Raw genomic sequence first — 57,671 nt, 5'->3', positions numbered from 1 at the left:
CCCGGCGGTACGCGGCCAGCGCCCCCAGCAGCAGGCTCGCGACCAGGACCACGGCGAGCGTGACCCCGATCAGCAGCAGCGTCCAGCCGGCCCGCGCGCCGAGCACCGAGGCGACCGGCTCGTGCCGGCTGGTCGACCAGCCCAGGTCGCCCCGGAGCAGGTTGCCGATCCAGCGCAGGTACTGCACCGGCAGCGGGTCGTCGACGCCCCAGTTGGCACGGATCTGCGCGAGGTTCTCCTCGCTGGTGGTGAACGCCGCGGCGCCCGCGTACTGCTTGGCGGGGTCGACGGGCGACGCGGCGCCGAGGGCGAACATCCCGACACTGGTCGCGGCGAGCACCGGCACGGCCACCAGGAGCCGGCGGCGGACCACCGCGCCCGCCCCGGCCAGCCGCCGGCGGCGTGCCGGCGTCGTCGCGGTCACGCGCGCGTCCAGGTGTCGATGTTCCACCAGAGGCTGTTGGCCGCGCCGTGCTCGTGTGGTTCGACCCGGGGGCTCACGCCCCGGACCGAGGACTTCAGCACGTAGGTGTGCCGCAGGTAGGTGAGGAACAGCCACGGGACGTCGGCGGCGAGCTGCTTCTGGAACCGCGCGTACGCGGCCTTGCGGCGCGCGGGATCGGCCTGGTCGCGGCCCTCCTGGAGGGCCTGGTCCACGATCCCGGAGCGGTACGAGCCGGGGTTGAAGTAGCCCTGCCCGGCGAAGCGCGAGCCGAAGAGCTTGTACGACACGAAGTCCGGGTCGTACGGCGTGCCGTAGCCCATGAGCAGGGCGTCGGAGGCCATGCGCTTGTCGATCGCGTCCCAGGTCAGCCCCTCGGGCGTCACCTCGATGCCGACCTTCTTCGCGTCGGCGGTCACGGCCAGGGCCAGGTCCTTGCGCAGCGTGTCGCTCGCCGGGTACATCAGGGTGAACCGGGCCGGGTGGCCGTCCTTGGCGCGCACCCCGTCGCGGCCGGGCGTCCAGCCCGCCGCGTCGAGGATCGCCGCCGCGCCCGCCGGGTCGGCGGTGGGCCGTCCGACGATCGACGGTTCGGCGAACTCGGACGTCGGCGGCACCGGGCCGAACGCCGGGTCGCCGGCGCCGCCGAGGATGCCGGCCACCATCGCGGACCTGTCGACGGCCAGGTTGAGCGCCCGGCGGACCGCCGGGTCGGCGAGGACGGGGTTGCCCATCGGCAGCATCACGCCCCGGTAGTCGGCGGTCGGCACCCGCTCGACCCGGTAGGCGCCGTCCGGCTCGAAGCCGGCGGCGAGCTTCGGCGGCAGCTCCGCCGCGTCGAACTCGCCGGCCCGCATCCGCTGGGCGCGGACGTTGTCGTCCTCGACGAACGCGACCACCACCCGGTCGTTCTTCGGCCGGCCGGCGAAGTAGCGCTCGTTGGCCGTGAGCACCAACCGGTCGCCCGGCGTCCAGGACTCGACGCGGTAGGGGCCGGTCCCGACGGGCTTCCGGTTGAACGCCGCGGTGTTGATGTCCTGCCCGCTCAGGAGCTTGGCCGGCACGATGCCGAGGGTGAGGCGCTGGAGGAACGGCGCGTACGGGTAGCGCAGCCGGAACACGACGGTGCTCGGGTCGGGCGCGGTGACCGACTCCACCATGTCCAGGTCGGACCGGAGCGTCGAGTCGACCTTCGGGTCCAGCACCGCCCGGTAGGTGAAGACGACGTCCTGCGCGGTCACCTCGCCGCCGTCGTGGAACACCACGCCGTCGCGGAGCCGGGCGGTCACCGTGCGGCCGTCCGGCGACACCGTCGGCAGGTCCGCGGCCAGGCCCGCGACGAGCCGGTTGCCGGCGTCCCGGGCGACGAGCCCGTCGAAGATCAGCGAGGCGCCGTCGACGCCGTAGTTGAGGACCGGGTTCAACGTGTCCGGCTCGCCGGCGGTGGCCACCACCAACGTCGCGCGCCCGGCCGTGCCGCCGGGGGCCGTCGGGGCCGAACAGCCGGCCAGGGCGAGCAGACCGGTCGCCGCGGTGATCGCCGCGAGACGCCGGAGAGTCGTACGTGTCCGGATCACGGAAGGGCTCCTCAGGGCGCGGGAGTGGGGGAGGGCGGCACGGGACGCACCGCCGGTCCGTTGGTGATCACGGTGGCACAATTGCCAAGAGTTGGCAATTACCAACATGGTGCATCACGGTGTTCCCGGCCGCCGCTCGACCGCCCGCGTCCGCTCCCGCCGCGGCGCCGGCCCACGCCCGGCCGCCCGGGTTCCGCGAGCGACCGCATGGCGTTCGTCACCGTGACTTTCGCGCCGGCCTGTGGCTAAGGTGTCGCTGCCGTGGTGTTCGGGAAGCCGGTGCGATGCCGGCGCGGCCCTCGCCACTGTGATCGGGAAGTCCGCGGCCCTCGTCGTGCAGAGGTCACTGGGTGGGAAACCGCCCGGGAAGGCCGGCCACGGACGGCACCTCCCGTCAGCCAGGAGACCGGCCACGGCACTGTGACGACCCGTCCACGAGGTGCTGGAAGGCGGTCCCGATGCGCACGCGCGCTCTGCGGCCCACCCTGTCCCGGCGCGTTGCCGCGCCCCTGTCCGTCCTCCTTGTCCTGCTCGCCGGCTGCGCCGCGGGCGGAGAACCCGCCACGGCCCCCGCGGGCCCCACCGCGGGCGTCACGCTGACCAACTGCGGGACCCCGGTCACCGTGGCCGACCCGCCGAAGCGGGCCGTGACCCTCAACCAGCCCGCCACCGAGATCGTGCTGGCGCTCGGCCTGGCCGACCGCATGGCCGGTACGGCCTACCTGGACGACGCCGTCCTGCCCGAGTACGCCGCCGCGTACGCCTCGGTGCCCGTGCTCTCCGACGCCTACCCGTCGAAGGAGAAGCTGCTCGAAACGGAGCCCGACTTCGTCTACGCCTCCTTCGTGAGCGGCTTCGGTGACGAGGGCGTCGGTGACCGGGGCGACCTCGCGGGACTCGGCATCGGCACGTACGTGTCACCGGCGGGCTGCGCGAAGGAGCACCGACCGGCGAAGCTGACGGTCGACGACGTCTTCGGCGAGATCCGGGACATCGGCGCGATCTTCGGGGTGCCGGACCGGGCCGACAGGCTGATCGCCGAACAGCGGTCCCGCGTCGCGGCGGCCGCCGCCGGTGCCGCAGCCGGCCGGGACGCCTCCGTCCTCTGGTGGGACGCCGGCACGGACGCCCCGAGCGTGGGAGCGTGCTGCGGCAGCCCTCACATGATCATGTCAGCGGTCGGCGTCACGAACGCCTTCGCCGACCTCTCCGGCAGCTGGGCCGACGCCAGTTGGGAGGCGGTCGTCGACCGCGCCCCCGACGTCGTCGTCCTGGTCGACGCGAGCTGGGACGCGGCCGCCGCGAAGAAGACCTTCCTCACCGGGCACCCCACCCTCAGGCACCTCCCCGCGGTCGCCGGGCAACGGTTCGTCGTCATCCCCTTCTCGTCCACCGCCGCCGGGATCCGCGCCGTGCTCGGGATCGAGACGCTCGCCGCCGGCGTCGCGGCCGGATCCCCCCGGGTGGACCGCTGACCACCGTCACCGACCGGCGACCCCGGCGCACCATCCGGCCGGTACGCCCGCCCGGCCCGGCCATCCTGCTCGTCGCGTTGCTGGCCGCGCTGATCGCCTCCGTCGGCGCGGCCGTCACCGTCGGCCCGGCCGACATCTCCGTACGGACGGCGTGGACGGTCGTCGCCGACCGCCTCGGCCTGGCGCACGGCGACGTGCCGCTGCTGCGCGAGCACATCGTGTGGCAGCTCCGGCTGCCGAGGGTGCTCGCCGCCGCGCTGGTCGGTGCGGGGCTGGCCGCCGTCGGCGCGGTGATGCAGACCGTCACCCGCAACCCGCTGGCCGACCCGTACCTGCTCGGGGTCTCCTCCGGCGCGTCGCTGGGCGCCGTCGCGGTGCTCGTCGTCGGTGTCGGCGGTGGCGTCGCCACGCTGACCGGGGGCGCCTTCGCCGGCGCGCTCGCCGCGTTCACCGTCGTGGTGCTGGTGGCCGGCCGGCGGGCCGCCCTCAGCCCCACGAGAGTGGTGCTGGCCGGGGTCGCGGTCGCGCAGCTGTGCGCCGCGGCGACCTCGTTCGCCATCATCTGGGTCGCCGACCCGCACGCCACCCAGAGCATCACCTTCTGGCTCTCCGGCTCCCTGGCCCGCGCCGACTGGGCCGCCCTGACGTGGGCCGCACCGGTGCTGGCCGCCGTGCTCACCCTCGCGGCGGTGCACGCCCGCACGCTCAACGCGTTCGCCTTCGGCGACGACGCCGCCGCGGCCCTCGGCGTCCCCGTCGCGCGGGTCCGGTGGCTGCTGCTGGTCGCCACCGCGCTGCTCACCGCGGCGCTGGTCGCGGTCAGCGGCGCGATCGGCTTCGTCGGGCTGATCCTGCCGCACGGGGTGCGGTTCCTCACCGGCGCGGACCACCGGCGGCTGCTGCCCGCCGTGGCCCTCGCGGGCGCGATCTTCCTGGTCTGGGTGGACACCGCGGCGCGGACGGTGTTCGCACCCCGGGAGCTGCCGGTCGGCGTGCTCACCGCGCTGCTCGGCGTGCCCGCCTTCGTGGCGCTCCTGTACCGCGGGGGTGCACGCGGCTGATGCTCACCGTCACCGGCGTGTCGTGGTCCGTCGCGGCCCGGCGGATCCTCGACGAGGTCACCGTCGCCGTGCCGGCCGGCCACCTCGTCGGCCTGCTCGGCCCCAACGGCTGCGGCAAGACCACCCTGCTGCGGGCCGTGGCCCGGCTCACCACACCCGACGCCGGCCGGATCCACGTCGGCGGCGACGACGTCACCGCGCTGCCCCGCAGCGCGCTGGCCCGGCGGGCCGCGCTGCTCGCCCAGCACGCCGACACCGACCTGGACCTCACCGTCCGCGAGGTGGTGCTGCTGGGCCGCACCCCGCACCGCCGGTCACGGTGGTCCGACAGCGCCGCCGACCACGACGCGGTCGCCGACGCGCTGCGCCGGGTCGACCTCGACGGGTACGCCGACCGCCGCTGGCACAGCCTCTCCGGTGGGGAGCGGCAGCGGGCCCAGCTCGCCCGCGCCCTGGCCCAGCAGCCACGGCTGCTGCTGCTCGACGAGCCCACCAACCACCTCGACATCGGCCACCAGCTGCACCTCCTGCACCTGGTGCGCCGGGCCGGGATCACCACCCTCGCCGCCCTGCACGACCTCAACCTCGCCGCCATGTTCTGCGACACGGTGGTCGTCCTGGACGCCGGCCGGGTGGTCGCCGCCGGTCCCCCCGCCGAGGTGCTCGTCCCCCGGCTCCTCGCCGACGTCTACGGTGTCCGCGCCGACGTCGCCACGCACCCCACCACGGGGCGGCCCACCATCACCTTCCACCCGCCCTCGTCGTGACCCGGCACGTGCTTCTGGTGGTCCGCCCCGTCCACGTCCCGGTCGCGACGGTCAGAAGTCGTCGTCGAACGCGACGCTGCCGCTCACCCCCACCTGGTAGGCGGAGACCCGGCGCTCGAAGAAGTTGGACAGCTCCTGCACGTCCTGCAGCTCCATGAAGGCGAACGGATTGGCGGACCCGTACCGGACGCCCACGCCGAGCTGCGCCAGCCGGCGGTCGGCGACGTGCTGGAGGTACTCGCGCATGTCGGCGAGCGTCAGCCCCGGCACGCCCTGACCGAGGAGATCCTCGGCGAACTGCACCTCGCAGTCGACCGCCTCGGCGACCATCTCCCGGACCTGCGCGGCGAGGTCGTCGTCGAAGAGGTCCGGCTCCTCGGCGCGGACCGTGTCGACGACGTCGAAGGCGAACGCCATGTGCATGGACTCGTCGCGGAAGACCCAGTTGGTGCCGGAGGCGAGGCCGTGCAGCAGGCCACGGGAGCGCAGGAAGTAGACGTAGGCGAACGCGCCGTAGAAGAACAACCCCTCGATGCAGGCCGCGAAGCAGATCAGGTTGAGCAGGAACGCCCGCCGGTCCTCCCGGCTCCGCAGCTCGGTGAGGTCGTGCAGGGAGTCGATCCAGCGGAAGCAGAACTCCGCCTTGCGCCGGATCGACGGGATGTTCTCGATGGCGGCGAACGCGGCGGAGCGTTCGACCTCGTCGGGCACGTACGTGTCCAGCAGGTTGAGGTAGAACTGGACGTGCACCGCCTCCTCGAACAGCTGCCGGGACAGGTAGAGCCGTCCCTCCGGGCTGTTGACGTGCTGGTAGAGGTTGAGCACGAGGTTGTTGGCGACGATGGTGTCGCCCGTGGCGAAGAACGCGACGAGGCGGCTCACCAGGTGTCGCTCGGCGGGGGAGAGGCGGTCCAGGTCGGCCAGGTCGGCGTGCAGGTCGACCTCCTCGACCGTCCAGGTGTTGCGGATCGCGTCGCGGAACCGGTCGAAGAAGTGCGGGTAGCGCATCGGGCGCAGGGTGAGGTCCATCCCGGGGTCGAGCAGCATGGGCGTGTTCTCCGTCGTGGTGTCGGTGGGCGCGGTCACTGGCAGGCCTCGCACGTCTCGGGGTTCTCCAGCGAGCAGGCCAGCGCCTCGTCGGCGGCCGCCACCGGCGTCGCGACGGCGGTCGGGACGGTGGCCTGCTGGATCCGGGTGGCCGGCCGCGAACGCAGGTAGTAGGTGGTCTTCAGCCCGGACTTCCAGGCGTGCAGGTACATCGAGGAGAGCTTGCCGATGGTGGGGGTGGCCAGGAACAGGTTCAGCGACTGCGACTGGTCGACGAAGGGCGCGCGGGCGGCGGCGAGGTCGATCAGCGCGCGCTGCGGCAGCTCCCACGCGGTACGGAACAGCTCGCGTACCTCCGCCGGCAGCTCTCTGATGCCCTGGACGGAGCCCTCGGCGCGCTTGATCGCGGTGCGGATCGGCTCCGTCCACAGCCCGCGCGCCTTGAGCTCCGCCACCAGCGAGGTGTTGACCTGGAGGAACTCGCCGGAGAGTGTCTCGCGCTTGAACAGGTTGGACACCTGTGGCTCGATGCACTCGTAGCAGCCGGCGATCGAGGCGATCGTGGCGGTCGGGGCGATCGCGACGAGCAACGAGTTGCGCAGCCCGTGCGCCGCGACCCGCTCCCGCAGCGCGGTCCACCGCGCCGTCTGGGTGCCCGTCACGCCCCACAGGTCCGGTTGCAACCGGCCGCGGGCCGCCCGCGTCTCGGCGAAGGCGGGGTGCGGGCCGCACCGCTGCGCGAGGTCCGCCGAGGTCTCCAGGGCCGTGAGGTACAGCTCCTCGCTGATCCGGGTGGAGAGTTCCCGGGCGGCCGGCGAGTCGAACGGCAGTCGCAGCGCGAAGAAGACGTCCTGCAACCCCATGAGGCCGAGACCGACCGGTCGCCACCGGGGGTTGCTCGCCGCCGCCTGCGGTGTGGGGTAGTAGTTGATGTCGATCACGCGGTCGAGGAAGGTGACCGCGGTGCGGACGGTGGCGCGCAGCCGTTCCCAGTCGACGCCGCCGTCGGCCAGGTGCGCCGCGAGGTTCACCGAGCCCAGGTTGCACACGGCGGTCTCGGTGTCGCTGGACACCTCGATGATCTCGGTGCACAGGTTGGACAGGTGCACCACGTTGCCCGGCTCGGCGGTCTGGTTGCACAACCGGTTGGACGTGTCCTTGAACGTCATCCACCCGTTGCCGGTCTGCGCGAGGGTCCGCATCATCCGCCCGTACAACTCCCGGGCCGGCACCTGCCGCACGTAGCGGCCCTGCGCCTCGGCCGCCCGGTACGCGGCGTCGAACTCGTCGCCCCACAGGTCCGGCAGCTCGGGCACCTCGTCCGGGTCGAACAGCGACCACATCCCGTCCGTCTCGACCCGGCGCATGAACTCGTCCGGGATCCAGTTGGCCAGGTTCAGGTTGTGCGTGCGTCGCGCCTCCTCGCCGGTGTTGTCCCGCAGCTGGAGGAACTCCTCGACGTCGGGGTGCCACGGCTCCAGGTAGACGCAGGCGGCGCCCTTGCGCCGACCGCCCTGGTTCACCGCGGCCACGCTGGCGTCCAGGGTCCGCAGCCACGGCACGATCCCGTTGGACCGCCCGTTGGTGCCGCGGATCAGCGCCCCACGCGAGCGCACCCGGGAGAACCCGATGCCGATGCCGCCGGCGAACTTCGACAGGTTGGCGACCTGCGCGTACCGCTGGTAGATCGAGTCCAGCTCGTCGCGGGGGGAGTCGACGAGGTAGCAGGAGGACATCTGGGTGTGCCGGGTGCCGGAGTTGAACAGCGTCGGCGAACTCGGCAGGTACGCCAGGCTGGACATCAGCCGGTAGAAGCCGATCGCCTCGTCCGCCGTGCGTGACAGTCCACAGGCCACGCGCAGCAGCCAGTACTGCGGTGTCTCCAGCACGAGCCGGCTCGTCGGGTGCCGCAGCAGGTAGCGGTCGTGGACGGTACGCAGCCCGAAGTACTCGAACCTCAGGTCGTTCGCGGCGTCGACGGCGTCGTCGAGAGCGGCCGCGTGGGCCGCGACGAACGCGGCGGTCCCGTCACCGATCAACCCTTCGGCGTGGCCCTGCCGGATCGCGCTGCTGAACGAGCCGATGCCCTGCCCGCGCACCTCCTCGTCGATGTACGCGGCGAGCAGGCGGGCAGCCAGGCGCGAGTACTGGGGCTCCTCGCCGATGAGTTCGGCGGCCGTCTGTATCGACAGCCGCGCCAGCTCGTCGGCGGTCGCGCCGTCGTACAACCCCCTGATCGTCCGGCTCGCCACCCGCACCGGGTCGACGTCGGCGAGGTCCCCGGTCCACCGCTCGATCGCCCGGACGAGCGTGTCGACGTCGACCGGCTCGGCCGCGCCGTCCCGCTGACGGACGGACACGTGGTGCGGGACGCGGGGACCCGGCGCCACGGTGGCGACGGGACCGACCTCGGTGACTGTCACTTCTCTCTCCTCGCGAGACGAAGACCGGATGGCCTTGGGCGCGCGGGAGCGGACACCGACGGACGCCGCGGTGGCGGCCGTCCGGTGGCGTCGGCCGTCCCGCGCGGCCTCGGACCGTCACACGCCCGGGGACGGGCGTGCGGCGTGCTGGCAGGTCTTCGGACTCGCGGGCGTGACCGGCACGGCCGGTCGCCTACTGGCCGTCGCTTCCCAGGCCCCTGTCGGCCCAGTGCTGATGACGGCGGTCGTTCCCACTCACCGCTGCGGGGCAGTCCCGGATTCCCACCGGGTTCCCTCTTGCCTCGACCACCGGAGGAGGTGGCCGAACCAGCTGCGGTCGACACCATATATGGCTGCACCGGGTGGAGGGCAACACCAGATATCGGGTCGGCGTGTCGGCTTGGTCTCACCATCGAGGGCTGCGCCGGGCCGGTCGGCAAGGCGCTGTCGCCGTCGGCGCACGACGGAAGGGCCGGCGCGCGCCCGAGGCGCACGCCGGCCCTCCGGGCGCCGGGAGGGGGGTCAGCAGTTGCGCAGCTCCGGCGACTGGTTGAGCAGTTGGTCGCGGGTGGAGACGAACCTGCGGTACGTGTCGGAGTCCACGGCCGACGGTCGGAACGCCGCGACCCGGTGGCAGTTCTGGAAGGCGAGCCGCACGCCGAAGTGGCGTTCGAGGCTGCCGCGGATGGCGTCGCTGGCGAGGGCCCGCAGCAGCTGCCCCCGCTCCACCTCGCCGGGGGGCGGCACCACGTTGTCGGCGAAGTCGGCGTCACCGGCCTGCAGATCGGCGACGACCCGGCTCACGGTCTGCCAGGCGTAGGGCAACGAGTCGCGGACGCAGGTGACGAACTCCGCGTCGTCGACGGGGCCGGCCTCGGCGGCCTCCAGCAGGGTGGGTGGCACGGTGAGAGACATAATCCTCCTCCATCTCGCTAACGATTACGATTGTCATTAGCGCTACGCACCGAGCAGACCACGTCACCGCCCGTACCGTCAACAGGGCGCGCGGCGATGGCCGCGATTCCTGCGTCTGCGGCCCGTGCGGCAGGGGCGCCGGTGTCCGGGTCGATTACGGCGAGCGGCCTCGCCTCGCCGGCTTCGGTACGCCCCCCGGCTGACATCCGTCTCATCGATGTGCGAGTCTCTGCTGGACACGCGCCCAGGCACCGGAATGGAGTCGCGGATGGCCGACCTCACCATCCGACCGATGACCGCGCGGGACGCCGACCGGGTGTTGGCGATCTACCAGGCCGGTCTCGACGGCGGCGACGCCAGCTTCGAGACCGTGGCGCCGACCTGGGCCGCCTTCGACGCCGGCAGGCTGGCCGACCACCGCTTCGTGGCGGAGGACGGCGACGGGACCGTCATGGGGTGGGTGGCGGTCTCCCCGACCTCGACCCGGGCCGTCTACGCCGGGGTCGTCGAGCACTCGATCTACGTCGATCCGGCCGCCCAGGGGCGCGGGATCGCCCGCCGGCTCCTGGCGGCCCTCATCGCGTCGACCGAGGCGGCCGGCGTCTGGACCATCCAGTCCGGCGTCTTCCCGGAGAACACCGCGAGCCTCGCCCTGCACGAGCGGGCCGGCTTCCGGGTGATCGGCGTACGCGAACGGGTCGGGCGGCACCACGGTCGCTGGCGGGACGTCGTCCTGCTGGAGCGCCGCAGCCCCGTCGTCACGTGAGTTTGACCGGCTCCCTCCGCCCGGCCCTCACCCGCCGGCCCAGCCGCGCGTCCCGACCGCCTCTCGCCTACCGGCACGCCGACCGGGTGGCCGAGGCCCGAACCCGCCGGGCAGCTCGGGACGCCGCGCGACAGGCGTAGGAGGCATCCACGACAATCTTTCGCCACTCGTCGGATGAACGGCCGGGCGACCGCCCCGTAGCGTCGATGCACTTCGCCCCGTACCGGCCTGACTGCTGACCGTCATGGACGGTCGGGCGCCGCGCACCCGCGCGGTGGACCGCGGCGGCGGTCGTGAGGCGTCACGCGGTCTCTCCAACCTCCCGAAGGGAGCAGGCGGTGCTCCGATCTCCCCGTCCGTCCCGCAGCCGACGCAACGGCGCTTTGCTGCTGTCGACGGCCCTCGTCGCGTCCCTGGCCCCACTCGCCGTGGACCCCGCCCGGGCCGAGCCGGCCGGTGCCGGCCCACCCAACCCGATCTTCCTGACCGGCCCGAACGAGGGCGCGCCGAACCAGATCGCGGTCGACTACCTGCGGGCGCACCCGGGCGACCACGGTGTCCGGGCGGCGGACCTCACCGACCTGGCGGTGGCGTCCAGCTACACCAGCCGCCACAGTGGCGTGACCCACGTCAACCTGAGCCAGCGCCACAAGGACCTGGAGGTCTTCGGCGCGACCGCGACCGTCAACATCGCGCGCGACGGGAGCGTCGTGTTCGTCGGTGACACCCTCGTCGCCGACCTGTCCGACAAGGCCGCCGGGGCGGCCACCCTCGATCCCGTCGACGCCGTCGAGGCGGCCGCCGACGCCCTCGACCTCGCCGAACCGGCCAACCCGCGGGTGATGAGCCGCGGCGCCGGCCCGGCCCGCAGCAGCGTCGTCTCCGGCAGCGGCATCTCCGACCAGCCCATCCCCGCGAAGCTCGGCTGGCAACCCACCGCCAAGGGGCTGCGGCTCGCCTGGCAACTGGTGATCGACGACTCCTCCGACGTCCACCTCTGGAACGCCACCGTCGATGCCGAGACCGGCGCGCTGCTCGCCGCCGACGACTGGACCCACCAGGACAGCCCGGACGACCTCGCGAGCACGCTGGGCCGCCGGGAATCCCCGGCCGCACCGGCCGTCGCCACCACGACCATCGCGGCCCCGAAGGTCACTCCGCCCGACCCTGTCGAGGACGGATCGAGCTACACCGTCTTCGAGTTCCCCAAGGGCGACCCGAACGATGGCCCGCGCAGCCTCGTGACCAACCCGGCGGACGGCACTGCCTCACCGTACGGCTGGCACGACACCGACGGCGTCCCGGGCGCCGAGCACACGACGACCCAGGGCAACAACGCGCACGCGTACACCGACCGGGACGCCAACAACCAGATCGACCCCGGCAGCCCGGCCGACGGGGGTGCGGGCCTCAGCTTCAACTTCCCCGCCGACCTGAACGAGCACCCGCAGACGTACCGCCAGGCCGCCGTCGTGAACCAGTTCTACTGGTGCAACATCGTCCACGACCTGACCTACCGCTACGGCTTCGACGAGGCGTCCGGCAACTTCCAGGTCAACAACTACGGGCGCGGCGGCAACGGCGGCGACGACGTGCAGTGCGAGGCGCACGACGGCTCCGGCCAGAACAACGCCAACTTCTCCACGCCGGCGATGGACGGTGGCCGTCCCCGGATGCAGATGTTCCTGTGGCCGGGCAACCAGTTCGGTCTGCCGAACGCGGTGACGGTCGACGCGGGCTCCGCCGCCGGCACGTACGAGGCGGAGTACGCACGCTTCACCCCCGCCCCCACCAGCGCCGGCTTCGCCGGGCCGATGGTGCCGGTCGACGACGGCGTCGGGACCACCGGCGACGGCTGCACCCCCTACCGCCTGCCGGGCGACGCGATCGCGGTGGTCGACCGGAGCAGCGCCTGCAACTACCACACCCAGGTGGTCAACGCCGAGGCGGCGGGCGCCACCGCGGTCGTGGTGGTCAACAACGTGGCAGGCGCCCCGGTCGTGATGAGCGGCTCCATGAACCCGGCGGTCGGCATTCCCGCCGTCATGGTGAGCCAGGCCGACGGCGCCGATATCAAGGCGGGCCTGCCGGCCACGGGCCGGGTGCACCGCAACCTCACCCGACCGGCGATGCGGGACGCCTCGTTCCGCTCGGAGACGATCTTCCACGAGTACGGGCACGGCGTCTCGAACCGGCTCACCGGTGGCCCGACGGTCAACTGCCTCACCGGGCAGGAGCAGATGGGCGAGGGCTGGAGCGATTTCCTGGCGATCGTCTCGCTGCTCAACCCGGCCATCGACGACCCGGAGCAGGCGCGCGGGTACGGCCAGTACGCGCTCTTCCAGGACAGCCGGGTGGGCGGCGGGATCCGGCCGCGGCCGTACTCGCGGAACATGGAGATCCAGCCGTTCACCTACGACAGCATCAAGACCGGCGGCTGGCTGGACGGCACCTCCCTGGCCGCGCCGCACGGCATCGGCCACGGCTGGGCCGCCATGCTGTGGGACATGACCTGGGACCTCGTGGAGCGGCACGGGTTCAACCCCAACGTCTACGAGGCGTGGAACACCGGCGGCAACAACCTGGCCCTGCAACTCGTCATCGACGGGTTGAAGATGCAGGGGTGCGGCCCCGGCTTCGTGACCGGCCGCAACGCCATCATCGCGGCGGACGCGGCGCTCACCGGTGGCGAGAACGCCTGCACCCTCTGGGCGTCGTTCGCCCGCCGCGGGCTCGGCTACAGCGCCGTCCAGGGCACCACGAACCGGGACGACAACAGCGAGGCGTTCGACACGCACCCGTCGTGCCGGGCCGACTTCACCGGCCGCGCCGCGCAGCCGGCCCTCAACACGGTCACCGCCGGTAGCGCCGTACCGATGAAGTTCACCCTGGCCGGCAACCGCGGCCTGGACATCCTCGCCAGCGGCTCGCCCTACTCGCGGCTGGTGGACTGTGACACGCTCCAGACGGTCGGCCCCGACGGCGCGGTCACGCCGCGCCCCCTGCCGGTCGCGGCGGTGAACCCCGGCGGATCGCGGATGTCGGTCAACGCCCAGGGGCGGTACAACTACCCGTGGAAGACCGACCCGGCCTGGGCGGGCACCTGCCGTGAGTTCGTCCTCACGCTGGACGACGGCTTCCAGTACCGGGCCTACTTCCGGTTCGTCGACTGACGGGGACACCGCCGGAGGGAGCACGCTCCCTCCGGCGGTGCGTCGCCGCACGGGCCGCTACCTGGACCACGTCCGCCATCTAGGGTGGACCGGTGAACGACGCAGCCCCGAGGTCCGGCCGGGCCCGGCGGGAGCCGATCTGGCAGCGGCCCGAGCGCGGGACGCGGGGACCGGCGCCCGCGCACACCCGCGACGACATCGTGACCGCCGCGATCGCCATCGCGGACGCGGACGGGCTGGCGGCGGTGTCGATGCGGGCGGTCGCGACGCGACTGGAGACGGGCGCGGCCTCGCTTTACCGCTACCTGTCCTCCCGGGACGACCTGCTCGACCTGATGGCCGACCGGGTGGCGGGTGAGCTGCGTCCGTACCCGCCGCCGGACGGCGACTGGCTGGAGGTGCTCCTGCGGATGGCCCGCGCCCAGCGGGCGGCGCACGAGCGTCATCCCTGGCTCTTCGAGCTGAGCCAGCGCGCGTCGGCCATCGGCCCGGAGACGCTGGCGTACTTCGACGCGTGCCTGAAGGTGATGGCGGGGGTCCCGGCGGCGCCGGCCGCCAAGTTCGAGGCGATCGCCATGATGAACGGGCTCGCCATCCTGTTCGCGCGCCAGCGGACGGCCGGCGACGAGGTGCCGTTCGCCGGCCTCGACCTGACGCCGTACCCCCATCTGGTGGCGGCGTTCAGCCAACCGCCGGCCGCGCCGCCGCCGACGGACCTGTTCGACCGGGCCCTGCGAAGCCTGCTACGCGGCCTGCTCACCCCCGACCCGGCCTGACCGCGGCGCGAACCCGTCCGGGTGTCCGGCCCGTCGCCGACGCGATCGACGACGGGCCTCGCACCCGGACGGACGAGACCGTGGACCGCGGCGAACGCGGACGGCCCGAGATCCGGCCGGTCGTCGCGACGCCCGTGGCCGCCCGACGCGTCACCGCGGCGCGGCTCGCCCGGGGACGACCATCCGGGACGTGTCGACCAGCGCGAGGCCGAGGACGCCGACGACCGGCAGGATCGTCAGCTGCCAGAGCCCGGCGCCGCCCCAGCCGAGCCCGTCCACCAGCCGGGCGAAGAGCAGCCCGGAGAACGCCGCCGCCACGTAGTAGAAGAGCATGAAGAGCCCGGCACCCCGGCCGACGTGCTCGGGGCGTACCGCCCGCTGCATGGCCGTGGTGCAGTTGGTGAAGAGGAAGCCGCTGGCGAAGGTGCCCATGAGGAAGGCGAGCGCGTACTGCGCCGGCGCCGACGTCGCGACCTGGTAGGTGAAGTACGCCGTCACGGCGGTGGCGACGAAGGCGGCGGCGAGCAGGTTGCGCTGGCTGACCCGGTCACCCAACCAGCCCGCCGGCAGCGCCATCATGGCGCCGAAGCCGGAGAACGAGACGGCCAGGGCGGCCTGGCCCGCGCTGAACCCGAGCTCCTCGCGCAGGAACGTGGGGTAGAGGCCGAGGAAGCCGTAGAAGACCAGCCCGGACACCGCGCAGGCGATGCCGAGCCCCAGCGTGTTGCGGTTGTACGGGCTGGCCGGCACGTGGTCGAAGCCCGCTGCGGTCTGGACCCGGCCGCCGGTCACGGACTCGGTCATCCGCCGGTTGACCGTCGCCGCGATGAGCAGGCACATGACGAGGCCGGCCGCGGCGAAGACGAAGAACGGCGCCCGCCAGGTGTCCCACGTACTGGCGAGCCGCTGCCCGACCAGCGGGCCGAGGAAGATGCCGGCGCCGAAGGCGACGCCCACCACGCCGGCGGCGACCGCCCGGCGGTGGAAGAAGAACGCGCCGATGACGGCGTAGAGCGCCGTGGCCTGCACGCCCTCGCCGATGCCGGAGAGCAGGCGGTACGCGCTCATGTCGACGAAGCCGGACGCGAGCGGGATCGCCAGGGTGCCGAGCGAGTACACCAGGACGCTGACCAGGATGATGGTCTTGCGGGAGATCCGGTCGACCAGGTAGCCCGCGCCCAGCCCGGCCAGGGCGAGCCCGAGCGTGAAGCCGGTCGCCAGCAGGCCGCCCTGGTCGAGCGAGAACCCGAACTCGGCGCGGATCTCGGGCAGCAGGGGGTAGAAGACCTGCCGGTCCATCGCGTTGAGCATGTACGAGGCGCACAGCACCGCGAAGCCGACGGCGACCGACGCCCGCGTCAGCTCGGTGGTGGGACCGGTGGCCGAGGGTTCGGCCGGTTCCTTCAGGGTCTCGGTCATCTGAGTCTCCCTTCGGTGACGGCGACTGCACGCCGTCCCGCGGTGGGGGTGGGGTGGGCGCCGCCGGTGCGGCGGGGGAGGGCCGCCGGCCGGAGGGACCGGTCGCGGCCTCCCCGGGGGTGGTCGCCCGGCGGTCGCTGCGGTACGGGGTGGTGACGGGAGCCGACTCACGCCGCGATGTCCGGACTAGTGTCCGTCTGCCGGGCATCGAAACGTTGGCGTAACGATGCGGCCTGCCCCGGAGGCTGTCAAGAGGTCATCTCTCGGCGCCGCTGGCGCGTGGAATCGCCCTCTGTCCACTGTGCGGACACAGCGTCGACTCGCGCCCGAGTCCGAGGTGGCGCGAGGTGCCACCCCGAGCCGGAGCGGGCGTCGCGGGAGGTCCGGCGCCGGGGCGGTCGCCGACTGGCGAGGGCCTGACGGCGGGATCCGTTCGGTGGTGTCCGGTCCACGGTGCGCGCTGCCGAGACGCGTTCGATCACCCCGGTGGCCAGCACCCGCCCCCACTCCGGCAGGCATTCCAGCGGGATCACCGCCCACGTCGCCCGCTGCGACGCCGTTCCACGCGCGTCCGCCTCCCGGCTACCCGGCTCGTGTATGGACTGCTGTCCGCACAGCGGACAGCGCGCCGTTGGCAGTTACGTCTATAGATGTTGTGCGCGCGGGTTCCGGTGACCGGTCGCACCCGGCGACGCCTCACCGGGGCGCCGCTCGGCGGATGGCATGTTCTGCCCAGGCGGCATGAACCGGTCAGGCGAAGGCCTCGCGTCGGTGCCGATCGATTGCGATCATGCTGCGCGATGCTCCCCCTCGAACGGAGACCTTCCTTGACCCTCCGCCCCCTCCGCCGACCCGGGCTGGTCCTCGGTGTCGTCGTCAGTCTCGCGCTGGGCGCCGCCGCACCGGCCTCCGCGGCCCAGGCGACCGGCCGCCCGGCGGCGGGCGTCACGCGGGACGCCACCCCGGACCGCGCATCGCACACGGTCACCCTGGTCAACGGCGACAAGGTCACCGTCACCGCCACTCCCGGCGGTGTCGCCACCGACGTACGGGGACCGGGCGGCCAGCCGGTCGGCGCCCGGATCGTCACCTACGGCGCGGACACCTACGTCTACCCCGACTCCGTCGCACGCTACGTGGCGGCCGGGCTGCTGGACCAGCGGCTCTTCAACGTCACCCGGTTGATCGAGGACGGCTACGACGACGGGCACCGGGACCGGCTGCCACTCATCCTCGGCTACGGCGACGGGACGGCGCGGGCCACCGCGGCGCCCGCCGGTGCCGTACGCGTGCGCGACCTACCCAGCGTGCAGGCCGCGGCGGTCGAGGAGGAGCGCAGCCAGGCGAGCCGGTTCTGGAGCGTCCTCACCGGAGCGTCCGCCGGGGCGCCGGGCGTGGACCGGAGCCCCGGCGGACCGCCCCGGTTCACCGGCGGCGTGACGAAGGTGTGGTTGGACGGCAAGGTGCGCGCCGCGCTGGCGGACACCACGGCGCAGATCGGGGCGCCGCGGGCGTGGGCCGGCGGGAACACGGGAGCCGGCGTACCGGTCGCCGTGCTGGACACCGGCGTCGACGCGGACCACCCCGATCTGGTCGGCCAGGTCGCCGAGGCCCGCAGCTTCGTCCCCGGCCAGGAGGTCACCGACCGCAACGGACACGGCACCCACGTCGCCTCGACGATCGCCGGCACCGGCGCGGCGTCCGGGGGCACCGAGCGGGGCGTCGCGCCCGGCGTGCGGCTGCACGTGGGCAAGGTCCTCGACGACGCCGGCGAGGGCCAGGACTCCTGGATCCTCAGCGGCATGGAGTGGGCCGCCCGGGAGGCCGACGCCAAGGTCATCAGCATGAGCCTCGGCGGCGCCCCCAGCGACGGCACCGACCTGCTGAGCCGGTCGGTCAACCAGCTCAGCGCCGAGACCGGCGCCCTGTTCACCATCGCCGCCGGCAACTCCGGGCCGGACATGCAGACCGTGGGCGCGCCGGGCAGCGCCGACGCCGCCCTCACCGTCGGGGCGGTGGACAACCTCGACCGGCTCGCCGTCTTCTCCAGCCGCGGCCCGCGTACGGGCGACAACGCCCTGAAGCCCGACATCACCGCCCCCGGGGTCGACGTGCTCGCCGCCCGGTCGCGGTACGCGGCCGACGGCGAGGGGCCGTACCTCACCATGAGCGGCACCTCGATGGCCACCCCGCACGTCGCCGGCGCTGCCGCGCTGCTGGCCGCCGCCCACCCGACCTGGACCGGGCGGCAGCTCAAGGACGCCCTCATGAGCACCAGCCGGGTCACCCGCCAGTACGACGCGTACTGGGCCGGCACCGGGCGGGTCGACGTCGCGGCGGCCGTCGCGGCGACCGTCGTCGCCACCGGCAGCGACTTCACGGGAGTCCGCTGGCCGTACCCCGCGGACGCGCGGGTCGACCGGACGGTCACCTACACCAACACCGGCGCGACCCCGGTCACCCTCGCCCTGACCGTCGAGGCGCCCCATGCGCCGGCTGGGCTCTTCACCCTCGCCGCGGATCAGGTGACCGTGCCGGCGGGCGGCACCAGCACGGTCACCGTGCACGTCGACCTGGACCGGATCGCCGAGGAGAGCTACGCGTACGCCACCGTGGTCGCGAGTGGTGCCGGCGCGGCCCCGCTGCGCACCCTCGTGGGGGTCGACAAGCAGGGGCAGCGCGTCGGGCTGCGCATCACCACGAAGGAACGGGACGGCACCGGGCTCGCCGGTCAGCTCCTGCTCAAGGACATCACCCGGGACCGCGTTCCGGAGTTCTACGAGGTCGACGACAGCGGCCGGCTCGACCTGCGGGTGCGGCCCGGCACCTACAGCGTCCTCATGTACGCCGACGTGCCGGGCGTGCACGGCCCGCACTCGGTCGGCCGGGCGGCCTTGGCGGCCCCCGAGATCGTCGTCGCCGACGCGGACCGCGGCGTCACGCTGGACGCCGGGGCCCTGCGCCCGGTCAGCGCCGTCACCCCGGAGCGGACCAGCCTCGCCGGGCTCGGCGTCCACTACTTCCGCTCCTACCCGCAGCGGTACCGGCTGTCCGACTACTACGTCCTCGACGCACGCTACGACAGCCTCTGGGCCACCCCCACCGGCAGGAGCGTCGAGCAGGGCTCCTTCACGCTCGCGTTCCGGTGGTCGCTGATCCAACCGCCGCTGACCCTGCGGGGCCGGGACGGCGACTACGACGACCTGCGGATCCAGAGCGGCTCTGCCATCGGTCCGCAGGGGCGGCACACCCTCGACGCCGTCGTCGTCGAGGGCGGCGCGGCGGCCGACGTCAGCCGCGCCCGGGTGCACGGCAAGGTCGTCGTGGTCCGGCACACCGACACCGCCACCGTGCTGGCCCAGGCCGACGCGGCGGCCAGGGCCGGCGCCCGACTGCTGCTGATCGTCAACGACGGGCTCGGACGGCTGGACGCCTGGGCGGAGGTGCCGGACCCGAAGACCCCGCTGCCGGTCGCCTCGCTCGGCCGCGACCAGGGCGAGGAGCTGATCGGGCGGATCCGGCGCGGCGACACCCGCCTCACCGTCGAGGGGCACCCCACCCCCGACTACCTCTACGACCTGGTCGACCGGCACCCCGGTGCGGTCCCGGCGGACCTCACCTACCGCCCGCGCGGCCGCGACCTGGCCCGCGTCGACGTGTCGTTCCGCAACCCGACCCCCGGTGGCGGCACGTGGTCGCGCTACACCGTCTCGCCCGACGAGCCGCAGAGCGCGCTGAGCGGTGCCCCGGTGCCGTTCCCCGCGCAGGGCCGGCGGACCGACTGGCTCTCCGCCGACGCGGGCAACGAGTGGCTCGAGATGGCCAACCTCTTCCCGCTGGTGCTGACCTCCACACCCGTCTCCTACCCGGCCGGGCGCCACACCGAGCAGAGCTGGTTCGCGCCGGTGGGCCGGCCCCGGGTGCCGCACCGGTCGCTCCTGTCCTCCGGCGCGCCGGTGCTGGTCGGCACCGAGCTGGCCGCGTACGGGCTGCCGAGCTGGGGTGACGCCGAGCCGCACCACCACGGCATGACCTGGGGCGCCGAGATCGCCCAGACGACCAGCGTCTACCAGGGCGGCGAGCTCGTCGCCTCGACCCCCGGCGGCGGGTTCGGGGCGTCGGTCGAGCCGGGTGAACCGGTGCGGCTGGTCACCGAGGCGACCCAGGAGGGCATCTCGCCGTACTCGACCCGGACCGTGACCGACTGGGGCGTCCCGTTCCCCGACGCCGACCCCGATTCGGTGCGGCAGGTTCCGCTGATCCAGCTCGACTACGCCGTGGTGACCGACCCGGCGGGCCGGGCGAAGCGCAACGCCGCGCTGACCGTGTCGGCCGGGCACCTCGCCGGGGCGTGGCACGCGGGCGCGGTCCGGACCGTCGCGGTGGAGCTGTCTTACGACGACGGCCGGACCTGGCGGCGTGCGACGCGGCCGAGGGAGGGCGACGCCGGCTGGCGGGTCGACCTGTCCGCCCCGAAGTCGGCCGATTTCGCCTCGATCCGGGTCACCGCCCGGGACACCGTGGGCAACAGCGTCACCCAGACCGTGGTGCGGGCGTTCGGGCTGCGGTAGGCGCCCGGTGGGGCCGGGCCGGGGCCGCGACCCCCCGGACCGGCCCTCGGGCGCGGGTGGGGCGGCTCACGGGACGTGGGCGCGGTCCGGGCGACCGACCTATGATCCGACCGTGTTCGACGCGCGGCACATCCGGACGTTCCACGAGGTGGTGCGGTCGCGGTCGTACTCGGCGGCGGCCCAGGCCCTGGGCTACACCCAGCCGGCCATCACCCAGCAGATGAAGGCACTGGAGCGCGAGGTCGGCACCCCGCTGTTCACCAGGGTGGGGCGGCGGCTGCGGCTCACCGAGGCGGGGGAGACCCTGGCCCGGCACACGGAGACCATCCTCGGCAGCATGTCGGTCGCCCGCGAGCAGATGGCGGCGATCGCGCGGTTGCGGACGGGCCGGGTGCGGGTGTGCGGGTTCCCGAGCGCCAACGCCACGCTGGTGCCCGAGGCGATGGCGCTGCTCGCCGTCGAGCACCCCGGCATCCGGGTGGAGCTGCTCGAGGACGAGCCGCCCGACTCGCTGCGCCGGGTGGTGCAGGGCGAGAGCGATGTGACGCTGGCGTTCACCTATCCGGGCCTGCGCGAGGAGGTGCCGGAGGAGCTGGTGGAGATCCCGCTGCTGGAGGACGAGCTCACCGTCCTGCTGCCGGTCGGGCATCCGATGGCCCGGCGCCGGGCGGTCCAGCTCGGCGACCTCGCGCAGGAGCGCTGGATCGCGGGCTGCCTGCGCTGCCGGACGAACTTCCTGCACGAGTGCGCCCAGCTCGGGTTCACGCCCGACATCGTCTTCACCACCGACGACAACCTCGCCGTCCAGTCGCTCGTCGCGCAGGGCCTCGGCGTCGCCATGATGCCCGGGCTCACCCTCTCCTTCCTCCGCCGGGACAAGGTCCGCGGGCGCCGGTTGGCGCCGGCCTCGCGACGTCAGGTGTCGGCGTACGTCCTGCGCGAGCACCTGCGCATCCCCGCGACCGCCCGGCTGCTGGACGCGTTGGCGACGGTGGCCGGGCGCCGGGCCGACCCCTCGGCCTGAGGCGGCGCGAGCCCGATTCATAAGCGCCCCTTATGATCAGCCAAGAAACTGTAGTTGGACGTGATGGGTGCCAGCGGTCAGGCTGGGCGTCATGACCACTCCGACCAGCGCACCCGTCGCCACCACCGCCCGCCTCGCCAGGCTGGTCGAGGAGGTACGGGACGTGGTCGACCGGGGCCTGCCGCCCGACCTGACGGCGTACCTCGTGGGGGAGCGGCTCGCCCCGCACCTGGGTGCGGCCGACCTGCTCACGCCGGAGCAGCGCGAGGGTGACGCGGACCACTACCGCCAGCACGTCCTGCACGCGGAGCGCGACGGTGGCTTCTCGATCGTCGCCCTGGTCTGGCTGCCCGGCCAGCGGACCGCCATCCACGACCACGTCGCCTGGTGTGTCACGGGGGTGCACCAGGGCGAGGAGCACGAGCGGCGGTACCGGCTGGTCTCCGACGGCGCCACCGCCCGACTCGTCGCCACCCAGGACGTCGTGAACCGGCAGGGTGAGGTGTGCGGCTTCGCCCCGCCCGGTGACATCCACCGGGTCTGGAACGGCGGGAGCGGCACGGCCATCTCCCTGCACATCTACGGCGCGGACATCTCCCGGCTCGGGTCGAGCGTCCGCCGGGTGTACGACCACCGCACCGACGAGCAGTGACCGGGACGCGGGTGCCGGCATGGCACTGACCAGCGCGGCCGGGCCGGTGACGGTCACGCGTACCGCCGCCGGTCGCGCGACCCGCGGGGGCGGCGTGCCGGCCGCGCGACGCTTCCCCGGCGGGGGCGTCCTGCCCGGGCTGATCACCGCGGCCGTCGGAGCCGCCGCCGCCTGGGCGGTGCACTGGCTGCTGCCCGCCGTGCCGGCGCTCACCGCGGCGGTGGTGCTGGGCATCGCCGCCGCGCACCTCCCGGCTCTGCGCCACCGGGTGCGCGGCGTGGCCCGGCCCGGGCTGAGCCTCGCGGGCAAGCGGCTCATGCGGGTCGGCGTCGTGCTGCTCGGGCTCAAGCTGAGCGTGCAGGACGTCCGCGAACTCGGCTGGCCGAGCCTGCTCATGGTGGTCGCGGTCGTGGCCGCGACGTTCCTCGGCACCTGGTGGCTGGGCCGTCGCATCGGCCTGCCCGGTGACCAGCCGCTGCTGATCGCCGCCGGCTACGCCATCTGCGGCGCCTCGGCGATCGGCGCGGTCAGCGCGGCCACCCGCAGCGACGAGGAGGACGCCGCGGCCTCGGTCGCCCTCGTGACGCTCTGTGGCACGCTCGCCATCGGTGTGCTGCCGCTGCTGCACCAGCCGCTCGGGCTCGACGACGCCCAGTTCGGGCGCTGGGTCGGGGCCAGCGTGCACGATGTGGGGCAGGTCGTGGCCACCGCGCAGACCGCCGGCGCGGCGGCGCTCGGCGACGCCGTCCTCGTGAAGCTCATGCGGGTGGCGCTGCTCGCTCCGCTGGTCGCCGTGGTGGTGCTGGGGCTGCGCCGCCGGGCGGTGCCCGCCGACGGCACGGAGAGCCCGCGGGCGGGGAAGCCCGCCCTGATGCCGCTGTTCGTCCTCGGCTTCCTGGCCATGATCGCGCTGCGCAGCACCGGGTGGCTCCCCGCGGGTGTGCTCGACGGCGCGGCCCTCACGCAGGAGATCCTGCTCTCCGTGGCGCTGTTCGGGCTCGGCACGGCGGTGCACCTGCCCACGCTGGCCCGCACGGGTGGCCGGGCGGCGGCCCTCGGGCTGAGCGCGTGGGCGGTCGTCGCCGGCCTGTCGTACGCGGGTGTGCTGCTGACCACGTGACCGGCGGCGGTCGGCGGGCCACCCGGTTCAGGCGGAGGCGGCGTCGGTGCCGCTCGCCCGCCCCTGGTAGACGTCCGGCACGCCGTCGGCGTCGCTGTCGCGCTCCTCGAGCATGCAGATCTCGCGGTAGTGGCGGTTGCGGACGCGCAGCACCACGGTGGCCAGCAGGGCCGAGAGCAGCGAGCCGACCAGTACGCCGATCTTGGTGTGGTCGTCGCGTTCGCTGCCGGCGCCGAACGCCAGCTCACCGATGAGCAGGGAGACGGTGAACCCGATCCCGGCCAGCAGCGCCAGCCCGAACACGTCCCACCAACCCAGGCCCTCGGCGAGCCGGGCCCGGCTGAACCGCTGCACCAGCCAGGTGGCGCCGAAGACCCCGACGGCCTTGCCGGCCACCAGCCCGACGATCACGCCCAGGGCTACCGAGTCGGTCAGCGTCGCGCCCAGGCCGCCCGCGCCGGCGATCGACACCCCGGCCGCGAAGAACGCGAACACCGGCACCGCGACCCCGGCCGACAGCGGGCGGACCCGGTGCTCGAAGTGCTCCGCCAGCCCGGGGCCGGGCCCCGGCTTGCGGCGCAGCACCGGCACGGTGAAGGCGAGCGCCACCCCGGCGACGGTGGTGTGCACCCCGGAGGCGTGCACGAGCGCCCACGTCGTGGCGGCCAGCGGCAGCAGCAGCCACCAGGAGCGCACCCGGCGCTGCACCAGCAGCCCGAAGACCGCCAGCGGCGCCAGCGCCAGCAGCAGCGGCCCGAAGTGCAGGGAACCGGTGTAGAACACCGCGATGATCACGATCGCGAGCAGGTCGTCGACCACCGCGAGGGTCAGCAGGAAGGTCCGCATCGCGGTCGGCAGGTGCGTGTTGATCACACCGAGCACCGCGAGGGCGAACGCGATGTCCGTCGCCGTCGGGATCGCCCAGCCCGCGAGCGCCCCGCCACCGGCACCGGCGTTGAACGCCGTGTAGATCAGCGCGGGCAGCGTCATGCCGCCGAGCGCGGCCGCGACCGGCAGCAGGGCCCGCCGCGGTTCGCGCAGGTCACCGGCGACGAACTCCCGTTTCAGCTCCAGGCCGGCCACGAAGAAGAAGATCGCGAGGAGGCCGTCGGCGGCCCACTGCGCCAGCGTGAGGTCCAGGTGCAGACCGCTCGGGCCGATCTCGAACTGGCTGAGCCGCCGGTACACCTCCGACCACGGCGAGTTCGCGAGGACGAGGGCGAGGACGGCGGCACCCAGCAGCAGCATGCCGCCCACGGTCTCGGTGCGGAGGATGTCGCCGATCCGGCGGGCCTCCGGCCAACTGCCGCGGCTGAGCAGGTGCGGGGAACGGTTGCCAGGCGGCATGGCCATCGGGGGGCTCCTCCGGTGGGGTGGCTGATGCGACCGCCGACCAGACTTCCCGGCACACCGCTGTCCATCCTATCCTGCCGACGATCATCGCCGGCCGGGAGCGGACCCAGGGACCTCCCGCGCCCCCGCCGCAGGTCGCGAAACCGGTCACCCCGGCCGCAACCGCCCCGCCCGCGGCCGCACCGAGCGGGCCCGCCCGCGGCCGCACCGAGCGGGCCCGCCCGCGGCCGCACCGAGCGGGCCCGCCCGCGGCCGCACCGAGCGGGCTCGCCCGCCTCAGCCGCCGGACCCGTCCTGCGCCCGCAACCCGTGCAGGTCGTAGCTGAACTCGCCATCCTCCAGCCGGGCCCGCAGCCCGGTCTCCCGCTCGATCCGGCCCCTCGTCGCGGCGGCCACGGCGGCCACGTCCTCCCGCGCCACCACCACGGCACCGTCGGCGTCGAGCACCACGACGTCCCCGGGGCTGACGGTCACACCCCCCACCCGGACCGGGACGTCGAGCGAGCCCCGCTCGCGCTTGCTCGCTCCCCGCGCCCGGCGCCAGCGGGCCCAGATCGGCAGCCCGAGCTCCCGCAGCTCGTCGACGTCCCGCACGGCGGCGTCCACCAGCACGCCGGCCGCGCCGGCGACCTTGGCCTGGGTCGCCAGCAGCTCGCCGAGCAGCGCGACCGCGGCCGGTTCGGGCATGGTGACCACGAGCACGTCGCCGGGGCGGACCAGGGTCATCGCCTCGTGCACGGCCCGGTTGTCGTCCTGGCCGCAGAGCACGGTCCGCGCCACGCCCGCGACCCGGCTGCCCGGCACGACCCGCACCAGGTCGACGTCGACCAGGCCACGGCGGCCGGCCGCCTCGTAGACGGTGGCGACGCCGCCCGCGGCCAGCGTCTCGACGTCGCCCGGCTCGACGGCCGCGTCCCGCCCGGTCACAGGGCGCCGACCACGTTCGGGACCAGCCGCTGGAACGCCTCCGCCTGCCGGACGGCGGCGTCGCCGGAGACGCGGCGGGCGTGGTTGCCCCGCTGGTCGGCCCGCTGTGTGTAGTACTCGCGCAGGTAGCCCTGCGCGCGCATCGCCGCCATCGCCTCCTGCTTCGCCGCCATCACCTCGGTGATGTCGACGAAGACGGTGGGGACGAACCCGCACAGCTCGGGCTGGTGCGGCTCGAAGACCAGGAACTCCGAGGGCGGGGCCGTGCGGAAGCCGCTGGACACCCCGGCGCCCGCGGTCAGCTGCCGTGCCGTGGCCACCGCGGTGTGCGCCGCCGGGTGGTCCGGGTTGAACGGGTCGCGGTCCGGGTGCGTGAGCACCACGTGCGGGGCGTACTCCCGCATGAGGTCGGCGAGCCGGTCGACGTCGGTGTCCCGGATCCGCAGCGGGTAGTCGCCCAGGTCGAACGCCTCCAACCGGGCGCCGACCGCGGCCGCGGCGCGCTCCGCCTCGGCGTGGCGCAGCCGCTTGACGTTGTCGATCGTCTGGGCCGGGTCCTTCCAGAGCTCACCGGACTCGCCCCGTTCCCCGTAGGAGAGGGCCAGCACGACGGCCTCACCACCGGCGGCGGTGTGCTTGGCGATCGCCCCGGCGGCCCGCCACACGAAGTCCGCCGAGTGGGCCCCCACGACCAGCATCCGCCGCGCGCTCATGCCGGCACCGGCACGGTGGGCATCGCGAGACGGCGCGAGTTGACCACCGTCATGACGTGTATCTCCTCGTCGGTGAAGCCGGCGTCGAGCAGACGGTCGGCGAAGAGCGCCAGGCCGTCCTCGACCGGCGGGTTGAAGGGTTGCCCCAGGTCGCTGGAGAGGACGGAGTGCGCCACGCCGACCGCGCGGATCGTCGCGAACAGGTCGGCCCAGGAGACCTTGCCGGTGTGCGGGGTGGTGAAGCAGCGCTCCAGCAACGCGCCCGCCTCGGCCAGCTCGCGCTGCCGCCGCACCGGGAGCCGCTGCGAGGTGAACTCGGGGTGGGTGACGACGATCCGGCGCACGCCCTCCTCGCGGGCGGCCCGGACCACGGCGAGGATCTCGGTCCCGTCGAGGTGGCCGGTGGCCAGCGTGATGTCGTGCCGGGCGATCACCCGCAGCACCCGGCGGACCCGGTCGAGGACCCGTCCCTCGTCGTCGAGGACCTCGACCGGATCCGGGACGATGCCCTGGCTGTGCAGGTCGGCCTGGAACGCCCCCCACATCGCGGGTGTGGCGCCCGGCAGGTCGGTGGCGGTGCTGCGCCGCTGGTTGCCCGAGTCGACGGTGGGCATCCAGACGATCCGTGCGCCCTGCCGGGCGGCGACCTCGACGGCGACCGGGTTGATGCCGCCCATGGCGCCGTTGAGCGTGATCGCCCCGAGGACGTCGACCCCGGGCACCACCTTGCGGACCACCGCGGCCCGCTCCGCCGTCGCCACGTAGTGGGACTTGAGGACGACGCCGGCGAGCCCGACCTCGGCGCAGCGGTGCGCGAGGTCGATGTCGTCGATCCGTCGCGGCATCACGTCGGGGGCGACGTGCACGTGCGTGTCGTAGGCGCCGCGGACCAGGGCGCGGGCCCGAGCCGACGGGGTGGGGCTGTCGGACATCCTGCTCCTCGGTGGGCTCTGCCGGAGCGCTCGGTCCGGACCTCCGGCGGGGGCGAGGCGGGACGGGCCCCGAGTGGCAACCGGTCCGGCTCGCGGGGCGGCTGGGGGCCGGCGTTGCCGGCGCCGCCGCAGCATATCGGCGTTCGTGCACATCCTCCAAGAAGGACACCGACACCATCCACTTTGTACGAGCGTCTGACCTGCGAAGACGGCGCACTTCAGAACTCATCGACCGGGCCCCCGGATCCGACCGGGGTGGCGGCGGCCGGTTGACTGACTTACGATCGTCAATCGGTGCCACGCCGCGCACGGGCAAGCGCCGCTCCCTCCGATCGTCGTCGGCGCCGACGCGCCGGCACCCGTCCATCGCGAGCCCCGAGCAGGAGGCACCACATGGTGAAGCGCTCCCGACCGCTGGTGGCGGCACTGCTGGCCGCGGCTCTCGCCGTGAGCGGCTGCGGCGGCGCCGACGACAGGGGCGGTGACCCGGACGGGCCGACCGACGAGGTCGCCTACATCACGGCGTTCGGCGCGGTCGGGCGGGACGCGTTCGCCTGGGTGGCGAAGGAGAAGGGTTACTTCGCCGAGGCCGGCATCGAGGTCGAGATCAGGGAGGGCGCCGGCAACCAGCAGAACCTCACGGCGCTCAAGTCCGGTCAGGTCCAGTTCGCGGCCCTCGACTTCACAGGCGCGGTGATCCAGGCGGGCAAGGGCGAGTTCACCGACTGGCGGGCGGTCGCCGCCGTGCACCAGCAGACCCTGATCTCGGTGATGACCACCAAGGACACCGGCATCACCACCCCGAAGGACCTCCAGGGCAAGACGATGGCGACCGGCGCGGGCTCCGTGACCGAGCTGCTCTTCCCGGCGTACGCCCGGCTGGCCGGGTTCGACCCGGCGACCGTGAAGATCGAGGGCGTCCAGGCCACGGCCCTCAACGGGCTCATGGCGAGCCGGAAGGTCGACGCGCTGGGCACCTTCCTGCTCAGCCGGGGCGCTCTGGAGACGGCCTCCCGGAAGGAGGTCGTGGTCCTGCCCTACAGCGACTACCTGCGGGAGCTGTTCGGCAACGCGATCATCACCACCCCGTCGCTGATAGCGAAGGATCCGGACCTGGTGCGGCGGTTCACGACGGCGGCGCTCAAGGGGCTGGCGTACAGCATCGAGCACCCCGAGGAGGCGGCGACGATCCTCAACCGGGTGAAGCCCACCTACGCGGTGGCGGCGGGCCGCAGCGAGATCGAGGCGATGAGTCCCCACGTCCGTCCGGAAGGCGGCGCCCCCGTCGGCTTCATGGACGAGACACGGGTGGCCCAGACCATCGCCGCCCTGGAGCGCGCCGGTCTGATCCCGCCGGGGCTGGCGCCGTCGAGCGTCGTGGACCCGAGCTTCGTACCGAAGTCCTGACCACGTGACCAACCGGGCGACGGCCGGCGGGACCCCGCCGCACCACCCGCCGGCCGCCCGGCGGTCCCGCCGCCGCAGCGTCGAAGGGCGCGCGGCCGCGGCACCCGACGTCCCCCGGAGGTCCCCGTGACCGACGCTTCTCCGGCGCCGCGACGCTGGCGTGCCGTCGGGCTGCCCGCCCTGGGCACGGCACTGGCGGTCGCCCTCTGGTGGCTGGTCACCTGGGCCTTCGACATCGACCCCTTCTTCCTGCCGGCACCCCCGGACGTGGTCGAGGCGTTCCTGCGCCTCCCCGGATACCTGGCGGAACAGGCCTGGGTGACGTTCCTGGAGGCGACCGTCGGGTTCGGGATCGCGGCGGTGGGTGGACTCCTCCTCGCCGTCCTGCTCGCCGCGTCGCGGACCGTCGAGCGGATGGCCCTCCCGATGATCGCCGGAATCAACGCGGTGCCGAAGGTCGCGCTCGCGCCCCTGCTCCTGGTCTGGATCGGGTTCGGTTACGAGACCAAGGTCGTCATGGTGGTGCTGCTCTGCTTCTTCCCGATCCTGGTCTCGACCATGGCCGGGCTGACCTCGACCCCGAACGACCTCGGGGAACTCGCCCGCTCCCTCTCCGCCTCGTGGTGGCAGACGTTCGTGAAGGTACGGCTCCCGTGGGCCCTGCCGCAGATCTTCGTCGGACTGAAGGTGGCGACCTCACTCGCCATCATCGGCGCGATCATCGGCGAGGTGATCAACCCGGAGGCCGGGCTCGGCTCGGTGATCGCCAGCTCCGGCCAGTCCGCCGACACCCCGCTCGCGTTCGCCGCGCTCACCCTGCTCGCACTCATGGGTGCGTTCCTCTTCTACCTGATGGCCGGCCTCGAACGGCTCGCCGTGCCGTGGGCGCGGGCGATCTCGTCGTAGGAGCCCGTCGAACGCCACCGCGTGGCCGCGCGCGCTCCGTCGCTCGGCTCCGGTGCCGGCGGTCAGCCCGTCGCGTCGAGCCAGGGCGCGAGTACCGACATGGTGAGCCGGTGCAGCTCCTCCCGGAACTCCGCGTCCTGGACCTGCGGCGCCGGGTCGGCCACCCGCCGCTCGTCCAGGTACGCGCCGCTGGGCACGTCCGCCCGCAGGGCGGCCTCCACCACGTTCGCGCCGCCGTGCGCCGCCGGCTCCCCGCCGACGGCGAACATCGCGTGCAGCAGCGAGGTGCTCACGACACCGGGGTGGACGCTCACGATCCCCGGCCGGTAGTGCGGCGCCTGCCGCACGGCGTGGGCCACCAGGGCGAGCTTCGAGCGGGCGTACGCGGCGGTCGGCCCGTACCCCCGCCGTAGCTGCGGGTCGTCCAGGTCGAACGTGGCGGAGAGGTGGGTGGCCGAGGAGACGTGCACCACCCGCCCCGCCGGGGAGACCAGGGGCAGGAGGCGCTCGGTGAGCAGCACGGCCGCGAGATAGTTGGTCTGCAGCGTCGCCTCGAAGCCGTCCTCGCTGACCCGGCGCTGCGGCGTGCCCGGGCGGCCGGCGTTGTTGATCAGGATGTCGACCCGGTCGGTGACGTCCGCCACGCGGTCGGCGAGACCCACGACGTCGTCGAGGCGGTCGAAGTCCGCCCGGACGTAGACGATCTCGGCCGGCCCGGCGGCGCGGAGCCGGTCGAGCAGGGGCCGTACCGCCGACGGCGCCTGCGGCCCGTGGACGAGCAGCCGTCCCGCCGACCCGGCGAGGCGCTCGGCCGCCGCCGCGCCGATGCCGCTCGTCGCCCCGGTGAGCACCACGGTGCCGGGCGTACGGCCGGGCATCAGCGGGCCGTGGCGATCGAGTCGGGGACCATGCGGTGAGCCTATTACCGCGGGCGCCCGCGCGTCCGGCGCAACGGACGCCGGTGCCACGTGTCCTCCCGTCCGCGACCGGACCGGTCGCGGACGGGAGGATCAGCGACCGGTCAGAGCCGGGCGCACTGGCCCGTGGCCGGGCCCTTCACCGTGTTCGGCCGGCCCTCGTTCACCGGCGCCGGGTTGTTGCCGGAGCAGCTCAGCGGCCCGCTCACGGTGTTCGCGGCGACCACCACCGGCTGGCCGCCGGAGTTGCCGGTCACGGTCACCGGCCCGCCGATCACGACCGAGTCGATCCGCACCCCACCGCTGCTGGTGGTGACCGACACCGGGCCGTTCACCTTGCCCTCGCTGATGGAGAGCCCGCCGGTCGCGCCGGACACCCTCACCGGGCCGGACACGGTGGTGCCGTCGAGAGAGAACAGCACCGGGCGCACGGCGGAGATCGGCCCGTTGACGGCGCCGCCGGTCGCCACCAGCGAGGCGCCCGGGTTGACCGTGACGGGGCCGGCGATCGTGGCGTTCTCCAGGCAGGTCAGACCCGCGGCGACGACCAGCGGCTTCGTGTAGCGGCCGGTGATCGTCGTGGTGCACTGCGGGCCGGCCTGCCCGACGGCCGAGCGCGGCTGGGTGTCCGCGGTGACCGGCGAGTTCGCCGCGAAGTAGCTCACCAGCATGGTGAGGTCGTTGTCGCCTGTGGTCACCGGGTCGGTGCCGTCCCCGAGGGTGGCGAAGTTGTCCCCACCGGTGGCGAGGAACGAGTTCACCGTGACCCGGTAGGTGGCGGCCGGGTCGACGGGTTCGCCGTTCAGCTTCATCGACGTGATCCGCGACCCCTTGGGTGCCTCCGGGTTGTAGGTGTAGGTGAACCCCTTCGAGACGCCGAGCCACAGCACCGGCCGGGACGCGCCGTCGGGCTGCCACTGCTCCTCCAGCACCTGCTTGATCTGGGCACCGGTGTAGCTCTTGGTGACCACGTCGTTGGCGAAGGGCTGGACGGCGAAGGCGTCGGCGTAGGTGACCGTGCCGTCGGTGCGGTAGAGCAGGTCGGCTCGCAGCCCACCCGGGTTCATGAACGCGATCTGCGCGCCACCGCGGCCGGCGTCCCGGGTGCCGGCGAGCTGCACGTCGGCGATGAAGTTGCCGAGCACCGACTCCTTGCCCCGGTCCTCGTTGCCGTCGGTGTAGGCGCGCTTGACGTCCGCGGTGATCGACCCGAGCCGCTGCTTGCCCAGCTCGGCGGCGCGGGCCTTGGCGGTGGCCACGATGTCGGCCACCGCCGGGTCCTGCGGCGCCCCCACCACGTCGACCAGCGCCGCGTCGGCGGCGGTGACCCGGCCCGCGCCCGGGTCGAAGGTCAGCGTGACCTTGCCCAGCCGCTTGCCGTAGTCCTCGGCCTGCACCACCGGGCGCAGCCGGTCCGTGCCGGGGATCGGCAGCTCGAAGGCGTACGGCTGGTGGGTGTGCCCGCTGACGATCGCGTCGATGGTGGCGTCGACCCGGGTGAACGGGCCGAAGACCGGGTCGTTGGCCAGCGCCTCGGCGGAGTCGATGTGCTCCGTCGCGGCGCCCTCGTGGGCGAGCAGCACCACGACGTCGGCCTCGCCGTTGTCGGGGTTGCCGTCCTTGAGCTGGCCGGCGACCAGGTTGGCCTCGGCGACCGGGTCGCGGAAGGTGATGCCGGCGATGCCGCCCGGGCTGACCAGCGAGGCGGTCTGCTTGGTCACCACGCCGACGAACCCGACGCGGACCCCGCCCACCGTGCTGACCGAGTACGCCGGCAGCACCCGGGCGTCACCGCGGTAGACGTTGGCACCCAGGTACGGGAAGTCGGCGCGGTCGGACACCCGCCCGGTCAGGTCGTCGACGCCCTTGTCGAACTCGTGGTTGCCCACGGCCGAGGCGGCCACGCCGATCTGGTTGAGCGCGTCGATCGTGGGGTTGTCCCCGTCGATCGCCGAGACGAACGTGGACGCCCCGATGTTGTCACCGGCCGAGACGAACGCGGTGTTCGGGTTCTGCGCGCGCAGCTGGCCGATCAGGCCGGCGAGCTGGGCCGCGCCGCCCACGGGCTGGTTGTTCACCGTCGCCGGGGACTCCAGCCGGCCGTGGAAGTCGTTGACCGTCAGCAGCTGAAGGTCGACCGGCTTCGCGTCGGTGCTGATGCCCACCACGATCGGGTTGTGGTCGCTCGCCCGGTACGGGGTCGGCTCGTAGAAGGCGGCCAGCCCGTCGTACTGGAAGGCGAACGACTCCACCGCGTTGATCTGCCACACGTCGACCCCGGTCACCCGGCTCGCCAGCGACGGCGACGCGAGGGCGTGGTCGAGCGAGCCCGACTCGCCGCCGAAGACGTACGTGGCCTCGCCGGTGTCGTTCAGGTCGCGGTACTGCTTCTCGTAGAGGACCTGCATCGGGTCCTCGTGGGTGTACGCGTTGAAGTCGCCCAGCAGCAGCACGTCCTCGGTGCCGCTGTCGGCCTTCACCTGGTCGACGAACGCGGCCAGGGCGCGCGCCTGCCGCACCCGGTCGCCGTTCCACGAGCCCTGACCGTCGCCGGTGTCGGCGTTGTCGCCGGTGCCGGTGCCGCTCTTGGACTTCAGGTGGTTGGCGACCACGACGAACGAGACACTGCCCGCGGTGAAGGTCTGGGCGATCGGCTCGCGGGCGTTCGACCAGACCGTCTCGTCGTTCACCGAGCGCGACGGCCCCTCGGGCCGCACCTTCGCCGGCTTGAAGATGATCGCCGTGGTGATGAAGTCCTGCTGCGCCGGGGCGGGCAGCTCGGCCGGGGTGCGGACGTAGTCCCAGGTGCCCGCGCCGTCCCTGGCGTTCAGGGCGGCGACCAGCCGCTTCAGCGCCTGCTGCGGGTCGTCCGGGTTGAACCGGACCGAGTTCTCGATCTCCTCCAGCGCCACGACGTCGGCGCCCAGTGCGCTGATCGCGGAGACGATCTTCGCCTCCTGGCGGCCCAGCGCCGCCTCGTCGGCCGCCCCGCGGGCGTCACCGCCGAAGTGGACGAAGTAGTTCAGCACGTTGAAGCTGGCCACCCGCACGTCGCCGCCGACGTCCACCGGCGCCGGGGTGCGCGGGTTGGTGGCCTTGAACGTGGTCCGGGCGGGTGGGGCGGTGTCGGCGCTGACCGGGAGGGTCGGCTGGAACCGCCACTCGTCGAAGCCGTACGACAGCACCGACGGCCCGAACGCCTCCACCGAGTCGCCGACCCGCAGCGGGCTGGTCTTCGACAGGTACGGCGGCAGGAGCCCGGCCGTGGCCAGGTTGGTGGTGCGGCCGTCGTCGACCAGGATCCGGGCGCGCTCGTTCGCGGCCGCCACCTGCCGGGCCTCGTCGGAGCCGGGCCGGGCGACGTCGGTCGGGTTCGCGGCCGGGCGGTCGCCGGCGGCGAGCACGACCTCGCCGTACCGGTTGGTGTTGTAGACCTCGGAGACGGTGTACGCGCCGACCGGCGCCACGAGCATCGACTCGACCGACTCGCGGGCGTCGTCGTCCAACGGCAGGCTCAGCGCGACCGGGGCGGGCAGTGGCGCCTCGTGCTCGCAGACCTGCACGTCGGCCTTGGCGCCGATGGTGACCTGGGTGAGCCCGTTGTACTCGCTCGGCGTGCCGCTGACGCGGACCCGGTCGCCGATGGCGACCGGGGGGTGGTTGGCGGCGTTCGTCGTCAGGTAGACGAAGATGCCGTCCGAGGCGGTGCCCGCGGCCACGCGACGGTCGCCGCCGCTGCCGGCGGACTGGACGTAGATGCCGTTGTAGCCGCCGCTGCGGTGGTCGGCGGTCACCACACCCTCGACCGTCACGCGGGTGCCGGCGAGCGGGGTGGCGTTGCCGGTGCCCTGGACCTCGGCGATGGTGTGGTCGACGGTGACCGTACAGCCCGGGGCCGGCCCGGGGTCGTCGCCACCACCGGAGCCGCTGTTCAGGCTGCCGAAGCTGTGCGGCGCCGCGTCCCGCCACGTGCCGTCGATCTTCTGGAGCGAGTGGCCGACCGGGGTGGTGGAGGTCTCCGCCACCCCGATGTCGACGCTGGTCGTCCCGTTCGCCGCCCCGCCGGCCGCGGTGAGCGTCCCCTCGTAGCCGAGGAACTCGGCGACGCTGCCGTCCGGTGCGACGAGCGCGACGGCGTCCGGGGAGCCGTTCTGGATGCCGTCGGTCGGGTACGACGCGACGACGACGCCGGCGGGCGGCACCGTGCCGCTCAGGGTGCGGGTGTGGTAGGCGGCGTTGTTGGCGCCGTTGTAGAGGACGATCTGCCAGCCGGTCAGGTCGTGGCCGACCGGCGCCTGGATCTCGATCGCCTCGCCGGTGTCGGTGCCGGCGTTGTCGTAGTGGATCTCACTGATGAAGGGGCTCGTCGCCGCCGCCGCCGGCTCGGCGAGCGCGGCCGTGCTGCTGGCCAGCGTCAGTGCGCTGGTGGCGAGCAGCACACCCAGCACGCCGAGTGGTCGTCTGTTCACGCGCCTGTACATCAAACTCGGGCCTCCGATGGGAGTGGACCGTCGGAGGATATGGGCTGACGGTGTCCGGGCGGCAGCCGCCGGATGTACGAGTCCTGCTGGCCGCCCGCGGCGAGCCGCGGGCGGTACGGCGTCTCCGCCGAGCCGGTGCGCACGGATCCGGCACCGGACGTCGGTCGATTTGCGCACGGATCCGGCAGCGGACGCCGGTCGCTGGCACAATGGCCGGGCCGCCGCACCCACCACGGTTACGCCCTGGTGACGGTGCGACCAACCCGAGGTGGCGAAGTTCCGCCATGTCCGGGCTCCGCCAGTGACGTTGTCCGCCACCGGGCCGCTCGTCGCCTGAGAATCTGCGACGGCGGCGCCGGCCTTCCTCGGTGACCGCCCCGAGGAGGGACGTCGTTCATGCACAGACCCAGACCCGGCAGGCGCCGCGTGACGGTCGCCGTCGCCGCGGCGATGGCCGCGTTGCTCGCCCTGCCGACCGGCACGGCCGTGGCCGCCCCCGCTCCCGCCGCCGGTGGCGGCGTCGAGCCGCTGCGCAAGGTGGACCCGAGCGTGCTCGCCGCGGCCCGCGCGGGGACCGGCACCAGCTTCATCGTGGACCTGGCCGACGAGGCGACGCTCGACGAGGCGGAGCTGGACCGCGTCGAGCGCGCGACCGGCGGCCGGGCCGGGCGGGTGGCCCGCACCACCCAGGTCTACCGGGCGAAGGTGACCCACGCGGAGCGGACCCAGCACGGTCTGCGCGAGCTGCTGCGGGACCGCCACGCCGACTTCACCCCGTTCTGGATCGCGAACGTCATCGAGGTGACGGGCGGGCTCGACCTGCTCACCGAGCTGGCCGGCCGGCCGGACGTCGCGCGGATCACCGGGGTGGGCGTGACGAAGCTGGCGGAGCCCGTCCGCACGGCGGGCGCGGACGCCGAGACGCCGCTGCTGTGGAACCTCACCTCGATCGGCGCGGACCGGGTGTGGCGCGAGTACGGCACGCGGGGCGAGGGCGTCGTCGTGGGCAGCGTCGACTCCGGCGTGCAGTACGACCATCCGTCGCTGGTCCGGCAGTACCGGGGCAACAACGGCGACGGCACCTTCACCCACGACTACAACTGGTACGACCCGACCGGCTTCTGCGTCCCCGGGGTGCCCTGCGACAACCAGGGGCACGGCACGCACACCGTCGGCTCGATGGTCGGCGACGACGGCGCCGGGCACGTCACCGGCGTGGCGCCCGGCGCCACCTGGATCGCCGCGAAGGGCTGCGAGGCCAACTACTGCACCAACCCCTCGCTGCTCGCCGCCGGGCAGTGGATGCTCGCCCCGACCGACCACAACGGGGAGAATCCGCGTCCGGAGCTCTCGCCGGACATCATCAACAACTCCTGGGGCGGTCACGAGGGTGACCCGCACTTCTACGACACGATCATCGACTCCTGGACCGCCGCCGGCATCTTCCCGGTCTTCGCCGTCGGCAACGAGGCGAACGACTACCCCGACCCGTGCGGCACGGCGGGCCACCCCGCCACCAACCCCCGGGCGTACGCCGTCGGCGCCACCGACCCGAACGGGGTGATCGCCGGCTTCTCGAGCCGCGGACCGGGCCCCGACGGCGGGGTGCGGCCCGACATCACCGCGCCCGGTGTGGGGATCCTCTCCACCCTGCCCGGCGGCGAGTACGGCTACATGGACGGCACCTCCATGGCCGCCCCGCAGGTCGCGGGCGCGGTGGCCCTCGCGTGGTCGGCGGTGCCGAACCTGCGCCGGGACGTGGCGACCACGCGCGAGCTGCTGGACCGCACCGCGCACGACGTCGACGACCTCCAGTGCGGCGGCGCCCCGGCCGACAACAACGTCTACGGCGAGGGCCGGCTGGACGCGTACGACCTGGTGACCCAGGCGACGACGGCGCAGCTCGGCGGCGTCGTCGTGCACGCGGAGCGGGACGGCAACCCGCTGGCCGGAGCCCGGGTCACGCTGACCTCGAACCTTCTCACCCGTACGGCTCGCACCGACGCGCGCGGCACCGTCCAGCTGGGCCGGGTCCCGGCCGGCGGGTACACGCTGACCGCGACGTACTTCGGGCAGCGCACGCAGCGGCGTGCCGTCACGGTGGCGCAGACCGGCACGGTGAACCTGACCGTGGACCTGTCCGAGGCCGCCCCGTGGCAGCCGGTGCGGGGCAGGGTCGTCGACCCGGCGGGCGAGCCGGTCGCGGGCGCCCGGATCACGCTCGCCGACGAGGCGTTCCCCGGCTTCGTCACCGACGGCGCGGGCCGCTACTCCGGGATGCTGCCCGAGGCCGACTACGACCTGCTGGTCGAGTACGGACGCTGGCTGGCTCCGAAGACCGTCGCGCTCACCGTGGACGGGCCGGAGACGGTGGACGTGACGCTCGCCGCGAAGACCGACCGGTACGGCTACGCCGCCGCAGTCACCGCCGGTGGATGGGACGACGGCGGTAGAGTGCTCGCCCTCACCGGCGACACCGCCAGCCGCGGCCTCGACCTGCCGTTCCCGGTGACCTTCTACGGCGCCACGTACCAGCGGATCACCGTCCACACCGACGGCTACCTGACCTTCGGCGCCGACACCGGCGCGCCGGTCGGCGCCAATGGTCCACTGCCCGCCCCCGCGGTGCCGGCCCCGGCCGTCTACGCGTTCTGGGACGACCTGGTGCTGGACCACGCGTCGACCGTGCGGACGAAGTCCACCGGGTCGGGGACGAACCGGCAGCTCGTGGTGAGCTGGACCCGGGCCGCCCTGAAGAGCGACCCGAGGCAGCGCATCGACGTCCAGGTGCTGCTCGGCGAGCGGGGCACGGTAACCGTCCGGTACCGCAAGCTCGGCACCGGTACGGCGGCGGCCGGTGGCTCCGCGACGGTCGGCATCGAGGACGCGAGCGGCACCGTGGCGCTGACCTACTCCCGGGACGAGGCGGTGCTCGACGAGGCCACCGCCGTCACCTTCCGGGTGCCGGGTCGTGGCCTGCTGCGCGGGACCGTGCGCGACGCCAACGACCGTCAGCCGCTGGCCGGTGCGACGGTGCGGGTCGAGTCGCCGGGCGCGCGGACGCCGATCACCGCGACGGCCGACGCGGACGGCTTCTACCAGCTGGAGGCGCCGGCCGGAGCGGTCACGGTGACCGCCCTCCAGCCGGGTTACGACCTGCCGCCGGCCACCGTCACGGTGGCCGAGGGAAGGGTCGCCACGCACGACCTCGCGTTGCGGACGCCGCTGCTGCTGGCCAACCGGAGTTCGGTGTCACTGAGCGCGCGGGCCGGTCAGACCCGGACCGCCACGGTGACCCTCACCAACCGCGGTGACCTGCCGGCCACCTGGCTGGCGCGGGAGATCAACTCGCCGACCCCGCCGGCCGGCGTGCCGGGCAGGGTCCTGGGCTCCTTCCCGGTGAAGGACCTCTACTACGCCTTCGGCGTCGGGTACCGCAACGGCGAACTGATCGTCTCCAACTCGTACCTGTTCGGGCAGCTCCAGCGCTTCTCCACCGACGGTCGGTCGCTGGGCAAGGGTGTGCTGGACATCGGGGGCTGGCCCTCGGACATGGCGTACGTGCCGAGCCGGGACCTCATGTGCGCGCCGAAGATGTCGTTCATCGGCGAGCTGCCGATCGTCTGCTTCGACCCGGACACCCTGGAGGTGAAGGAGACCGTCACCGGGCCGTGGGCCGGCAAGCTCTACTACGGCCTGGCCTACCGCGCCGCGGACGACACCTTCTACCTCAGCGGCGACGGGGTGATCCGGCACCTCACCGGGTTGTCCCACCCGCGGCCCGGCTCGGTGCTGGGGGAGTGCACCCCGCCCGTCCCGTGGATGACGGGCCTCGCGCTCAACGAGAAGCACAACGTGCTGTGGGGCATCAACCAGGACCGCGACGAGTCGATCTGGGCGATGGACCCGGACACCTGCCAGGCGCTCGCCTCGGTGCCCGACCCCGCCCCGAACCCGCTCAGCGGCGCCGGGCTCGACATCGACGAGCAGGGCAACCTCTGGGCGGTGGGCTTCACCACGCAGCCGTACGCGAGCAAGGTCTACCACGTGGACGGCTCGCTGCCCGCGTACAGCGACGTGCCGTGGTTGACGGCGGGCACCTCCGGTGAGGTGGCGCCCGGGCAGAAGGGCGCGTTGAGCGTCACGGTCGACACCACCGGGCTGGCGCCGGGCACATACGTCGCCACCCTGTTGGTGAGCAACAACGGCGCGAAGGGGTCGGCGACCCCGGTCACCGTGTCGGTGACGGTCACCCGCTGACCGCCGGGCCCCGCCGGTCGCTCGCGGCCGGCGGGGCCCGACGCCGCCCGTTCCGGGGCGACCCCGCAGCACGCCCGCCCGCGCGTCCGCCCTCAGAGCCAGCCGTTGCGGGCCACGAACCAGCCGAGCTGCATCCGGGTGGCGCTGCCGGTGACGTCCATGAGCTGGCGCAGCCGGCGCTGCACGGTGCGTATCGAGATGCCGAGCTGGGAGGCGACCGCCTTGTCCGGAAGCCCGGTCATCAGCAGTGACAGGATCTGCCGGTCCGTCTGGGTCGGCACCGACCAGCGGTCGGCGTCGTCGAGCACCGTGGTGGCCGGCGCGAGGCGCAGCGGGGTGGCCCGCTCCCACACCTCCGTGAAGAGCGCCACGAGCACCTCGACCCAGGTGGCGCCGCGTACCACCAGCGCCCACGGTTCCGCCGTCTCGTCCCGGGAGGGAAAGGAGAGCAGGGCCACGCGCCGGTCGGCGACGGCGAGCTTCGCGGGCACGTCCGTGGCGACCCGGGCCTGCTCGCCCGCGGCGATGAAGCGACCGATGTGGACGGAGGCGCCCGGCCGTTCCAGCCCGCGCCGGTCGTACACCACGCGGAACCGTACGCCTCGTTCGAGCAACTCCAGCTCCGCCGGGTTCTCGGAGAAGTCGGCGGCGTACGGTGGCCGCTCGAAGCCGAGCACCTCCTCCTGCGCTCCCCGCAGGAACTGGTCGAACGTCTGCAGGATCGCCGTCACCCCGACCACCATCCGGACACCCGGGTCCAGCGGCTCCGCGGCGCGCTGCTGCCGCAGCCACTCCCGCAGGTCGATCCGCGCCTCCTGGAGCTCCCGGATCCGTTGGGTGAGCAGGGAGTCGATGGCCAGGTCGGCGGGTGCGGCGTCGGCGCGGCCGTCGACGAGGCGTACCAGCCCCAGGCGCGCGAGCGCGTCGAACGCGAGGCGCACCTCGTCCACGCCGGCGGCGAGGTGCTCGGCGAGCGCGGCCGCGCCGCTCTCGTGGCCGCCCACCAGCGCCAGGTAGACGGTCTCCTCCACCTCGGTCAGACCGAACGCGCCCAGCACCTGCCCACCACACCCGAACTCGGGCGGCCCCGTCGGAGGGTGCGGGTCCGCTGCGCTGATCTTGGAGCGCTCCCAGCGGGGCGTCAAGTGCCCGCCCACCTGGCGACCGTCCGGCCCCTCGTCCGGCCGGCCGATTTCCGCTACGGTGATCGAATCGTGTTCTCCTCTCGTCGCCGCCTCGTGGTCGCCGTGGTCGCCGCCGTCGCGCTCGGCGCGTCGGCTTTCGCGGTCGTGCGGCTCACCGCCGACGAGGCCGACGCGCCCGCCGCCGCACCCCGGGTCGTGCAGCCCGGCGCGCCCGGTCAGGCCGGTCGGGCGCTCTCCCCGGGCGAGCAGTCCCAGCTGCCCCCGCCCCCGTCGCACACCGCGGCCGACACGCGGTTCATGCAGCGGATGATCGGGCACCACGCGCAGGCGCTGGAGATGACCGCGCTCGTCGCCGACCGCGCCGCCAGCCCGGACGTCGCCCTGCTCGCCAGGCGGATCGAGACGTCGCAGCGCGACGAGATCGCGCAGATGCAGCGGTGGCTCACCGAACGCGGCGAGGAGCTTCCGGGGCCGCACGTCCACCACGCCGGGCACGACGACGTCATGCCGGGCATGCTCACCCCCGAGCAGCTGAAGCAGCTCGAGCAGGCCCGCGGTGCGCAGTTCGACCGGCTCTTCCTCGACCTCATGATCCGCCACCACGAGGGCGCCCTGACGATGGTGCGGCAGCTCTACACGGCCGGCGGCGGGCTCGAGCCGGCGAGCGACCGCTTCGCCCGCGAGGTCGACGCCGACCAGGGCATCGAGATCCGCAGCATGCGGGAGCTGCGGGGCCGGCTCGGCGGCTGACCGCCGGATGGGCCGCGTACGATCCGCCCCGCCGGGCACGCCGACCGTCCCTTGCCGGGACCGCACGACGAGGAGCGGCCGGCGGGCCCGGACGCGGGGAGGGCCGCGCCCTGCGCGGCAGGACGCGGCCCTCGATCGACCCTCGCGGCTACGTCAGTCCAGGCTGGCGCACTGCCCGCTGGCCGGCCCGGACACCTCGTTGGCCGCGCCCAGGTTGATCGGCGCGGGCGAGTTGCCGGTGCAGGCGAGCGGACCCCGAACCGTGCTGTCGGCGATGATCGGCTCGACCGAGCCCGTCGCGCTGCCGGTCAGCACGGCCGGCCCGTGGATCTCGCTCCGCACGATGGCGGCGCTGCCACGCGTGCCGGTGACGCTGACCGGGCCGCGGACCGTGCTCCCGTAGAGGTGCACGGCGGCCGCGTTCGACGCCGACACCGGCCCGGAGATCGACGAGTCGATCGCGAGCAGCGAGGCGCCCGGACGCACGGTGACCGGGCCGGACACGGTGGCCCCGGAGAGGCAGGTGACACCCGAGACCGTCAGCGGGCCGTTGTGCCGCTTGGTGATGGTCGTGGTGCAGGTCCGCGCCAACTGGTCGAAGCGGGCCCGGGCCACGGCGAAGCTCGGCGCCCAGTCGGTCCTGGTCTGGTGCTGCGCGTTGAACTCCGGCACCCGCACCTCGCGGGCCGCGGCGATCTCCGCCGCGGTCAGGTGCTCGCTGGGCTTGAGCCCCAGGACGTCGAAGCCGCGCGCGATCTCGCTGCCGTAGATCTGGCCGTTGTACCAGTACGCCGACCAGAAGCCGCCGAGCACGTTGGCGGTCGGGCTGATCGGACCGCGGTCGAAGAAGCCGATCTCCCGCGGGTGGGCCGAGTCGGTGAAGTCCATCAGCGAGACGCCGCCCTGGTACCAGGCCTGGACGAGGATGTCCCGGCCCGGTACGGGGATCAGCGAGCCGTTGTGGGCCACGCAGTTCTCCTGCGTGGTCTGCGGCACCGGCAGCTTGTAGTAGCTGGCGAACCGCAACTTCCGGTCGACGATGTCGAAGATGGCGTTGGCGCCCCACTCCGGCTGGTCCGTCGTCCGGCACCGGGCGCCGGTGCCGCCGCCCCACTCGTCGGTGAAGACGACCTTGGTGCCGTCGTTGCTGATCGTGGCCGAGTGCCAGTACGCGAAGTTCGGGTCGGACACCTCGTCGATGCGGACCGGGTTCGCGGGGTCGGAGATGTCGACGAGGATGCCGTTGCCCTCACAGGCGCCGGCCGCGAGCCCGAGCGCCGGGTACGCGGTGATGTCGTGGCAGGCGTCGGTGACCGGCGACGGGCTCCACGAGCCGCCCGAAGGGTGGGTCGGGGCGGGCGGGGTGTTCTGCAGGCCGTCGACGGCCCCGGTCCGCGGGTCGGCGAACAGCCGCGGGTTGTTCACGACCGCGGCCTGCTCCGGCGCCGCGACGGGAACCTTGATGACGTCGATGCGCCACCGCGCCGGGTTGTCGCCCGAGGCCGGGGTGTTGTTGCAGCCGGCCATCGTGGACGCCGGCCGGACGCCCGCCGTGCCCGAGACGTAGACGTAGACGTTCGCGCTGTCGTCCGGGTCGGTCACCAGCGTGTGCGTGTGCGAGCCGCGGCAGGTCTGCACGGCCGCCACCTGCACCGGGTTCGTCACCTCGCTGATGTCGAAGACGCGGACGCCCTGGAAGCGGGTGCCGGCGGCGGGGTCGGTGCCGCAGTCGAGCCGGCCACGGGTCTCCTCGACCGACATGAAGAGCAGGTCGCCGTGGACCGACACGTCGCCCTGCCCGCCGGGGCACACGACGCTGGTGACCAGGGTCGGGTTGGCCGGCTGCGAGATGTCGTAGACGTTGAAGCCGTTGTAGTTGCCCACGAAGGCGTGGTTGCCGCCGAAGGCGAGGTCCGACGCGACGAAGCCGAAGTCGCCCGGGTTCGCGGGGTTGACGAAGCCGGCCGGTTTGTCGCGGTGGGCCAGCAGTTCGAGGTTGCTGCTCGCGCTCTGCGCGTCCAGCCATCCCGCGCCGAGGCCGATCCGCGGGTCCGGCTCGGACGCCTGTCCCGACGCGGTGCCGGGCAGCAGGGCGACGAGGAGCGCCGCGGTGGCGGCGGCGCCGACGAGACGGCGTCTCCTGCCTGAGGTGTGCTGCGTGTGAGTCATGCGTTCCCTCCGCCCGCGGTGTCCCTCCTCCGGCCGCGCATCGACGCGCGTGTGCACCGCGGTAAGTAAGGACCGTACCGCCTACCGGGCAGTTCGGATCATGTAAATATTTGCGGAGGACGCGAAACTGCCGCAATTCCCATTCACGGCTTCCCGGCCCGGCCGTCGCCGCCGCGCCGCGCCACGTACACCACGTCCGGCTCGCCGCGTGGGACCTCCACCCGGTACGTGGCGACCGGGCCGATGACCGCCGCCAGCCGGGCGGCGTAGGCCGGTGTCGCCGAGGCGCTCCAGGCGGCCAGCACGCCGCCGTCGGTGAGACGGTCGCGCAGCAGCGCGACACCGCCGTCGTCGTAGAGCTCGGCGTTCTCGGCGAACACCGTCCACTCCGGCCCGTTGTCGACGTCCAGGCAGATCGCGTCGAAGACCTCGTCGGTCGTGCGCAACCAGGACACGATGTCGGCGTGCACCACCCGGACGCGCGGGTCGTCGAGGGCGTGCCCGCTGCGCGCGCCCAGGTCCGCGCGGTGCCAGCGGATGAGCGCCTCCTCGATCTCGACGACCACGATCTCGGCCGGCACCGGCGACGCCACGGCCTCGGCCAGGGAGAAGCCCACCCCCAGGCCGCCGATCAGGATCCGGGCCCCCGCCGGCGCCGGCCGCAGCGCCTCCCGGACGAGCAGCCGCTCCGACGCCCCGTTCCGGGTGTCCATGAGGAACACGCCGTTGCTGATGATCTCGTAGTGCTCGGCGGACCGCCGCAGGACCAGCTCACCACGACCGGTCACCACGCGGTCGACCACCGTGACCGCTTCACCCACCGGGCCAATCTAGGTGACGGGATCCGCCGCGCCGGTGGATTTTCCGCGTGCGGGCGGCACTCAGAGGCCGAGCGGCCCCGGATCGGTGGCGAGCTCGCGGAACCGCCCGCGCGGGTCCGGCACCAGCCGGCGGGCCGCCAGGTCGAGCAGCCCACCCACCCCGGTCAGCGTCGCGACGGGCGTGCCGTCCGGCCGGGTGTAGTCCTGGTCGATGTGGAAGGTCTTGCCCTCGCCCCAGCGGAACACGCAGGACACGTCGACCTCGTCGCCGCCGCGCAGCTCGCTGAGGTAGCGCAGGGTGACCTCCAGGGCGACCGGCCCGACGCCGCTGGCGAGCAGCCGGCCCTGCGAGATGCCGGCGGCGCGGAGGCACTCCCACCGCGCGTGCTCGCCGTACTGCAGGTAGACGGCCTGGTTGAGGTGGCCCTGGGTGTCGAGCTCGTAGCCGCGCACCGTCACCCGCACCCGGAACGGATCTCCCACACGCCCGAGCCTACCCATGGGTACGACACCGCCCGCGCACGGCCACGCGCGGCCCGGCCAGGCGACCCGGACCGCGGCTCAGAGCCGCCGACCCTGCGCGTCGCGGGCGACGATGCCGTCCAGGCGTACGCCGGGCGGCAACTGCGCCGGGTCGAACCAGAAGATGACCACCCGCGGGTCCTCGCTCCACCGCACCAGCCGGGCGGTGACCTGACGGCCGTCCACGGTGCCGATGACGCGTTCGGCCGGCCCCACGAAGTACCCGAACGCGGGGACGCGGGGATGCGTGGGGCTCGATCCCTGCTCGTCGTAACCGATCGCGTGGAAGCCGGCCCGACGGTCGCGGCCCGCGACGTCGTTGACGAGCATGTCCGAGGTCAGCTCTCCGGTGGCCGCCCGGCGGCCGGCGACGAGGCCGATCGTCACGTGCGGCAGCTCCGGCACGTCGACGGGGACGAAGAAGAAGACGCGCTCCTCCGCGCCGTACCGGATCCCGCTGCCGACCACGTGGCCGACCGGCTTCGGCCGGGGCTCCCCGGTGGTCGCCGTGACGTCCGGAGTGCTGCGCGGCGTGGGCAGCGGCGGGGCGGTGGCGACCGGCGCCGCCCGCCGCTGTGGCTCGGAGGCGGCCGACCGTACCGCGACCACCGGTACGGCGATCGCGGCCGTCAGCGCCACCGCCGCCGCACCCGTGGCGGCCAGCCGGCGTCGCCGGCGCAGGCGACGCCCGTCGCGCATGATCACGTCGAGGTCGAGAGCCGCGCCGGACCGCTCGGTCGCGCGCATCGCCTCGCGGAGCCGTTCGGCGTCGTTCATCGCCGCGTCCCGTGGATAGCGGGTGTGGCGGCGTCGGTGCCGCGCAGCTTCTCCAGGGCACGCGAGCTGGTGCTCTTCACCGTGCCCACGGAGACCCCGAGCTCGCCGGCCACCTGGGTCTCCGAGAGGTCGAAGTAGTAGCGCAGCACGACGATCGCCCGCTCCCGTGGGCTCAGCGAGCCGAGGACGCCGAGCAGCCATCGCCGGGTGACGATCTCGTCGGCCACGTCGTCTCGGCGCTGCTCCGGGATGTCGTCCACCGGGTACTCCCGGATGGGCCGCCGCCAGCGGTCGACGAGGTGGTTGACCAGCACCGACCGGGCGTAACCGTAGGCGTCCTTCTCGCGGACGCGGGACCACGAGGCGTAGGTCCGGGTCAACGCCGTCTGCGCGGCGTCCTCGGCCTCGTGGTGGTCGCCCGTCATGAGGTACGCCGCGTGCACCAGGCGGGCGGAGGCGGCCCGGGCGAACTCGACGAACTCGGCGTCACCCCGCGCCATGCCGGCCCGCTCCACACCCCACGTACTTCAGGACGGGCGAGGCCGACGGAAGGTTGAATCCGAATTTGATCAACCTTTTCGTCGGCCCGGACGTCTTTCCCCGTGCACGCCACGACTGGGCGGGGCGCGGTGAGGGGAGAGACATGACGGACAAGGCTACGCGGAGCCGCGTTGTCCTCGCACTGGCCCTGCCCCTGGCCGTGCTCATGGGGGTGGTCCTCAAGGGCTGGGCACGGCCGGCGGTGGGAGGCGAAGGGGCTCCGGCGAGCCCTCCGGCCGCTCCCGTCGTCTCCACCACGCCCGCGAGCCGCTCCCCGACGCCCTCCCGCCCGCAGCCCGTCCCGATCACCTACCCGGCGGACGGCAGCAACCGGTGGCAGGTTGCCGCCGCCGAGTCACCCGCCCCCGGCAAGCGGGGCGAACTGTGGCGCTACCGCGTGGCCGTGGAGCGCGAGATCCGCGGCGTGCAGACCGCGGAGTTCGCCGCGGAGATCACCCGCTTGTTGAACAGCCCCGATGGCTGGACCACCGGTGGCGCCCTGACCCTGCGCCGCGTGGGGCCGGGGCAGCCCGCGGAGTTCACCATCTACCTGGCCACTCCCGGTACCCGCGACGAACTCTGCGGCGACCTGCCGGACGGCTACACCTCCTGCCGCAACGGCGGCGCGGTCGTGCTCAACGTGGCGCGTTGGGTAAAGGGCGTGCCGAACTACGGCGCCAGCCTCGCCGTCTACCGCGAGTACATGGTCAACCACGAGGTGGGGCACCGGCTGGGTCACGGGCACGAGCTGTGCCCGGGGCGCGGTGAACCGGCGCCGGTCATGCAGCAGCAGACGCTCGGCCTGCACGGATGCACCGCCAACGCCAAGCCGTACCTCGATGGCGAGCGGTACCGGGGACGCTCCGGCGCGTACGACGACCCCATCCCGCCGCGCGAGCCCGCCCGGTCGGGCTGACCGGGATGCCCGTCGGGTGACACCGGCCGGATCAGCTGCCCGGGCGGGCCCGCCGCCGGCCGGCGCGCGACGCGGACGGCCTCAGCGCAGCGGGCCGTCGCCCGGCCCGTTCGGGTCGTCCACCAGGTGGATGGCCGCCTCCTCGGCGCTGGCCCCACCGGCGTCGATCCCGGCGTCCCACGCCACGGAGTCGGCCTCCTCGTCCTCGTCGAGGCCCTCGTCGTAGGCGACCAGGCGGCCGGCCCGGGGCTCCCGCTCGTAGCCCCGGCGGGTCAGCTCGTCCTCGTCGTCCGTCGCCTCGGCGTACGGGTCGATGTCCGGCTCCTCCTGCGCGAGCAGCTGCGCGAGGGACTCACCGGCGCGCTCCTCGGCGGGCGTCGTGCCGAACCGGTCCGCCCCCGCCCAGTGGTCGGCGGCGGCGATGCCCGTGTCGAGGGGGTCACCCACCCGGTCGTCGTCAAGGGTGTCCGAGGCGTCGAGGACCCCGTCGTCCTCGGCGACGTTCCACTCCTCGACGCGGTCGGTGTTGTCGGTCTGGCTCACGGCGGTCTCCCCTCGTCACGCCTGCTGCGGCGGAGGCCAGCCTATGACCTGCGGCCCGGGGACCGGGAAGGGGACGGGCTCAGCCGGGGGAGCCCTGCGGGGCGGGCGTCGCCGGGGCCACCCGGGTGGTCGGCCCGCCCCGCGAGGGCGTGATCGAGATCGGCCATCGTCGCGGGCGGGTGCCCGGGCCGCGACAGCGTCTCCGGGGTCGCCGCGCCGACGGAGAGCCGGTCGTCGCGGTGCGCGCTCTCCGGTCGCATCCGCCCCCGTTCGTCGTTCCCGGACAGGCGCCACGACCCTGTGTGCCATGTCACGGTCGGATCACCGTCACCCGGCCCCAGGCCCTGCGTACGGCCCCGATTTTCCGGACGAACGTCGGCGTATCAGATCGGAACGCTGACACGACCGACCGGACGGCCGGTAAATCCGGGGGCAGCCTGTCGGTGCGGACGGCTAGTCTGCGGGCGAGCGTTCGCCCTCCGCGAGCCGCGTCCCCCGAGTGACGGCGCGGCACCACCCCCACCGCTCCACATTCGCCGGCAACCGACTTCAGGAGATTGAGTGACCCAGCAAGCAGCCGCGGCCCCAGAGAAGCTGGACGCCGCGGTCCTCAAGGTGGCGGGGGTCGTCGTACTCGGCGCGATCATGTCGATCCTCGACGTCACGGTCGTCAGCGTCGCCCTCCCGACCTTCCAGGCCGAGTTCGACACGTCCTACGCCCGGGTGGCGTGGACGATGACCGGTTACACACTCGCACTGGCCACGGTGATCCCGCTCGCCGGGTGGGCCGCCGACCGGTTCGGCACGAAGCGCCTCTACATGGTCGCGCTGGCCCTGTTCACGATCGGTTCGGTGCTCTGCGCCACGGCCGACTCGATCGGCCAGCTGATCATCTACCGGGTCCTGCAGGGCCTCGGCGGCGGCATGCTCATGCCCATCGGCATGACGATCATGACCCGGGCGGCCGGCCCGAAGCGGATGGGCCGACTCATGGCCGTGCTCGGCATCCCGATGCTGCTCGGGCCCATCGGCGGCCCGATCCTCGGCGGCTGGCTCATCGACGTGGCGAGCTGGCACTGGATCTTCCTGATCAACCTGCCGATCGGCATCGCCGCGCTCGTCTACGCGCAGCTCGCGCTCCCGAAGGACGCCCCCGAGCCGTCGGAGTCCTTCGACTTCATCGGCATGCTGATGCTCTCGCCGGGTCTGGCGCTCTTCCTCTACGGCGTCTCGACGCTGCCGGAGACCGGCACGTTCGGCGACCCGGAGGTGTGGGGCCCGATGCTGGTCGGCGCCGCGCTCGTGATCGCCTTCGTCCGCTACTCGTTCAAGCCCCGGCACCCGCTGCTGGACCTGCGGCTCTTCGCCAACCGCAACCTGACCATCGCCACGGTGACGCTGTTCGTCTTCATCATCGCGTTCATGGGCGCCGGGCTGCTGTTCCCCAGCTACTTCCTCCAGGTGCGGGGCGAGTCGACGCTGGCGGCCGGTCTGCTGATGGCGCCGCAGGGCATCGGCGCGATGCTCACGATGCCGATCGCCGGGACGCTGGCCGACCGGGTGCCGGTGGGGCGCACGGTGCCCTTCGCGCTGGCGCTCATCGTCCTCGGGCTGTTCACCTTCACCCAGCTGGGGCCCGACACCTCGTACGTGCTGCTCTGCGGCTCGCTGTTCGTGATGGGGCTGGGCATGGGCGGCACGATGATGCCGATCATGACGTCGGCGCTGCGTACGCTGAACGCCAACGACGTGGCCCGTGGTTCGACGCTGGTCAACATCCTCCAGCAGATCGGCGGCTCCGTCGGCGGCGCGGTGATGTCCGTGATCCTCACCAACGAGCTGAACGGCTCCCGGCCGATCCCCGGTGTGACCGACCCGCACAGCGGCAAGCCGGTCACCGAGGCGGGGCTGGCGATCGCGAGCCAGCAGCAGCCGCAGCTGGTCGAGCAGCTGCAGGTCCCGGCGTCGGTCGTCGACCGGGGGCTCGACTTCGCGGCCCACTCGTTCGCCACCACGTTCTGGGTGGCGTTCGCCCTGGTAGCGCTCACGTTCATCCCGGCCGCGTTCCTGTCCCGCCGGCGTGAGCCGGTGCGGGTGCTCGACGGCCCGCAGGACGGCGACGAGATCAAGACGCCGGTCGTCATCCACTGACGCACCGACGACGGGGCCGCCGGGGAGACCTCCCCGGCGGCCCCGTCCGCGTGTCGAGGTCGACGCACGGCGATTTGAAGATCGCGCAACTGCCGGGAAGTTGTGGCCTCGTCAGGGACGTGAGGCCACTACTTCTGTGATGTTGCGCGGATCTTGAGCGCCCGCCCTGCGCGCGGCGTCCACCAGTCGGCCTCAGCGGCGGAGCGCGTCGATGGCGACGCGGGTGGCGTGCGCGATCAGCGCGTCGTCGTGCGGATCGTCCGTGCCGCGGGTGGACATCACGGCGAGGACGACGGGCGCGCCGTCGGGCGGCCAGAGCACCCCGATGTCGTTGCGGGTGCCGTAGCCGCCGGAGCCGGTCTTGTCGCCCACCACCCATCCGGCGGGCGCTCCGGCCCGGATGAGTCCCGCGCCGGTGGTGTTGGCCCGCAACCATCCGTTGAGGATGTCGCGGTCCTCGGGGCTCAGGGCGTCGCCGACGGCGTACGCCCGGAGGACGCCCGCGAAGGCCCGCGGCGTGGTGGTGTCCCGCCGGTCACCGGGGCGGGCCTCGTTGAGCGCCGTCTCCCACCGGTCGACCTGCGTGGTCGTGTCACCGAGCCGGCGCAGCTCCCGCTCGAAGCCGGACGGGCCGCCGAGCTGGCGCAGGATCAGGTTTCCGGCCGTGTTGTCGCTGTAGCGGACCGCGGCGTCGGCCAGGTCACGTAGCCGCATGCCGGTCGCCACGTGCCGCTCGGTGACGGGGGAGTGGGCCACCAGGTCGGCCCGTGAGTAGCGTACGACCCGGTCGAGCTCGGCCGTCGAGGTCCGGTCGAGCAGCGCGGCGGCGGCCAGGGGCTTGAACGTCGAGGCGTAGGCGAACCGCTCGTCGGCGCGGTACTGGACGGTCCGGCCGTCTCCGGTGTCGACGGCGAGGACACCGAGGCGCACGTCGAACTCGGCCTCGAGCCGGCGGAACTCCCGGTCCGCTCGGGGCGCCGGGACAGCGGTGGTGCCGGTCGGGGAGGCGCTTCCGCCGGCGGGTGTCGCGCTCGCTGTCGCCTCGTGCCCGGGCTGCCCGTCGTCCGGGCCGCACCCGGCGAGGCAGGCCAGTGCGGTCACCGTCGCGACGGCGGCGACCCCACGTCGTACGCCCGGAAACCCCACTGCGTCCCCCGTCCCCCGGGCCCGGTGATGCCGGTGCCCGCCGATCCGGCTCCCGTGCGGCGCCGGCCCTGCCCTCATTCTCACCATCGCGCCGACCGAGTGCGAACGCCCGCAGCGTGCGCCGCGGCGCGCGGCGCACGCGCGGCTTCGGCGAAAACGGCTCGCGTGCCGCGGCGGCAGCGCGGGCGCGGGGCGGAGGGAGCGGTGGGACCGCGGCGGCAGGCGGCGGAAGCGGTGGACATGCCACGGCGGGATCGCGGTCGCGCCGCGACCGGCCGGGCGCCGCCAGTCCTGGCGGGCCGGGCCGCGCCGCGGCGGGGTCGGACGCCGCCCGTCTCCGGCCGGGTCAGGCCGCGCCGATGTTCAGCGGGTCGGCGAGCAGGTGGGCGAAGGCCAGCTCGGCCGCGCCGACCAGGGCCGCGTCGCAGCCGAGGGTCGCCGGCCGCAACTGCACCAGCTCCCGGGAGGCGGGCAGGGCCAGCTCGTTCATGCGGCGGTGGACCGTCTCCGCCGCGGCCAGGTAGATCTCGCGAAGATAGCCGCCGAACACCACGGTGTCCGGGTTGACCACGTTGACCAGGTTCGCCACGCCGAACCCGAGCCAGTCGGCGACCCGCTCGACGGCCTCCTGGGCGGTGGGGTCACCGGCCGCGGCGGCGCGGAGCACCTCGCGCGCGCCGCCGGGTGCCCCGGGCTGCCTTCCGGCGTGCCGCAGCAGCGCGGCCTCGCCGATCTCGGTCTCCCAGCAGCCACGCGAGCCGCACTCGCAGGGCAGGCCGTTGGGGTTGACCACCATGTGGCCGACCTTGCCGCTGCGCCCCCCGTGGCCGACGACGAGGCGCCCGTCGATGATGATGCCGGCGCTGACGCCGGTGCTTCCGTACAGGTAGATGAGGTCGTCGACGCCGGCGGCCACGCCCCGGACGTGTTCGGCGAGGGCGGCGAAGTCGGCCAGGTCGCCGGTGAGGACGTTCGGGCCGGTCGGGCCGGCGCTGAACGCGGCCTCGATCGCGGCGCGAAGGGGCTCGTCGGGGCCGCCGATGCGGATCCGCCCGGTGTGGTCGCGGGTCGTGTCGGTGACGGCGACGGCGACGCCCACGCGGATCGCGTCCTCCGCCACGGAGCCTTCCGTCTCGCGGGCCAGTGCGGCCAGCGAGGCGACGGAGTCGACGGCGGACGTGTCGGGGCGGCGGGGGGCCTCGCGCAGGTCGAGGACGCGCCCGCCGAGACCGATCCGCGCGGCGCGGAGGCGGTCCGGTTCGATGCTCAGCGCCTGGGCGTACACCCGGTGGGAGCGGGGGCTCACCACCAGCGACGGTCGGCCGGCGCGGCCGGTCATGACCGCCGCCTCCTCGGTGACCAGGCCGGCGGCGGCGAGGTCGGCGGCGAGCGCGCCGATGGTGCTGCGGTTGAGCTTCAGGCGGGCGGTCAGCTCGGCGCGGGAGGTCGGGCCGTGCACGTGTACGTGCCGGAGCACCGCGCCGAGGTTCTGCCGGCGGATCTCCTCCTGGCTGGCGCCGGGCGTCGGGAGCGTAGGGACGGCCGGGGCGCGGCCGGCCCGGTGGGGACCGGGGGACAGCAGCGGCGGCACTGTCACGCCTCCTTCCGTGGTCCGTGCGGAGTGTCCAGCTCCGAGAAGACGAAGGGTCCCGGAGTTCTCCGGGACCCGACGTCTTGCAGCGGTGGTGCTTACTTGGTCAGCGGCGCGAGCTTCGGGTCGTTCGCGTACGCCTCAGCCGCGTTCGCCTTGGTGACGGCGACCGGCGGGAGCAGGTAGGTGTCGACCACCTTGGCACCGTTGTTGTAGGACTTGGTGTCGTTCACCTGCGGGGTGTTGCCGGCCTGCAGGGCCTTGACCATCTCGATGGTCTGCTTCACCAGGTTCCGGGTGTCCTTGTTGATCGTCATGTACTGCTCGCCAGCCATGATCGACTTGACCGACTCGACCTCCGAGTCCTGGCCGCTCACGACCGGGATCGGCTTGCCGGCGCCCTTGACCGAGGTGATGATCGCGCGGGCCAGCGTGTCGTTCGGGGAGAGGACGCCGTCCAGCTCCTTGTTGCCGTAGGTCGAGGTCAGCAGCTGGTCCATGCGGGCCTGCGCACCCTCGGCCTTCCAGCCCTGGATGGCGGTCTGCTTGATGTCCTTCTGACCCGAGGCGACGACCACGGTGCCCTTGTCGATCTCCGGCTGGAGGACGCTCATCGCGCCGTCGAAGAAGACCTTCGAGTTGTTGTCGTCCGGCGAGCCGGAGAACAGCTCGATGTTGTACGGGCCGTTCGGCTTCTTGGCCTTCATGCCCTCGAGCAGGGCCTGGCCCTGGAGCTGGCCGACCTTGAAGTTGTCGAACGCGACGTAGTAGTCGACGTCCGGCGTGTTCACGATCAGCCGGTCGTAGGCGATGACCTTCGCGCCGGCGGCGTGCGCGGCGGCGACCTGGGTCGACAGCTGCGCGGCGTCGGTCGCGCCGATCACGATGACCTTGGCGCCCTTGGTGACCATGGCGGTGATCTGGGCCTGCTGGTCGGCGACGGTGGTGGACGCGCCCGCGTACTGCACGTCCGCCTGGAAGCCGGCCTCCTTCAGGCCGTTGGTGAACAGGTCACCGGCGAGGACCCAGTTCTCCGAGGTCTTGGCCGGCAGGGCGACACCGATCAGGGAGTTGGCCGGGAAGCCCTTGGTCTCGCTGCCGGAGCCGCTGGAGCCTTCGTCGCGGCCGGAGCCGCAGGCGGTGAGGGCAAGCATCGCGATGGCACCGACGGCCACCGACTTGCCGAGGAACTTGCGCATTGGGGTGGTTGCCTTTCTGGAAGGGTTGGTGTGGATTGCGACCGGCGGTCCTCAGCCGGCGACCGTCGTCTTGGCAGGCTCGGGGTCCGCTCCGGACGACTGCGTGGGTACGGCCGGCGTGTCCCGGCGGAACGACTTGGTGATGCTTCCGATGACCGAGAAGCGCCCCTGTCGCTTGTTGTAGACGTCCAGCGCGACGGCCAGCAGCAGGACCAGGCCCTTGATGATCTGGACGCGGTCGGTGCCGACACCCATCAGCTGCAGGCCGTTGTTGAGCACGGCCATGACCATGCCGCCGACGATCGAGCCGCTGATGGTGCCGATGCCGCCGGAGACGGCCGCGCCACCGATGAAGACCGCGGCGATCGCGTCCAGCTCCCAGCCGTTACCGTCCTGCGGGCCGGAGGCCGCGGAGCGGGCCACGAAGATCATGCCCGCGAGAGCGGCCAGGATCGACATGTTCATCATGACCATGAAGTTGACCCGCTTGAGCTTCACACCGGACAGCTCCGCGGCGCGGGAGTTGCCGCCGACCGCGTAGATGTGCCGGCCACCCGCGGTGTTGCGCGTGTAGAAGGAGTACGCGAGCACCAGCGCCACGAGGATGATGCCGGAGATCGGGAAGCTCGTGCCCACGCGGCCACTGGCGAAGCGCAGCGTGACGAAGGCCAGCACGCCCACCATGACGACGATCCGCAGGATCGAGATCCACAGGGGCGCCGGCTCGGCGTTCATCTCCTTGCGGGTCCGGCGGGCCTGGAACTCCCGCCACACGATCGCGATGGCGGCCGCGAGGCCGAGCAACAGCGTCAGGTTGTTGTAGCCGGTGTTCGGGCCGGTCTCGGGCAGGAACCCGGAGCCGATCTCACGGAAGCCCTCGGGCACCGGGATCGTGTTCGCGTTACCGATGAACTGGTTGCCGCCGCGGAAGAGCAGCATGCCGGCCAGCGTCACGATGAACGCGGGCACCCCGATGTAGGCGACCCAGAAGCCCTGCCAGGCGCCGATGACCGCACCGATGGCGAGGCCGAAGAGGATCGCAACGGGCCAGGGCAGATTCCAGTCCGCCATCGCCTTGGCCACGAGGATGCCGGTGATGGCGGCGACCGAACCGACCGACAGGTCGATGTGCCCGGCGACGATCACCATCAGCATGCCGATGGCCAGGATCAGGATGTACGAGTTCTGCTGGAACAGCGCGATCAGGTTGTCCGATCGCAGGGTCAGGCCGTCAGTCAGGATCTGGAACAGGACGACGATCGCGACCAGCGTGAAGATCATCCCGAACTGGCGGGCGTTGGATGTGGTGCCTCCGAAGAGGTTCTTCTGAAGGTCCTTCAGTCGGCTCATCGTGTCTGCATCTTCTTCGTCGAGGTCATCAGCTTCATGAGGTTCTCCGGGTCGGCGTCCTGCCGGGCGACTTCGCCGGTGATGGTGCCTTCCGACACCGTGTAGATGCGGTCGCAGAGCCCGATCAGCTCAGGCAGTTCCGAGGAGATGACGATGACGCCCTTCCCCTGGTCGGCGAGCCGCTGAATGATCCCGTAGATCTCGTACTTCGCCCCGACGTCGATGCCGCGGGTCGGCTCGTCCAGGATCAGCAGGTCCGGGTCCGTGAACATCCACTTCGCCAGGACGACCTTCTGCTGGTTGCCGCCGGAGAGCTTGTTGACGCCCTCGTCGACCGTCGGTGCCTTGATGCGCAGGCTCTGGCGGTACGCCTCGGCCGCCTTGTACTCCTCGACCTCGTCGAGGACACCGTGTCGTGCGATCTTGGACAGCTTGGCGGCGACCGTCGACGTCTTGATGTCGTCGAGCAGGTTGAGCCCGATCGCCTTGCGGTCCTCGCTGACGTACGCGAGCCCGTTGGCGATCGCGTCCGTCACCGACTTGAGCACGATCTCCTTGCCGTCCTTGAAGATCCTGCCCGATTCGTACACCCCGTACGAGCGGCCGAAGACGCTCATCGCCAGCTCGGTACGGCCGGCGCCCATGAGACCGGCGAAGCCGACGATCTCACCGCGGCGCACGGTGAAGTTCGAGTGCTTGGCGACCAGCCGCTCGGCGGAGATCGGGTGCCGGACGGTCCAGTCGCGGACCTCGAAGAAGACCTCGCCGATCTTCGGCGTGTGGTCCGGGAACCGGCTGTGCAGTTCCCGGCCGACCATGCCGCGGACGATCCGGTCCTCGTCGACGCCGTCGCCCTTGACGTCCAGCGTCTCGATCGTGTGGCCGTCACGGATGATGGTGATCCGGTCGGCGATCGCCTCGATCTCGTTCAGCTTGTGGGAAATGATGATCGAGGTGATGCCCCGCTCGCGGAAGCCGCGCAGCAGGTCCAGCAGGTGCTGCGAGTCGTCCTCGTTGAGCGCTGCGGTCGGCTCGTCGAGGATGAGCAGCTTGACGTCCTTGGCGAACGCCTTGGCGATCTCCACCAGCTGCTGCTTGCCGACGCCGATGTCCTTGATCAGGGTGTCCGGGTCCTCCCGGAGCCCGACCCGGGCCATCAGCTCCAGCGCCTGCCGGTTCGCCGCCTTCCAGTCGATCGCGCCGTTCTTGCGCGGCTCGTTACCGAGGAAGATGTTCTCGGTGATCGACATGTGCGGGATGAGGGCGAGCTCCTGGTGGATGATCACGATCCCGGCCCGCTCGCTGGCCCGGATGTCCGAGAAGCGCGAGACCTCGCCCTGGTACACGATCTCGCCGTCGTAGCTGCCGTACGGGTAGACCCCGCTGAGCACCTTCATGAGGGTGGACTTACCGGCACCGTTCTCACCGACGATCGCGTGGATCTCGCCCGCGCGCACCACCAGGTTCACGTCGGACAGGGCCTTGACCCCGGGAAACTCCTTGGTGATGGAGCGCATCTCCAGGAGGATCGGCACGTCACTCATTGTTCGCACCACCTCGCCAACGTCATGGATGCCTCCGGGAAGCGTCTAGCCCTCAAGGATTTGTTGCCGTCGGCAACCTATTCGGATCTGAGGGTCGTTCGCAAGCTCGGGTGCAGCCAATTCCGTAACAACCCGGTAATAATGACCCCCGGTCGGCTCGCCCGCCAACGCCGCAGGTGCGATCCGTACCACATTCGTCACGGGCTGTAACGGCGAGTACACTCGTGTCGTTCCATGCCCGTGACCAGGGTCAGACCCGCTGGTCGACTACTGTCGGCAGCGGCCACGGGCTGATCATGGCAGTCCTGGGTGACGGCCCCTCCACCGCCCTCCGGCCGTGCGCGATAGGTGCCCGGTTGGGCGTGACCGCCGGGTCCGCGTCGTTCCTCCCGTCCGGCAACGGCTGTCTGCTTCGCGCCGCACCCCACCCCGGCCGCGTCGGTGCCCTCTGCGCGGGGGTCTCCGGGCCGCGTGCTCTCCGGCGCTGTTGGTCCTCCCGTTCCCCGGCGGAACACGACGCGGGTTGCGCCGACGGATGGCGGTCGACCTCTGGCCGCCCGGCGTCGCGCCCGCTCTCGTCGTGGTGCGCAAGCGGAGTCGGCCTGGGACCCACGTGCCGACGGACGCGGCTTCCGACGGCGGCAGCCTCCGGTGACCGGCATCACCCGCCGTGGCGATGCCGTCGTCCCCGGTACCCCCGCCAACCGCCTTTGCTCCGCACCCCCCGATGCGCCAGCCACGCGCTGTGACCGGCTCCGACCCGTCGAGGTTGATGCGAACTGCGGAACTCGCAGGTCAGGACGGTGGTGCACATAGGGTGGCAGAGCAAAGGCGCCGAAGAGATGTGGCGTCGCCGACCGCGCCGTCACCTATGGTGGGATTCCGTCCCCTTACGCTGCGTGATGGCTGCGCCGGCTCGGCACCGGGCCGTCGTGCCGGCACCAACCCCGCGCCGTCGTGCCGGTGCCGGTGCCCGTGCCGCTCCGGCGTCGACGGTGCTGCCGCTCAGGGCGTGTCGACGACCTCCCGGCCCAGCGGCCAGAACGCCGCCGGCACCAGCTTGAAGTTGGCGATGCCGAAGGGGATCCCGATGATCGTCACGCAGAGCGCGACCCCGGCGACGACGTGGCCCAGCGCCAGCCACCAGCCCGCCAGCACCACCCACAGGATGTTGGCCAGTCCGGAGCCGATGCCCGCGCCCGGCTTCGGCACCACCGTGCGGCCGAACGGCCAGAGCGAGTAGACGGCCAGGCGCAGGGCGGCGACGCCGAACGGGATGGTGACGACCAGGGCGAAGCAGATCAGCGCGGCGACGCCGTACCCGATCGCGAGGACGATGCCGCCGCCGAACACCAGCCACAGCACGTTCAGCAGGAAACGGACCATGCTTCGAGCATGACCCC

41 protein-coding genes and 2 riboswitches (1 of these 43 cut by a window edge) are annotated in these 57,671 nt (G+C 73.1%); of the genes, 16 read left to right on the top strand and 25 right to left on the bottom strand.

The annotated features are described in order from the left end of the window. Both SM573_RS23525 and SM573_RS23520 read right to left on the bottom strand, forming a co-directional pair. Positions 1-424, bottom strand: partial view of an ABC transporter permease gene (locus SM573_RS23525; protein ID WP_474617078.1) — the 5' portion only. It extends 584 nt beyond the left edge of the window; the window shows 424 of its 1,008 coding nt (coding positions 1-424); its start codon is at positions 422-424; the stop codon falls past the left edge of the window. Beyond that, positions 421-2,019 (bottom strand): ABC transporter substrate-binding protein, encoded by a 1,599-nt coding sequence (locus SM573_RS23520; RefSeq protein ID WP_474617077.1) that lies wholly within the window; start codon positions 2,017-2,019, stop codon positions 421-423. The genes SM573_RS23525 and SM573_RS23520 overlap by 4 nt, the downstream gene beginning before the upstream one ends. Positions 2,020-2,264: 245 nt before the next feature. Further along, positions 2,265-2,448, top strand: a riboswitch (cobalamin riboswitch). A gap of 29 nt (positions 2,449-2,477) precedes the next feature. Between SM573_RS23520 and SM573_RS23515 the strand changes: the two genes are divergently transcribed. From SM573_RS23515 to SM573_RS23505, 3 genes are all read left to right on the top strand, one after another. After that, positions 2,478-3,494: an ABC transporter substrate-binding protein gene (locus tag SM573_RS23515; RefSeq protein ID WP_474617076.1), complete on the top strand. Its 1,017-nt coding sequence runs from the start codon at positions 2,478-2,480 to the stop codon at positions 3,492-3,494. 77 nt (positions 3,495-3,571) lie between these two features. Next, positions 3,572-4,555, top strand: coding sequence for a FecCD family ABC transporter permease (locus tag SM573_RS23510; RefSeq protein WP_474610731.1), 984 nt, complete (start codon positions 3,572-3,574; stop codon positions 4,553-4,555). Beyond that, positions 4,555-5,322 carry an ABC transporter ATP-binding protein gene (locus SM573_RS23505; protein ID WP_474610730.1) on the top strand — a complete coding sequence of 256 codons (768 nt, stop codon included), beginning with the start codon at positions 4,555-4,557 and terminating at the stop codon, positions 5,320-5,322. The genes SM573_RS23510 and SM573_RS23505 overlap by 1 nt, the downstream gene beginning before the upstream one ends. Positions 5,323-5,373: 51 nt before the next feature. Here the strand turns inward: SM573_RS23505 and SM573_RS23500 are convergent, their stop codons facing one another. From SM573_RS23500 to SM573_RS23490, 3 genes are all read right to left on the bottom strand, one after another. Next, the gene (locus tag SM573_RS23500; RefSeq protein WP_474610977.1) at positions 5,374-6,369 is read right to left on the bottom strand and encodes a ribonucleotide-diphosphate reductase subunit beta; all 996 of its coding nucleotides are present in this window, start codon (positions 6,367-6,369) and stop codon (positions 5,374-5,376) included. A 35-nt stretch (positions 6,370-6,404) separates the two neighbouring features. Continuing rightward, entirely contained in the window at positions 6,405-8,759 is a 2,355-nt protein-coding gene (locus SM573_RS23495; RefSeq protein ID WP_474617111.1) for a ribonucleoside-diphosphate reductase subunit alpha, read from the bottom strand. Between the two features lie 179 nt (positions 8,760-8,938). Beyond that, positions 8,939-9,124: riboswitch (cobalamin riboswitch) on the bottom strand. A gap of 190 nt (positions 9,125-9,314) precedes the next feature. After that, the gene (locus SM573_RS23490; RefSeq protein ID WP_474610729.1) at positions 9,315-9,707 is read right to left on the bottom strand and encodes an SCO5389 family protein; all 393 of its coding nucleotides are present in this window, start codon (positions 9,705-9,707) and stop codon (positions 9,315-9,317) included. Positions 9,708-9,975: 268 nt separating this feature from the next. Between SM573_RS23490 and SM573_RS23485 the strand changes: the two genes are divergently transcribed. The 3 genes from SM573_RS23485 to SM573_RS23475 all read left to right on the top strand — a co-directional run bounded on the left by SM573_RS23485 (position 9,976) and on the right by SM573_RS23475 (position 14,422). Continuing rightward, the gene (locus SM573_RS23485) at positions 9,976-10,473 is read left to right on the top strand and encodes an N-acetyltransferase family protein (RefSeq protein ID WP_474610728.1); all 498 of its coding nucleotides are present in this window, start codon (positions 9,976-9,978) and stop codon (positions 10,471-10,473) included. Between the two features lie 338 nt (positions 10,474-10,811). After that, on the top strand, positions 10,812-13,646 hold the full coding sequence (locus SM573_RS23480) for a M36 family metallopeptidase (protein WP_474617075.1): 2,835 nt from the start codon (positions 10,812-10,814) through the stop codon (positions 13,644-13,646). Positions 13,647-13,738: 92 nt separating this feature from the next. Then, the gene (locus tag SM573_RS23475; RefSeq protein WP_474610726.1) at positions 13,739-14,422 is read left to right on the top strand and encodes a TetR/AcrR family transcriptional regulator; all 684 of its coding nucleotides are present in this window, start codon (positions 13,739-13,741) and stop codon (positions 14,420-14,422) included. 150 nt (positions 14,423-14,572) lie between these two features. Here SM573_RS23475 and SM573_RS23470 read toward each other — a convergent pair whose 3' ends face one another. Further along, on the bottom strand, positions 14,573-15,841 hold the full coding sequence (locus tag SM573_RS23470) for an MFS transporter (RefSeq protein WP_474610725.1): 1,269 nt from the start codon (positions 15,839-15,841) through the stop codon (positions 14,573-14,575). An 827-nt stretch (positions 15,842-16,668) separates the two neighbouring features. Between SM573_RS23470 and SM573_RS23465 the strand changes: the two genes are divergently transcribed. The 4 genes from SM573_RS23465 to SM573_RS23450 all read left to right on the top strand — a co-directional run bounded on the left by SM573_RS23465 (position 16,669) and on the right by SM573_RS23450 (position 23,208). Then, positions 16,669-20,412 carry a S8 family serine peptidase gene (locus SM573_RS23465; RefSeq protein ID WP_474617074.1) on the top strand — a complete coding sequence of 1,248 codons (3,744 nt, stop codon included), beginning with the start codon at positions 16,669-16,671 and terminating at the stop codon, positions 20,410-20,412. 112 nt (positions 20,413-20,524) lie between these two features. After that, entirely contained in the window at positions 20,525-21,436 is a 912-nt protein-coding gene (locus SM573_RS23460; protein ID WP_474610723.1) for a LysR family transcriptional regulator, read from the top strand. 91 nt (positions 21,437-21,527) lie between these two features. Further along, positions 21,528-22,088: a cysteine dioxygenase family protein gene (locus SM573_RS23455; RefSeq protein ID WP_474610722.1), complete on the top strand. Its 561-nt coding sequence runs from the start codon at positions 21,528-21,530 to the stop codon at positions 22,086-22,088. Between the two features lie 19 nt (positions 22,089-22,107). Beyond that, a complete protein-coding gene (locus tag SM573_RS23450; RefSeq protein WP_474610721.1) occupies positions 22,108-23,208 on the top strand; it encodes a YeiH family protein in 1,101 nt (366 codons plus the stop codon). 27 nt (positions 23,209-23,235) lie between these two features. Here the strand turns inward: SM573_RS23450 and nhaA are convergent, their stop codons facing one another. The 4 genes from nhaA to SM573_RS23430 all read right to left on the bottom strand — a co-directional run bounded on the left by nhaA (position 23,236) and on the right by SM573_RS23430 (position 27,133). Then, positions 23,236-24,561: a Na+/H+ antiporter NhaA gene (gene nhaA / locus SM573_RS23445; RefSeq protein ID WP_474617073.1), complete on the bottom strand. Its 1,326-nt coding sequence runs from the start codon at positions 24,559-24,561 to the stop codon at positions 23,236-23,238. Positions 24,562-24,837: 276 nt separating this feature from the next. Then, positions 24,838-25,488: an RraA family protein gene (locus tag SM573_RS23440; protein ID WP_474617072.1), complete on the bottom strand. Its 651-nt coding sequence runs from the start codon at positions 25,486-25,488 to the stop codon at positions 24,838-24,840. Beyond that, a complete protein-coding gene (locus tag SM573_RS23435) occupies positions 25,485-26,201 on the bottom strand; it encodes a PIG-L deacetylase family protein (RefSeq protein ID WP_474617071.1) in 717 nt (238 codons plus the stop codon). The genes SM573_RS23440 and SM573_RS23435 overlap by 4 nt, the downstream gene beginning before the upstream one ends. Further along, entirely contained in the window at positions 26,198-27,133 is a 936-nt protein-coding gene (locus SM573_RS23430) for a DUF6282 family protein (protein WP_474610717.1), read from the bottom strand. The genes SM573_RS23435 and SM573_RS23430 overlap by 4 nt, the downstream gene beginning before the upstream one ends. A 393-nt stretch (positions 27,134-27,526) precedes the next feature. Here SM573_RS23430 and SM573_RS23425 point away from each other — a divergent pair, with 393 nt between their 5' ends. Both SM573_RS23425 and SM573_RS23420 read left to right on the top strand, forming a co-directional pair. Beyond that, the gene (locus SM573_RS23425) at positions 27,527-28,540 is read left to right on the top strand and encodes an ABC transporter substrate-binding protein (RefSeq protein ID WP_474610716.1); all 1,014 of its coding nucleotides are present in this window, start codon (positions 27,527-27,529) and stop codon (positions 28,538-28,540) included. Between the two features lie 126 nt (positions 28,541-28,666). Then, positions 28,667-29,446 (top strand): ABC transporter permease, encoded by a 780-nt coding sequence (locus SM573_RS23420; protein WP_474617070.1) that lies wholly within the window; start codon positions 28,667-28,669, stop codon positions 29,444-29,446. Between the two features lie 62 nt (positions 29,447-29,508). On the opposite strand, the gene SM573_RS23415 is transcribed toward SM573_RS23420, so the two are convergent. Together SM573_RS23415 and SM573_RS23410 are read right to left on the bottom strand one after the other, a co-directional pair. After that, complete coding sequence (locus SM573_RS23415; RefSeq protein ID WP_474610714.1) at positions 29,509-30,324, bottom strand: SDR family NAD(P)-dependent oxidoreductase; 816 nt, start codon at positions 30,322-30,324, stop codon at positions 29,509-29,511. Positions 30,325-30,467: 143 nt separating this feature from the next. Beyond that, the gene (locus tag SM573_RS23410; RefSeq protein WP_474617069.1) at positions 30,468-34,832 is read right to left on the bottom strand and encodes an ExeM/NucH family extracellular endonuclease; all 4,365 of its coding nucleotides are present in this window, start codon (positions 34,830-34,832) and stop codon (positions 30,468-30,470) included. A 408-nt stretch (positions 34,833-35,240) separates the two neighbouring features. Here SM573_RS23410 and SM573_RS23405 point away from each other — a divergent pair, with 408 nt between their 5' ends. Next, the gene (locus SM573_RS23405) at positions 35,241-39,104 is read left to right on the top strand and encodes a S8 family serine peptidase (protein WP_474617068.1); all 3,864 of its coding nucleotides are present in this window, start codon (positions 35,241-35,243) and stop codon (positions 39,102-39,104) included. 92 nt (positions 39,105-39,196) lie between these two features. On the opposite strand, the gene SM573_RS23400 is transcribed toward SM573_RS23405, so the two are convergent. Next, positions 39,197-40,261 (bottom strand): LuxR C-terminal-related transcriptional regulator, encoded by a 1,065-nt coding sequence (locus SM573_RS23400; protein WP_474617067.1) that lies wholly within the window; start codon positions 40,259-40,261, stop codon positions 39,197-39,199. Between the two features lie 57 nt (positions 40,262-40,318). On the opposite strand from SM573_RS23400, the gene SM573_RS23395 reads away from it, so the two are divergent. Beyond that, positions 40,319-40,999, top strand: coding sequence for a DUF305 domain-containing protein (locus tag SM573_RS23395; protein ID WP_474617066.1), 681 nt, complete (start codon positions 40,319-40,321; stop codon positions 40,997-40,999). A 153-nt stretch (positions 41,000-41,152) separates the two neighbouring features. Here the strand turns inward: SM573_RS23395 and SM573_RS23390 are convergent, their stop codons facing one another. The 5 genes from SM573_RS23390 to SM573_RS23370 form a co-directional block, all read right to left on the bottom strand. Beyond that, positions 41,153-43,168 carry an LVIVD repeat-containing protein gene (locus SM573_RS23390; RefSeq protein WP_474617065.1) on the bottom strand — a complete coding sequence of 672 codons (2,016 nt, stop codon included), beginning with the start codon at positions 43,166-43,168 and terminating at the stop codon, positions 41,153-41,155. A gap of 143 nt (positions 43,169-43,311) precedes the next feature. Then, positions 43,312-43,998 (bottom strand): spermine/spermidine synthase domain-containing protein, encoded by a 687-nt coding sequence (locus tag SM573_RS23385; protein WP_474610975.1) that lies wholly within the window; start codon positions 43,996-43,998, stop codon positions 43,312-43,314. A gap of 51 nt (positions 43,999-44,049) precedes the next feature. Further along, positions 44,050-44,472 carry an acyl-CoA thioesterase gene (locus SM573_RS23380; protein WP_474617064.1) on the bottom strand — a complete coding sequence of 141 codons (423 nt, stop codon included), beginning with the start codon at positions 44,470-44,472 and terminating at the stop codon, positions 44,050-44,052. Positions 44,473-44,550: 78 nt separating this feature from the next. After that, positions 44,551-45,288 (bottom strand): hypothetical protein, encoded by a 738-nt coding sequence (locus SM573_RS23375; protein ID WP_474617063.1) that lies wholly within the window; start codon positions 45,286-45,288, stop codon positions 44,551-44,553. Next, positions 45,285-45,788, bottom strand: coding sequence for a SigE family RNA polymerase sigma factor (locus SM573_RS23370; protein WP_474610706.1), 504 nt, complete (start codon positions 45,786-45,788; stop codon positions 45,285-45,287). Before SM573_RS23370 ends, SM573_RS23375 begins: the two co-directional genes overlap by 4 nt. Before the next feature lie 143 nt (positions 45,789-45,931). On the opposite strand from SM573_RS23370, the gene SM573_RS23365 reads away from it, so the two are divergent. Further along, the gene (locus SM573_RS23365; RefSeq protein WP_474610705.1) at positions 45,932-46,744 is read left to right on the top strand and encodes a DUF3152 domain-containing protein; all 813 of its coding nucleotides are present in this window, start codon (positions 45,932-45,934) and stop codon (positions 46,742-46,744) included. 81 nt (positions 46,745-46,825) lie between these two features. On the opposite strand, the gene SM573_RS23360 is transcribed toward SM573_RS23365, so the two are convergent. Continuing rightward, complete coding sequence (locus tag SM573_RS23360) at positions 46,826-47,287, bottom strand: DUF5709 domain-containing protein (protein ID WP_474610704.1); 462 nt, start codon at positions 47,285-47,287, stop codon at positions 46,826-46,828. A gap of 561 nt (positions 47,288-47,848) precedes the next feature. Between SM573_RS23360 and SM573_RS23355 the strand changes: the two genes are divergently transcribed. Continuing rightward, the gene (locus tag SM573_RS23355; RefSeq protein ID WP_474610703.1) at positions 47,849-49,438 is read left to right on the top strand and encodes a DHA2 family efflux MFS transporter permease subunit; all 1,590 of its coding nucleotides are present in this window, start codon (positions 47,849-47,851) and stop codon (positions 49,436-49,438) included. A 192-nt stretch (positions 49,439-49,630) separates the two neighbouring features. Here the strand turns inward: SM573_RS23355 and bla are convergent, their stop codons facing one another. The 6 genes from bla to SM573_RS23325 all read right to left on the bottom strand — a co-directional run bounded on the left by bla (position 49,631) and on the right by SM573_RS23325 (position 57,654). Then, the gene (bla, locus tag SM573_RS23350) at positions 49,631-50,584 is read right to left on the bottom strand and encodes a class A beta-lactamase (protein WP_474617062.1); all 954 of its coding nucleotides are present in this window, start codon (positions 50,582-50,584) and stop codon (positions 49,631-49,633) included. 346 nt (positions 50,585-50,930) lie between these two features. Beyond that, positions 50,931-52,163 (bottom strand): ROK family protein, encoded by a 1,233-nt coding sequence (locus SM573_RS23345; protein ID WP_474617110.1) that lies wholly within the window; start codon positions 52,161-52,163, stop codon positions 50,931-50,933. A 110-nt stretch (positions 52,164-52,273) separates the two neighbouring features. Next, the gene (locus SM573_RS23340; RefSeq protein ID WP_474610700.1) at positions 52,274-53,374 is read right to left on the bottom strand and encodes a substrate-binding domain-containing protein; all 1,101 of its coding nucleotides are present in this window, start codon (positions 53,372-53,374) and stop codon (positions 52,274-52,276) included. Between the two features lie 51 nt (positions 53,375-53,425). Beyond that, positions 53,426-54,724, bottom strand: a complete 1,299-nt coding sequence (gene mmsB / locus SM573_RS23335; RefSeq protein ID WP_474617061.1) for a multiple monosaccharide ABC transporter permease — start codon at positions 54,722-54,724, stop codon at positions 53,426-53,428. Then, positions 54,721-56,268, bottom strand: a complete 1,548-nt coding sequence (mmsA, locus tag SM573_RS23330) for a multiple monosaccharide ABC transporter ATP-binding protein (RefSeq protein WP_474610698.1) — start codon at positions 56,266-56,268, stop codon at positions 54,721-54,723. Before mmsA ends, mmsB begins: the two co-directional genes overlap by 4 nt. 1,005 nt (positions 56,269-57,273) lie before the next feature. Further along, positions 57,274-57,654 (bottom strand): YccF domain-containing protein, encoded by a 381-nt coding sequence (locus SM573_RS23325; protein ID WP_474617060.1) that lies wholly within the window; start codon positions 57,652-57,654, stop codon positions 57,274-57,276. Positions 57,655-57,671: the final 17 nt, after the last annotated feature.

This window comes from Micromonospora xinjiangensis, from assembly GCF_056150165.1.
This window is presented reverse-complemented; position numbering and strand designations above follow the sequence as displayed.

Excerpts from the sequence above, each read along its gene's own strand:
- SM573_RS23515 (WP_474617076.1), top strand. The coding sequence starts at position 2,478 with ATGCGCACGCGCGCTCTGCGGCCCACCCTGTCCCGGCGCGTTGCCGCG.
- SM573_RS23505 (WP_474610730.1), top strand. The coding sequence starts at position 4,555 with ATGCTCACCGTCACCGGCGTGTCGTGGTCCGTCGCGGCCCGGCGGATC.
- SM573_RS23500 (WP_474610977.1), bottom strand. The coding sequence starts at position 6,369 with ATGCTGCTCGACCCCGGGATGGACCTCACCCTGCGCCCGATGCGCTAC.
- SM573_RS23490 (WP_474610729.1), bottom strand. The coding sequence starts at position 9,707 with ATGTCTCTCACCGTGCCACCCACCCTGCTGGAGGCCGCCGAGGCCGGC.
- SM573_RS23485 (WP_474610728.1), top strand. The coding sequence starts at position 9,976 with ATGGCCGACCTCACCATCCGACCGATGACCGCGCGGGACGCCGACCGG.
- SM573_RS23470 (WP_474610725.1), bottom strand. The coding sequence starts at position 15,841 with ATGACCGAGACCCTGAAGGAACCGGCCGAACCCTCGGCCACCGGTCCC.
- SM573_RS23455 (WP_474610722.1), top strand. The coding sequence starts at position 21,528 with ATGACCACTCCGACCAGCGCACCCGTCGCCACCACCGCCCGCCTCGCC.
- SM573_RS23450 (WP_474610721.1), top strand. The coding sequence starts at position 22,108 with ATGGCACTGACCAGCGCGGCCGGGCCGGTGACGGTCACGCGTACCGCC.
- nhaA (WP_474617073.1), bottom strand. The coding sequence starts at position 24,561 with ATGGCCATGCCGCCTGGCAACCGTTCCCCGCACCTGCTCAGCCGCGGC.
- SM573_RS23435 (WP_474617071.1), bottom strand. The coding sequence starts at position 26,201 with ATGAGCGCGCGGCGGATGCTGGTCGTGGGGGCCCACTCGGCGGACTTC.
- SM573_RS23430 (WP_474610717.1), bottom strand. The coding sequence starts at position 27,133 with ATGTCCGACAGCCCCACCCCGTCGGCTCGGGCCCGCGCCCTGGTCCGC.
- SM573_RS23425 (WP_474610716.1), top strand. The coding sequence starts at position 27,527 with ATGGTGAAGCGCTCCCGACCGCTGGTGGCGGCACTGCTGGCCGCGGCT.
- SM573_RS23415 (WP_474610714.1), bottom strand. The coding sequence starts at position 30,324 with ATGCCCGGCCGTACGCCCGGCACCGTGGTGCTCACCGGGGCGACGAGC.
- SM573_RS23405 (WP_474617068.1), top strand. The coding sequence starts at position 35,241 with ATGCACAGACCCAGACCCGGCAGGCGCCGCGTGACGGTCGCCGTCGCC.
- SM573_RS23390 (WP_474617065.1), bottom strand. The coding sequence starts at position 43,168 with ATGACTCACACGCAGCACACCTCAGGCAGGAGACGCCGTCTCGTCGGC.
- SM573_RS23375 (WP_474617063.1), bottom strand. The coding sequence starts at position 45,288 with ATGAACGACGCCGAACGGCTCCGCGAGGCGATGCGCGCGACCGAGCGG.
- SM573_RS23370 (WP_474610706.1), bottom strand. The coding sequence starts at position 45,788 with ATGGCGCGGGGTGACGCCGAGTTCGTCGAGTTCGCCCGGGCCGCCTCC.
- SM573_RS23365 (WP_474610705.1), top strand. The coding sequence starts at position 45,932 with ATGACGGACAAGGCTACGCGGAGCCGCGTTGTCCTCGCACTGGCCCTG.
- SM573_RS23340 (WP_474610700.1), bottom strand. The coding sequence starts at position 53,374 with ATGCGCAAGTTCCTCGGCAAGTCGGTGGCCGTCGGTGCCATCGCGATG.
- mmsB (WP_474617061.1), bottom strand. The coding sequence starts at position 54,724 with ATGAGCCGACTGAAGGACCTTCAGAAGAACCTCTTCGGAGGCACCACA.
- mmsA (WP_474610698.1), bottom strand. The coding sequence starts at position 56,268 with ATGAGTGACGTGCCGATCCTCCTGGAGATGCGCTCCATCACCAAGGAG.
- SM573_RS23325 (WP_474617060.1), bottom strand. The coding sequence starts at position 57,654 with ATGGTCCGTTTCCTGCTGAACGTGCTGTGGCTGGTGTTCGGCGGCGGC.